General features: G+C 70.0%; 41 protein-coding genes and 7 pseudogenes (1 of these 48 running past the window's edge). 28 read left to right on the forward strand and 20 right to left on the reverse strand.

Going from position 1 to position 54,445, the window contains the following annotated elements:
- Positions 1-690, reverse strand: partial view of an NAD(P)-dependent oxidoreductase gene (locus tag ACTWP8_RS09060; protein WP_443321621.1) — the 5' portion only. Its footprint begins 183 nt before the window's first position; the window shows 690 of its 873 coding nt (coding positions 1-690); the start codon lies at positions 688-690; its stop codon lies off the left edge, out of view.
- Between the two features lie 140 nt (positions 691-830).
- Here ACTWP8_RS09060 and ACTWP8_RS09065 point away from each other — a divergent pair, with 140 nt between their 5' ends.
- From ACTWP8_RS09065 to ACTWP8_RS09080, 4 genes are all read left to right on the forward strand, one after another.
- A complete protein-coding gene (locus tag ACTWP8_RS09065) occupies positions 831-1,460 on the forward strand; it encodes a TetR/AcrR family transcriptional regulator (protein WP_443321622.1) in 630 nt (209 codons plus the stop codon).
- Positions 1,461-1,525: 65 nt separating this feature from the next.
- Positions 1,526-1,879, forward strand: coding sequence for an MmcQ/YjbR family DNA-binding protein (locus ACTWP8_RS09070; RefSeq protein WP_443316879.1), 354 nt, complete (start codon positions 1,526-1,528; stop codon positions 1,877-1,879).
- 286 nt (positions 1,880-2,165) lie between these two features.
- Positions 2,166-2,576: a YybH family protein gene (locus ACTWP8_RS09075; protein WP_443316878.1), complete on the forward strand. Its 411-nt coding sequence runs from the start codon at positions 2,166-2,168 to the stop codon at positions 2,574-2,576.
- Positions 2,577-2,942: 366 nt separating this feature from the next.
- Positions 2,943-3,242 carry a winged helix-turn-helix transcriptional regulator gene (locus tag ACTWP8_RS09080; RefSeq protein WP_443321662.1) on the forward strand — a complete coding sequence of 100 codons (300 nt, stop codon included), beginning with the start codon at positions 2,943-2,945 and terminating at the stop codon, positions 3,240-3,242.
- 262 nt (positions 3,243-3,504) lie between these two features.
- Here the strand turns inward: ACTWP8_RS09080 and ACTWP8_RS09085 are convergent, their stop codons facing one another.
- Positions 3,505-5,115 (reverse strand): aspartate aminotransferase family protein, encoded by a 1,611-nt coding sequence (locus tag ACTWP8_RS09085; protein WP_443321623.1) that lies wholly within the window; start codon positions 5,113-5,115, stop codon positions 3,505-3,507.
- Between the two features lie 218 nt (positions 5,116-5,333).
- On the opposite strand from ACTWP8_RS09085, the gene ACTWP8_RS09090 reads away from it, so the two are divergent.
- Together ACTWP8_RS09090 and ACTWP8_RS09095 are read left to right on the forward strand one after the other, a co-directional pair.
- On the forward strand, positions 5,334-5,879 hold the full coding sequence (locus ACTWP8_RS09090) for a flavin reductase family protein (RefSeq protein ID WP_443321624.1): 546 nt from the start codon (positions 5,334-5,336) through the stop codon (positions 5,877-5,879).
- Positions 5,879-6,613 carry a hypothetical protein gene (locus ACTWP8_RS09095; RefSeq protein ID WP_443321625.1) on the forward strand — a complete coding sequence of 245 codons (735 nt, stop codon included), beginning with the start codon at positions 5,879-5,881 and terminating at the stop codon, positions 6,611-6,613. Before ACTWP8_RS09090 ends, ACTWP8_RS09095 begins: the two co-directional genes overlap by 1 nt.
- A gap of 123 nt (positions 6,614-6,736) precedes the next feature.
- Here the strand turns inward: ACTWP8_RS09095 and ACTWP8_RS09100 are convergent, their stop codons facing one another.
- The 5 genes and pseudogenes from ACTWP8_RS09100 to ACTWP8_RS09120 form a co-directional block, all read right to left on the reverse strand.
- A complete protein-coding gene (locus ACTWP8_RS09100; protein ID WP_443321626.1) occupies positions 6,737-7,507 on the reverse strand; it encodes a thioesterase II family protein in 771 nt (256 codons plus the stop codon).
- Positions 7,508-7,569: 62 nt separating this feature from the next.
- A complete protein-coding gene (locus ACTWP8_RS09105) occupies positions 7,570-21,429 on the reverse strand; it encodes a type I polyketide synthase (protein WP_443321627.1) in 13,860 nt (4,619 codons plus the stop codon).
- Positions 21,430-22,570: 1,141 nt separating this feature from the next.
- On the reverse strand, positions 22,571-23,092 hold the full coding sequence (locus tag ACTWP8_RS09110; RefSeq protein ID WP_443321628.1) for a hypothetical protein: 522 nt from the start codon (positions 23,090-23,092) through the stop codon (positions 22,571-22,573).
- 183 nt (positions 23,093-23,275) lie between these two features.
- Entirely contained in the window at positions 23,276-23,416 is a 141-nt protein-coding gene (locus tag ACTWP8_RS09115; protein ID WP_443321629.1) for a hypothetical protein, read from the reverse strand.
- A gap of 159 nt (positions 23,417-23,575) precedes the next feature.
- Positions 23,576-23,887 (reverse strand): annotated as a pseudogene (locus ACTWP8_RS09120) (DUF4158 domain-containing protein); the annotation flags it as partial.
- Positions 23,888-24,241: 354 nt separating this feature from the next.
- Between ACTWP8_RS09120 and ACTWP8_RS09125 the strand changes: the two are divergent.
- A complete protein-coding gene (locus tag ACTWP8_RS09125) occupies positions 24,242-24,439 on the forward strand; it encodes a DUF6578 domain-containing protein (protein WP_443321630.1) in 198 nt (65 codons plus the stop codon).
- The gene (locus tag ACTWP8_RS09130) at positions 24,351-24,755 is read left to right on the forward strand and encodes a transposase (RefSeq protein WP_443321631.1); all 405 of its coding nucleotides are present in this window, start codon (positions 24,351-24,353) and stop codon (positions 24,753-24,755) included. Before ACTWP8_RS09125 ends, ACTWP8_RS09130 begins: the two co-directional genes overlap by 89 nt.
- Positions 24,756-25,653: 898 nt before the next feature.
- On the opposite strand, the gene ACTWP8_RS09135 is transcribed toward ACTWP8_RS09130, so the two are convergent.
- The 4 genes and pseudogenes from ACTWP8_RS09135 to ACTWP8_RS09150 form a co-directional block, all read right to left on the reverse strand.
- Positions 25,654-26,436, reverse strand: a complete 783-nt coding sequence (locus ACTWP8_RS09135; RefSeq protein WP_443321663.1) for a chitosanase — start codon at positions 26,434-26,436, stop codon at positions 25,654-25,656.
- A 1,281-nt stretch (positions 26,437-27,717) separates the two neighbouring features.
- A pseudogene (locus tag ACTWP8_RS09140) lies at positions 27,718-28,569 on the reverse strand (LytR/AlgR family response regulator transcription factor); the annotation flags it as partial.
- A 124-nt stretch (positions 28,570-28,693) separates the two neighbouring features.
- Positions 28,694-29,942 (reverse strand): annotated as a pseudogene (locus tag ACTWP8_RS09145) (histidine kinase).
- Positions 29,943-30,368: 426 nt separating this feature from the next.
- Positions 30,369-30,791, reverse strand: a pseudogene (locus ACTWP8_RS09150) (SpnB-like Rossmann fold domain-containing protein); the annotation flags it as partial.
- A gap of 35 nt (positions 30,792-30,826) precedes the next feature.
- Here ACTWP8_RS09150 and ACTWP8_RS09155 point away from each other — a divergent pair.
- The 7 genes and pseudogenes from ACTWP8_RS09155 (at position 30,827) to ACTWP8_RS09185 (ending at position 36,773) form a co-directional block, all read left to right on the forward strand.
- Positions 30,827-31,198 carry a hypothetical protein gene (locus ACTWP8_RS09155; RefSeq protein ID WP_443321632.1) on the forward strand — a complete coding sequence of 124 codons (372 nt, stop codon included), beginning with the start codon at positions 30,827-30,829 and terminating at the stop codon, positions 31,196-31,198.
- Between the two features lie 300 nt (positions 31,199-31,498).
- The gene (locus ACTWP8_RS09160) at positions 31,499-31,705 is read left to right on the forward strand and encodes a hypothetical protein (RefSeq protein ID WP_443321633.1); all 207 of its coding nucleotides are present in this window, start codon (positions 31,499-31,501) and stop codon (positions 31,703-31,705) included.
- A 4-nt stretch (positions 31,706-31,709) separates the two neighbouring features.
- On the forward strand, positions 31,710-34,289 hold the full coding sequence (locus tag ACTWP8_RS09165) for a histidine kinase (protein ID WP_443321634.1): 2,580 nt from the start codon (positions 31,710-31,712) through the stop codon (positions 34,287-34,289).
- An 11-nt stretch (positions 34,290-34,300) separates the two neighbouring features.
- The gene (locus ACTWP8_RS09170) at positions 34,301-34,972 is read left to right on the forward strand and encodes a response regulator (RefSeq protein ID WP_443321635.1); all 672 of its coding nucleotides are present in this window, start codon (positions 34,301-34,303) and stop codon (positions 34,970-34,972) included.
- Between the two features lie 121 nt (positions 34,973-35,093).
- The gene (locus ACTWP8_RS09175) at positions 35,094-35,477 is read left to right on the forward strand and encodes a response regulator (RefSeq protein WP_443321636.1); all 384 of its coding nucleotides are present in this window, start codon (positions 35,094-35,096) and stop codon (positions 35,475-35,477) included.
- A 393-nt stretch (positions 35,478-35,870) separates the two neighbouring features.
- Positions 35,871-36,050 (forward strand): annotated as a pseudogene (locus tag ACTWP8_RS09180) (DUF5999 family protein); the annotation flags it as partial.
- 51 nt (positions 36,051-36,101) lie between these two features.
- Positions 36,102-36,773, forward strand: coding sequence for an ATP-binding protein (locus ACTWP8_RS09185; protein WP_443321664.1), 672 nt, complete (start codon positions 36,102-36,104; stop codon positions 36,771-36,773).
- A gap of 64 nt (positions 36,774-36,837) precedes the next feature.
- Here ACTWP8_RS09185 and ACTWP8_RS09190 read toward each other — a convergent pair whose 3' ends face one another.
- The 4 genes and pseudogenes from ACTWP8_RS09190 to ACTWP8_RS09205 form a co-directional block, all read right to left on the reverse strand.
- The gene (locus ACTWP8_RS09190; RefSeq protein ID WP_443321665.1) at positions 36,838-37,089 is read right to left on the reverse strand and encodes a DUF397 domain-containing protein; all 252 of its coding nucleotides are present in this window, start codon (positions 37,087-37,089) and stop codon (positions 36,838-36,840) included.
- Positions 37,086-37,334, reverse strand: a complete 249-nt coding sequence (locus tag ACTWP8_RS09195) for a Scr1 family TA system antitoxin-like transcriptional regulator (protein WP_443321637.1) — start codon at positions 37,332-37,334, stop codon at positions 37,086-37,088. Before ACTWP8_RS09195 ends, ACTWP8_RS09190 begins: the two co-directional genes overlap by 4 nt.
- A gap of 58 nt (positions 37,335-37,392) precedes the next feature.
- Positions 37,393-37,608 (reverse strand): annotated as a pseudogene (locus ACTWP8_RS09200) (Scr1 family TA system antitoxin-like transcriptional regulator); the annotation flags it as partial.
- Positions 37,536-37,919 (reverse strand): helix-turn-helix domain-containing protein, encoded by a 384-nt coding sequence (locus tag ACTWP8_RS09205; protein WP_443321638.1) that lies wholly within the window; start codon positions 37,917-37,919, stop codon positions 37,536-37,538. The pseudogene ACTWP8_RS09200 and the gene ACTWP8_RS09205, both read right to left, overlap by 73 nt.
- A gap of 211 nt (positions 37,920-38,130) precedes the next feature.
- On the opposite strand from ACTWP8_RS09205, the gene ACTWP8_RS09210 reads away from it, so the two are divergent.
- The 3 genes from ACTWP8_RS09210 (at position 38,131) to ACTWP8_RS09220 (ending at position 39,926) form a co-directional block, all read left to right on the forward strand.
- A complete protein-coding gene (locus ACTWP8_RS09210) occupies positions 38,131-38,286 on the forward strand; it encodes a hypothetical protein (protein WP_443321639.1) in 156 nt (51 codons plus the stop codon).
- Positions 38,287-38,634: 348 nt separating this feature from the next.
- The gene (locus ACTWP8_RS09215; RefSeq protein WP_443321640.1) at positions 38,635-39,369 is read left to right on the forward strand and encodes a hypothetical protein; all 735 of its coding nucleotides are present in this window, start codon (positions 38,635-38,637) and stop codon (positions 39,367-39,369) included.
- Positions 39,333-39,926 (forward strand): 2'-5' RNA ligase family protein, encoded by a 594-nt coding sequence (locus ACTWP8_RS09220; protein ID WP_443321641.1) that lies wholly within the window; start codon positions 39,333-39,335, stop codon positions 39,924-39,926. Before ACTWP8_RS09215 ends, ACTWP8_RS09220 begins: the two co-directional genes overlap by 37 nt.
- On the opposite strand, the gene ACTWP8_RS09225 is transcribed toward ACTWP8_RS09220, so the two are convergent.
- The 4 genes from ACTWP8_RS09225 to ACTWP8_RS09240 all read right to left on the reverse strand — a co-directional run bounded on the left by ACTWP8_RS09225 (position 39,889) and on the right by ACTWP8_RS09240 (position 43,635).
- The gene (locus tag ACTWP8_RS09225) at positions 39,889-40,356 is read right to left on the reverse strand and encodes an ATP-binding protein (RefSeq protein WP_443321642.1); all 468 of its coding nucleotides are present in this window, start codon (positions 40,354-40,356) and stop codon (positions 39,889-39,891) included. The two genes, ACTWP8_RS09220 and ACTWP8_RS09225, sit on opposite strands and share 38 nt — an antisense overlap.
- Positions 40,357-40,719: 363 nt before the next feature.
- Positions 40,720-41,595, reverse strand: a complete 876-nt coding sequence (locus tag ACTWP8_RS09230; protein WP_443321643.1) for a citryl-CoA lyase — start codon at positions 41,593-41,595, stop codon at positions 40,720-40,722.
- Entirely contained in the window at positions 41,592-42,800 is a 1,209-nt protein-coding gene (locus ACTWP8_RS09235; RefSeq protein WP_443321644.1) for a CaiB/BaiF CoA transferase family protein, read from the reverse strand. The genes ACTWP8_RS09230 and ACTWP8_RS09235 overlap by 4 nt, the downstream gene beginning before the upstream one ends.
- Before the next feature lie 70 nt (positions 42,801-42,870).
- Entirely contained in the window at positions 42,871-43,635 is a 765-nt protein-coding gene (locus ACTWP8_RS09240; RefSeq protein WP_443321645.1) for an IclR family transcriptional regulator, read from the reverse strand.
- Positions 43,636-43,821: 186 nt separating this feature from the next.
- On the opposite strand from ACTWP8_RS09240, the gene ACTWP8_RS09245 reads away from it, so the two are divergent.
- The 5 genes and pseudogenes from ACTWP8_RS09245 (at position 43,822) to ACTWP8_RS09265 (ending at position 48,299) form a co-directional block, all read left to right on the forward strand.
- Positions 43,822-44,853 carry a Bug family tripartite tricarboxylate transporter substrate binding protein gene (locus tag ACTWP8_RS09245; RefSeq protein ID WP_443321646.1) on the forward strand — a complete coding sequence of 344 codons (1,032 nt, stop codon included), beginning with the start codon at positions 43,822-43,824 and terminating at the stop codon, positions 44,851-44,853.
- A gap of 97 nt (positions 44,854-44,950) precedes the next feature.
- Positions 44,951-45,499: a tripartite tricarboxylate transporter TctB family protein gene (locus tag ACTWP8_RS09250; protein WP_443321647.1), complete on the forward strand. Its 549-nt coding sequence runs from the start codon at positions 44,951-44,953 to the stop codon at positions 45,497-45,499.
- The gene (locus ACTWP8_RS09255) at positions 45,496-47,046 is read left to right on the forward strand and encodes a tripartite tricarboxylate transporter permease (protein ID WP_443321648.1); all 1,551 of its coding nucleotides are present in this window, start codon (positions 45,496-45,498) and stop codon (positions 47,044-47,046) included. The genes ACTWP8_RS09250 and ACTWP8_RS09255 overlap by 4 nt, the downstream gene beginning before the upstream one ends.
- Before the next feature lie 58 nt (positions 47,047-47,104).
- On the forward strand, positions 47,105-47,500 hold the full coding sequence (locus ACTWP8_RS09260; RefSeq protein ID WP_443321649.1) for a universal stress protein: 396 nt from the start codon (positions 47,105-47,107) through the stop codon (positions 47,498-47,500).
- Between the two features lie 244 nt (positions 47,501-47,744).
- Positions 47,745-48,299: pseudogene (locus ACTWP8_RS09265) on the forward strand (integrase core domain-containing protein).
- A gap of 538 nt (positions 48,300-48,837) precedes the next feature.
- On the opposite strand, the gene ACTWP8_RS09270 reads toward ACTWP8_RS09265, so the two are convergent.
- Positions 48,838-49,494, reverse strand: coding sequence for a SnoaL-like polyketide cyclase (locus ACTWP8_RS09270; protein WP_443321650.1), 657 nt, complete (start codon positions 49,492-49,494; stop codon positions 48,838-48,840).
- 400 nt (positions 49,495-49,894) lie between these two features.
- Between ACTWP8_RS09270 and ACTWP8_RS09275 the strand changes: the two genes are divergently transcribed.
- The 5 genes from ACTWP8_RS09275 (at position 49,895) to ACTWP8_RS09295 (ending at position 54,044) form a co-directional block, all read left to right on the forward strand.
- Positions 49,895-51,118 carry an IS481 family transposase gene (locus ACTWP8_RS09275; protein ID WP_443321651.1) on the forward strand — a complete coding sequence of 408 codons (1,224 nt, stop codon included), beginning with the start codon at positions 49,895-49,897 and terminating at the stop codon, positions 51,116-51,118.
- Positions 51,119-51,585: 467 nt separating this feature from the next.
- Positions 51,586-52,377 (forward strand): MHYT domain-containing protein, encoded by a 792-nt coding sequence (locus ACTWP8_RS09280; RefSeq protein ID WP_443321652.1) that lies wholly within the window; start codon positions 51,586-51,588, stop codon positions 52,375-52,377.
- Between the two features lie 225 nt (positions 52,378-52,602).
- Positions 52,603-53,052: a transposase gene (locus tag ACTWP8_RS09285; RefSeq protein ID WP_443321653.1), complete on the forward strand. Its 450-nt coding sequence runs from the start codon at positions 52,603-52,605 to the stop codon at positions 53,050-53,052.
- Complete coding sequence (locus tag ACTWP8_RS09290) at positions 52,983-53,648, forward strand: hypothetical protein (protein ID WP_443321654.1); 666 nt, start codon at positions 52,983-52,985, stop codon at positions 53,646-53,648. The genes ACTWP8_RS09285 and ACTWP8_RS09290 overlap by 70 nt, the downstream gene beginning before the upstream one ends.
- A gap of 120 nt (positions 53,649-53,768) precedes the next feature.
- Complete coding sequence (locus tag ACTWP8_RS09295; RefSeq protein ID WP_443321655.1) at positions 53,769-54,044, forward strand: hypothetical protein; 276 nt, start codon at positions 53,769-53,771, stop codon at positions 54,042-54,044.
- The last annotated feature ends 401 nt before the right edge of the window (positions 54,045-54,445 follow it).

A 54,445-nucleotide genomic window follows, 5' to 3' on the forward strand; every position in this document is an offset into this window, starting at 1 on the left:
GTCACCGGGGTACTCGCCTGCGTCGACGTGCTGGGCGTAGAGCTCCAGGAAGTGCGGCATCATCGACGTCATCATGGACGCGTACGGCAGCAGCTCCTTGGCCGTCACGCCGTTCGCCTGACCGAGGGCCAACGTCTGGTAGTAGCTCAGCATCGTGGTCCAGAAGATGGTCATCTGGGCCTGGTAGTACATCGCGGCCAGCCCCGGGTCCTCACCGCGGAAGTCAGTTCCCGTCAGAACCCTCAGAGTGGCCTCGTGGGCGTCGAAGGCGTCCTTGGGGCCGCTGTAGTAGGTGGAGGACTCCGGCTTGCCGATCATGGGCGGGGGAACCTGCACACCGCCCGTGATGTGCGTGGCGCCGTGCTCCGCCGCCCACTTGGCCGCAGCGCGAGCCCGTTCGGGCGTGTCCGAGCTCAGGTTGGCGATGACCTTCCCCGCCAGCGCGTCCGCCACCGGCTCCAGGATGGCGTACACCGCGTCATAGTCGGTGAGGCTGAGGACCACCAGCTCATTGGCCGCGAGGGCGTCACGCACCGTGGGGGCAAGCTTGGCGCCCTTGGCGACCAGTGCTTCCGCCTTGCTCGCGGTCCTGTTCCACACGGTTACGTCGTGCCCGTTCTCCAGGAAGGCACCCACCATCGCCTGGCCCATGGGGCCCAGACCGATGACCGTCACCGCTTGCTTGCCCATCGCTTCTCCTTGGATTGTCCGGCTGCCCCGCACCACCAGGGGTGGTCAGAGGGAGTGTCGGCTGACACGTCTAGAAAGAACGCTCTAATTAGAGAGTAGCAGAAGCCTGGAACGATCGCTCTATCCAGTACTCTGGGCCCATGCCTCACAAGTTGCAGCTCGCAGACGGCACCGAGACGGATCCCGGTGGAACCCGCGAGCGCATCGTCCGTTCCGCTTCACGGCTCCTGCAGCGCCAGGGGTACGAAGGCACGGGGATCAAGCTGATCGCCCAGCAGGCGGGGGCCACGCTCGGCTCCGTCTACCACTTCTTCCCGGGCGGAAAGCAGCAGCTGGCCGTTGCCGCCATCCAGCACGGGAATCGGGAGTTCGCCGACATGCTCAGCCTCAGCCTGGAGGGAGAGGACAGCGTCGCGCGGGCAATGGAGAACTGCGGCCGCCGTCTCGCCGCGGCCCTGCGGGACTCCGACTGGGCCGACGGCTGCCCGGTCACCGTCACGGCCCTGGAGACAGTCGGCCGGATACCCGCCATCGAGGAGGCGTGCGTCCAGGCCCTGGGCCACTGGCAGGACTTGGTCGCGGCCCGGCTCCGCCGGGCGGGTTTCGGCGACGCCGAGGCCGCGGAACTGGCCTCCACCGTCCTCAGCACATTGGAGGGCGCGGAGACCCTGAGCCAGGTGCAGCGCAGCGAGCAGCCGCTGTTGACCGCGGGACGCCACCTGGCCGCCCTGATCGAGAGCCGGATGCCCGAGACGCCGACCGGCCGCTGAACGGCACCGGCAGAAAGAACGAAACGACAAGGCTCTTCGGGGCCGTCGTGTCGTACGGTCTGGCAATGATCACATCCGAGGACGTCCGGAGGACCGCACTGTCCCTTCCGGAGACGACCGAGAAGACCGCCTGGGACATGCCCACGTTCCGGGTGGCCGGGAAGATGTTCGCCACGCTGCCCGAGGACGAGACCTCGATGGCCGTCAGATGTCCCAAGCTGGAGCGGGACGAACTGGTACTCGCGGAGCCGGACAAGTTCTGGGTCGCCGCGCACGAGGCCGACTTCGCATGGGTCCGCGTGCGCCTGGCGGCGCTGGACGACATGGACGAACTGAGCGACATCCTCACTGACTCGTGGCGGCAGGCCGCACCCCCGAGGCTGGCCGGCACCGAGCCGGGAACACCCCGCTCGGCCTGATTCCGTGCCATGCCCGACCACCGGCGCCCTGGCGCCTCAACTGTGGTGGCTTCCCGGCTTCATGCAGCACCGCGATGGGGGTCCGACCGTTTTGCCGGTGACCAACTGCTCCGGCCCCGCGGAATGGGCCCGCGGTGACCCGGCGGTGGGCGATCAGTGTCATGGCTGCGATTAGCGTGCGGATGGGCAGCCGTAATCACGGAACAGCATGTACCGGCTGCCCCGGCGAATTCCGGATCATGCCACCGCCAAAGACCAGAGAAAGTGGGGCTGTTACTCCATGCCCATGACCGTGGACATCGACTTCGACAACCCGGACCTGACAGACGACACCGACATGCAGAACGAGATATTTCTGCAGGTCTTCAACTCCGGCGACGGGGAGCTGTTCGACCGACTGTACCGCGAGGACGCGATCTCGAACTTCTCGGGCGCTCCCCTCACCGGCGAGAAGCGGCGAGAGTTCTTCAAGGAGTTCCTGGCGACGAAGCCTGTCCTGCAGGCCAGCGTCACTCACTCGTACGTCGCCGGTGATGTGGCGCTGATCGGCGTGGAGTACTCCATCGACGGCACCGGGCCCGACGGCGGGCCCATGCACCTCGAAGGCCGGTGCACCGACGTCCTGCGGCGCGGTGAGGACGGGCGGTGGCTCATGGCCGTCGACCGCCCGGTCGCGGGTTCCCTCGTGGCCGAGTAGACCAAGTCCGGCCGATCGTGAAAGCCCGGTGGCCGCCCGCCGCGCACCCCTTTGCGCAGGCGGACGGCCCGGGTGCCGCACGGCGCCGGGCACAACTCGGCGCCGAACGGGGAGCGTTACTCGGCGACGGACCGACAGTACTCGTACCACCCGGGGTTGGAGCCGGCCTGCCTTCCGTCCTCTGTCACCCTCGGTGACCGGCTGGATCAGGCCGTGTTGCGCGCGGGCCTCGATGCCCCCCACGCCGCATGCCGTACTTTTTGCTGTACTCGCCGGTACTCGCCTGAGAGTGCGAGTAACGGCCCACTCGACAGCGAGGAGAGGGCTTTGGCACAGCGGACATACATCTGCGGTCTGGACGCCGCGATGGACGTGGTCGGAGGCAAGTGGAAGGCCCTGATCCTCTGGGAGCTGCGCGACCGGGCACACCGCTTCGGGCAGTTACGGCAGGCGCTGCCGGGGGTGAGCGAGAAGGTGCTCATCCAGCAGTTGCGGGAGCTGGAAACGGACGGGATCGTCCACCGCGAGGTCCTCCAACAGGTTCCGCCCAAGGTGGAGTACTCGCTCACCGAACTCGGCCGGGCGCTCGGCGAGAACCTGCAGCCGCTCGCCATGTGGGGCGAGGCATACGTGGCACACATCGAGGCCACCCACTTGCCGGCGTAGCGGCGAAGCCGACGACCGCGGGCGTGCGCAGCGAAGCGGCGGCCCCGGACCGTTGAACGGACCAGGACCGCCGTAGAGCACGCCTGTCACAGCGTCGGGCTAGCCGGACGGCGCCGCGCCCTCGTCGGTCCGGCCCGCGCAAGCCGATACGAACGCCGTCACGGCCTGGATCTTTCATGTGACGCAGCAGCAGACCGGCCAAACCGGCGACCTGCGATCGTTGCGGCCGTCACGAGCGGACGATCCGCGATGGCTGCGCCTGTCACGGGCGGACCAGGCCCTGCCCGTCCGGCTCCCTCAGCACCGAGCACACGCCCCTGAGCGCGGACTCCAACTGCGCGATCTCCGCGTCGCTCAGGTGGACCGACGGCTCGAAGCGCAGAGTGTTCACCGCACTTGCGGTGGGGAAAGTGCGGATGCGGTGCTCGCGCAGCAGATACCCGGCGACCGCATAGCCGAGAACCGGGGCGTGCTCGCGGATGGCGGCCGAGGCGGCCCGGGACTGGTCGTGGAACTCCAGTCCGAGCAGAAGACCCTTGCCGCGTACGTCCTTGACCACGTCCGGGAAATCGGCCCGGACCGAGTGGAGCATGTCCTTGAGCCGGCCGCCGCGCTCGGTGGCGAGCCGGTACGCCCTGCCGCCGTCGGCTTCCAGCATCTCCAGCACCCTCAGGGCGATGAGGCACGAGAAGGCGTCCTTGGCGAAGGTCGAGCTGTGCAGAAGTTCGAACTCCTTGCGGTAGCGGGCCCCGCTGACGAGCATGACGGCGGCCTTGGCGAGCCCGCCCCCCAGACTCTTGGCCAGCGTGTAGTAGTCGCCCCGCAGGCCGATGTGGGAGCTGGCCAGGAAGGCCCCGGAACGGCCCATGCCGCTCTGCACCTCGTCCACCACGACCGGGCAGCCGATGGCCGCGCACGCCCGCTGGATGTCCCCCGCGAATTCGGGTGTGATCACATTGACGCCGCCCTCGCCCTGGATCGGCTCGAGGACGAACGCGCAGAAGACCGGGGCATCTCGTTCGACGACGTGAACGGCGCCGTCGTCGGTCACCACGTCGAGCAGGCTTGACCGTTCGCTCTCGATGATCTCCCGGAGCACGTCCGGCCGCCCGGGAGGCACGAACCGCGCTTGCGCGGCCAGCGCCCTGAACGGTGTCCGGTAGCCCTCGTTGTGCGTGAGCTGGACGCTGCCCACCAGCTTGCCGTGGAATCCCCCTTCCAGCGTGAGGAACAGCGGCGGCCTGGCCAGCACGGCCGCGTTCCTGCGCCGTATCTCCGCTGCCAGGTCCTCCCATCCGCCGGAGGCGCTGCTGCCCTCGGCCAAGCCCAGCAGCGTACGGGCGCTGCCGGAGATCTCCACATCACCGCGCAGGACCGCCGAGTGCACATCCTCGATGTGCGCCTCGACCTCGTCGGCGAGCGCTCGTAACCGCATGCTCCGGTCGAGTTCGGCGTGCTTGAGCGCGGCTTCGACCGCTTCGGCACCGCTGTTGGCGAAGACCGCGGCGTAGGACTCGCCAGTTCCCAGCTCGCGCTGGATGATCACGTTCAGGGCCCTGGCCACGTCGTTGGCATAGGGATGCCGCGAGAACTGGGCGTGCACCGGGACCTGAGAGTCCAGGAGCTTCTGCGCGTACGCGACGATCTCCGGGTTGTTGTGTCCGAAAATCAAGGACCCGTAGCCGCCCGCGAAGTCCACGACAGGCACTTCACGACGATTCTCGTCCAGAGCGTAGAGAGTGTTTCCCTCGGCGCGCACATACTCCACGTCGAGCCCGACTGAGGCGAGCCATTCGAGCAGATGAGGTTCGGCCAGACCCGGCTCTGCCGATCCCGCACTCGCGGGTCCCGATTCTGCGGACAAGGAATTCATGTCGTCCCCTTTCGACTGCGGCAACGGATGGCCCCCGCACGTGGTTCGACCACGGCTCGATACGTATCGACGACTTTACCGACCGGCGGAAATACTCGGTCACAGCGCGGTAACCGGCTGCTCCGGGAAAGGTGCCGAGCGGCCGGTTACCCGGCAGTGAGCAATCGGTAGGAATGCGCCGCCTACCTTTCCAGCATGGGAAAAACAAAGGCTACGACATGAATTCCGCGTCCGCCCAGGCCACCGCTGGTTCCTCGCAGTTGACGGCCCCCTCCACCCTGCGCGAGGTCATGTCCCGGTTCGCCACGGGGGTCACAGTGATCACCGTCGGCGGGGAACACGTTCACGGCATGACCGCCAACGCCTTCAGCTCGGTGTCGCTGGATCCGCCGTCGGTGCTGTGCTGTGTCGCCCGCAGCGCGGTGATGCACCAGGCCATCACCTCCAGCGGGCACTTCGCCGTGTCCATCATGGGAGCCGTGCAGGAGGAGCTGGCGCGCTTCTTCGCGGACAAGCAACGGCCCCTGGGCCCCACGCAGTTCCGCGGGATCGACTGGCGGCCAGGCCCCCGCACCGGCGCTCCGCTGCTGGCGGGCTCGCTGGCATGGCTGGAGTGCGAGGTGGCCGAGGCATACGGCTTCGGCGATCACTCGATCTTCGTCGGCAACGTCCTCGGCGCGAGCTGCGGCTCAGCCCGTGAAGGACTGCTGTTCTTCGGTGGCGCGTTCCAGCGGGTCGCCCCTCACACCCCACAAGACTCGTGATGGATACCTCCGTCGTCACCAGAAAGACGCAGGACACACCCCCGGCACAGGCCCCGCCCCTGGCAGCCGCAATCGGCGAAGCCTTCGCCAGGGCCCTCAGCGAGGGCCTCAGCCGTGCGGCCGGCGGGCGCTCGAGGACGATGGCCCGGGCCCGGACCGAGACCCTCAGCCGCGCGGCCCGCGAGCGCCCGAGGACGGCCGCGGCCCCGAACACCGGCCGCGAACCGCAGGCGTCCCCGGCCGCCCGGAGGCTGCTGAGGCTCCATGCCGCCTCGATCGAGCGCCGCTTCGCGTCCTCACTGCCGACGATCCTCGATCCGCCGGACGGCCCCGACACGAGCCTGCGAACGGCTCTGATCGCCCGTACCCGCCGCATCGTCACCGCCGCGACGGCGGCGGACGGGCAGCCTGCGCCTCGGGCACCCGCTGCCGAGGGCATACGCATCGGCCCGTACCGGGCTGCGGCCTCCACGTTGCTGATGGAGTGCGTCATGCTCCAGTTCCTGGAGAGCGGCGGGCACGGCGCCGCAGCGGCACGCTTGCAGGCGGAAGCGGTACGGGCGGTGGGGCATTCCGTACGGCGAGCCGACGCCACCGTCCCAGCGGCGGGGAGCCACGCCGACTGCTGTTGGCAGGAGAGTCACGGCGTCGTCCGTGACCTGCATGACCACCTCGGCCGGACACTCGGCACCGCCGCCCGGCTCCTGGAACCGAGCGCGCAAACCGACTCGTGAGCCAGGACGGATGGCAAGAGTTACTCCCCCCGGACTGAGTCCGGGGGGAGTAACTCTTGCACCCTTGCCACAGCCTCCCTGATGGGGCGGCGACTCGCCGCCGCCGCGCCATGAAGGGGCCCGTCACATCAGGTTCTTGACCTGGCGTGAGATCAGTGCCGCGATCTCTTCCTCGTGCCCGTTCAGGTAGAAGTGGCCTCCGGGGAAGATTCTCAGCTCGAAGTCACCTCCGGTGTGTTCGTCCCAGGCGCGGGCGTCGTCGATCGTGGTGACCGGATCCGCGTCCCCGACCAGGGCGGTGACGGGGCAGCGCAGCGGTCGTGCTGCCGCCGGGAATCTGTAGGCCGCGAGTGCGGCGTAGTCGGCCCGGATCGCGGGCATGATCATGGCGAGGAGCTCCTCGTCGCCGAGCAGCCTGGAATCGGTTCCGCTCAACGACCTCAGCTCGGCGAGCAGTCCGGCGTCGTCCTTCAGATGCACCGTCTCGGGGCGGTGCCGCGACGGCGCCCGCCGCCCCGAAACGAAGAGGGCGCCGGGCGTCACGCCGGCCCGGTCCTCCATCCGCCGTGCGACCTCGAAAGCGACCAATGCGCCCATGCTGTGGCCGAAGAGGGCCACCGGTCGGCCGGTCCACGGCTCCAGTGCTCCGTAGACCTCGTCCGCGAGCTCGGTGATGCTGCCGATCGGTGCCTCGGAGTGCCGGTCCTGGCGGCCGGGATACTGCACGGCCAGCGTCTCGGTGTCCGCCGCCAGGGCCGCGGACAGCGGGAAGTAGGAACTCGCCGAGCCTCCCGCGTGCGGAAGGCAGACCAGCCTCACCCTGTCGCCCGTCCCGGGCGCAGCCGAATGGAAGCGGCGGATCCATGCGCCGTCCGATGCGGAGGTGTACGCCATGGTGCTGGGTGTTCCTTTCTGGACCGTCGACCGGCGGGGAGCCGGTCGATACCGGGCCGGTGTCAGTCGAGTTCGTCGACGAGGGCGAACAGCTCCTCGTCCGTCGCGGAGTCGAGGTCCTGACCGGGGGCGGCGTCCTCGTCAGTGCCGCTGTCGGCAGCGTGTGCGATCTCCAGCAGTTCCCGCAGTCGCAGCGTGATCCGCTCGTGCGTCCCGTGAGCGCTTGCGCCCGAGACGGCGGACCGCAGGGCGGCCTCCAGCCGGTCCAGGTCCGCCAGGACGGCCGAGTCGGCGGGCGAGTGGTCCGCGTCCTGGGCCAGCCGCCCGACGAGGTAACCCGTGAGGGCGGCTGGGGTGGGGTGGTCGAAGGCGAGGGTGGTGGGCAGGCGAAGGCCGGTGGCGGTGCCCAGATGGTTGCGCAGCTCGACGACGGTGAGGGAGTCGAAGCCCATCTCCTGCAACGGCCGGTCGTCCTCGACCCCACCCGGATCCGCGAGCCCGAGCACGCCGGCCACGTGGGTACGTACCAGATCCGCCAGCGCCCGCTCCCGCTCCTCCGGGGACAGGCCGGACAGCCGCTGGGCCGGCGACGCCTCCGCGGACCGCGCACCGGCCGTGCCGTGAGCGGCCGAACGGCGCTGAGACACGGGCACCAGACCGCGCAGCAGCGGGGGCGGCGCAGTCTGCGCCCGGAGCGCGGAGGTGTCCAGCCTGGTGACGGCGAACACGGCCTCGTCCGTCGCGAGGGCCGCATCGAACAGTTCCATCGCGTCGCCGGAGGGCAGCGGCCGCAGCCCCATGCGGGCCAGTCGGCGCAGGTCCGCCTCGGACAGATGACCGGACAGGTCGCTCGCCTGCTCCCACAGGCCCCAGGCCAGGGAGGTGCCGGGCAGCCCGTGTGCGCGGCGGTGGGCGGCCAGGGCGTCCAGGAAGGCGTTGCCCGCCGCGTAGTTGGCCTGCCCGGCGGTACCCAGCAGACCCGCGACGGACGAGTACAGAACGAAGGCGGACAGGTCGCGGTCACGCGTCAGCTCATGCAGATTCCACGCCGCGTCCACTTTGGGCCGCAGCACCCGGTCCAGCTGCTCCGACGTCATCGCTGCGGTCACACCGTCGTCGAGTACGCCGGCGGTGTGCACGACGGCGGTCAGCGGATACTCGGCCGGAACCGCGGCCAGCACCGCGGCCAGCGCCTCCCGGTCCGCCGCGTCACACGCCGCGAACGACACGTGGGCCCCCAGCTCGACCAGTTCGTCGTGTAGCCGTGCCGCCCCTGGGGCGTCCGCACCCCGGCGGCTGAGCAGCAGCAGACGACGCGCTCCCCGTTCGGTCACCAGATGCCGGGCCAGTACGCCGCCCAGCGCGCCCGTCGCGCCGGTCACCAGCACGGTGCCGCCGTCCCACGACGGCTCCTCACGCCCGGCGGCCGGGACCGACCGGACCAGCCCCGGCACCCGCAGCTCACCTTCCCGCACGGCCACTTGGGGCTCCCCGCAGGCGACCGCCTCGGCGAGCAGCTCGCCGGAGGTGTCCAGGTCCACCAGCACGAACCGACCGGGGTGCTCGGTCTGCGCCGACCGCACCAGACCCCACACGCCTGCGTGCGCCAGATCGGCCACGTCCTCGGCGCCGGCGGCGACCGCACGGCGCGTCACCACCACCAGCCGCGAACCAGCGAACCGCTCCTCGGCCAGCCACTCCCGCACCAGCCCCAACGCCTCCGCCACGGCGGTACGCGCGTCCCCGGCCGCGTCGAGCAACGGCACGACCACTGTGCCGGGAACCTCCTCCGGCACCGCGCCCAGATCCGCACAGACCCGTACGGAGGGACCGAGCCCCAGGGTGTCCTCGCCCACCACAGCCCAATCCGCGCCGCTGCCCCCGGACTCGCCCGTCGGCAGGCTCGTCCAGCGGACGGGGAACAGGCCGTCGCGTACGACGGATGCGGTGTCCCGTAGCGCGCCCCGGGACAGCGGCCGCAGCGCCAGCTCGTCCACCGACGCCACCGGGGCGCCCGTTCCGTCGGCAACCGTCAGCGACACCGACTCCGGGCCGGTCGTCGTGAGCCTGACGCGCAGCGTGGTCGCCCCGACGGCGACGACATTCGCCCCCGACCATGCGAACGGCAGCACGGCCGGTGCCGCGTCGTCGGCCACGCCGGGCAGCAGGCTGTGCAGCGCGGCATCCAACAGGGCCGGATGCAGGGCGAAGCGTGCCGCGTCCGCACGCTGCTCCTCTCCCAGCGCCACCTCGGCGTACAACTCCCTTTCGGCCTTCCACACGCGGCGCAGCCCTTGGAAGGCGGGCCCGTAGGCGTAACCGCGCTCGGCCAGCCGCTCGTACACCTCCTCAAGCCCCACCTCGACCGCTCCGGCAGGCGGCCACACCATGAGGCCCAACGCGGAGTCAGGGTCGGTGAAGGTGTCCGGGGCCAGCAGGCCGGTGGCGTGGGTGGTCCACGGCCGCTCGCCGTCGCCCGCGTCATCGGGCCGCCCGTACACCTCCAGCCTGCGGCGGCCGTCCTCGTCCGGTTCGCCCACGACGATCTGCACCCGCGTCCCTGCGCGCTCGGGCACCACCAGCGGCACGGCGAGCGTCAGCTCCTCCACCCGCGCGCAGCCGACCTCCTCGCCGGCCCGGACGGCGAGTTCCAGCAGGCCCGTGGCGGGCAGGAGCACGGTGTCCTGTACCCGGTGGTCGGCCAGCCAGGGGTGGGTGTGACGGGCCAGCCTGCCGGTGAACAGGTAAGCGTCGCGGTCGGCCAGGGCGACGGCGGTGCCGAGCAGCGGGTGGTCGGCGGCGCTCAGGCCGAGCCCTGCGGCGTCGCCGGAGGTGGCCGGGGCCGGGAGCCAGTACCGCTGGTGCTGGAAGGCGTAGGTGGGCAGGTCGACGCGGCGGGCGCCGGGGAACAGCGCGGCCAAGTCCAGCCGTCCGCCGCCCAGGTGGGTACGGGCGAGCGCGGCGGCGAGGGTTGCCGTCTCCGGACGCCCGGCGCGCAGGAGGGGGGCCAGGGTCGCGCCGTCCCCGGTCCCGGTCTCCGTCTCCGTCTCCGTGAGGCATTCCTGGGCCATGGCCGTGAGCACGCCGTCGGGGCCCAGCTCCAGGTATTCGGTGACGCCGGCGGCCTGGAGGGTCCTTACGCCGTCCTGGAAGCGGACGGCTTCGCGGATGTGGCGGGCCCAGTAGTCGGGTGAGCGCAGCTGTTCGGCGGTGGCCGGTTCCCCGGTGACATTGGAGACGACCGGGATGCGCGGCTCGTGGAAGGTGAGGTCGGACAGGGCCGTACGGAAGTCGTCGAGGACGTCGTCCATGTGCGGGGAGTGGAAGGCGTGACTGACCGGAAGGCGCGTGGTCTTCCTGCCGCGGGAGCGCCACAGGTCGGCGATCTCGTCCACGGCGCGGGCGTCACCGGAGACCACGGTGGCCCGCGGGCCGTTGACGCCCGCGACGGCGACCGTGTCGCCGTACGCCGCCAGCGTCTCGCGGACCTCGTCCTCGGACGCCTGGAGCGCGGCCATCGCCCCGCCCTCGCGGGCGGCTTGCATGAGCCGGCCACGGGCGATGACGACCGAGCAGGCGTCGGCCAGATCCCACACACCGGCCAGGTGCGCCGCGGTGACTTCGCCGATGGAGTGGCCCAGCAGGTGGTCCGGGACCACGCCGTAGTGCTCGATCAGCCGGTACAGGGCGGTCTCGACGGCGAACAGCGCGGCCTGGGTGAAGGCGGTCTGGTCCAGCAGCGCCGAGTCCGCGGAGTCGGCCGGGGCGAACAGGACGGTTTTCAGCGGGCGGGGCAGGGCGGGGTCGAGGTGCCCGCACACCGCGTCGAGGGCGGCGGCGAACACCGGGGAGTTCTCGTACAGTTCGCGGCCCATGCCCAGGCGCTGGCTGCCCTGCCCCGTGAGCAGGACCGCCGTCCGGCCGCGGCCCGCGCGGTCTCCTCCGCCGCGCAGTACGTTCGGTGCGCGCTCGCCGCGGGCGAGGGCGGTGAGCCCGGCCAGCAGCTCGTCGCGGCCGGTGCCGAGGACGGCCGCGCGGTGCTCCAGGGCGGCGCGAGTGGTGGCCAGCGAGTAGCCGACGTCCACCGGGGATATCCCGGGCCGCTCGGCGAGGTGGCGGTGCAGCCGTTCGGCCTGGGCGCGCAGCGCCGCTTCGTCGCGGCCGGAGAGGAACCACGGCACGGGGATCGCCGCGCCGACGGTGACCGGGGCCGGTGACGGACCGGAGTCCGGTCCGGGGTCCGGGTCGGGGTCGCCCTGCTCGACGATCACGTGGGCGTTGGTGCCGCTGATGCCGAAGGAGGAGACACCCGCCCGGCGCGGGCGGCCCGCGTCCGGCCAGGGCCGGGCCTCGGTCAGCAGGGCGACCGCCCCGGCGTCCCAGTCGACGTGCGGCGACGGCTCCTCGACGTGCAGCGTGGGCGGCAGGGAGCCGTGCCGCATCGCCTCGATCATCTTGATGACGCCGCCGACGCCGGCCGCCGCCTGCGCGTGGCCGATGTTGGACTTCAGCGAGCCCAGCCACACCGGCCGGTCCTCGGGCCGGTCCTGTCCGTACGTCGCGATCAGCGCCTGGGCCTCGATAGGGTCGCCGAGCGTGGTGCCCGTGCCGTGTGCCTCGACCGCGTCCACGTCGGAGGGCGGCAGTCCCGCGTTGGCGAGCGCCTGCCGGATGACCCGCTCCTGCGACGGGCCGTTGGGCGCGGTCAGGCCGTTGGACGCGCCGTCCTGGTTGACCGCCGACCCGCGGACGACGGCCAGCACCCGGTGGCCGTTGCGCCGCGCGTCCGACAGCCGCTCCACCAGCAGCAGACCCACGCCCTCGGCCCAGCCCGTGCCGTCCGCCGCTGCGGAGAAGGACTTGCAGCGGCCGTCCGCCGACAGGCCGCGCTGGCGGGAGAACTCCACGAAGGTGTTCGGCCCGGACATCACGGTGACGCCGCCGGCCAGCGCCAGGTCGCACTCCCCGCCGCGCAGCGCGCTCGCGGCGAGGTGCAGGGCGACCAGGGATGACGAGCAGGCGGTGTCGACCGTGACGGCCGGGCCCTCCAGACCGTAGGTGTAGGCCAGGCGGCCGGAGACGACGCTGGAGAGGTTGCCCGCCAGCAGGAAGCCCTCGAAACCCTCAGGGGTCTTCGGCAGCCGGGAGGCGTAGTCGTCGTACATGGCGCCCGCGAAGACACCGGTGTTGGAGCCGCGCACGGTGGCCGGATCGATACCGGCGCTCTCGAACGTCTCCCAGGCGGCCTCCATCAGCAGCCGGTGCTGCGGGTCGGTGGCGACGGCTTCGCGCGGGGACATGCCGAAGAAGTCGGGATCGAACAGGTCCGCATCGTGCAGGAATCCGCCATGCCGGGTGTACGAGGTACCGGTGTGCTCCGGGTCGGGGTCGTACAGCCCCTCCAGGTCCCAGCCGCGGTTCGCCGGGAACTCGCTCACCGCGTCGACGCCGTCGGCGACCAGCCGCCACAGGTCCTCGGGAGACGCCACGCCGCCGGGGAAACGGCATGCCATGCCCACGATCGCGACCGGCTCGTCCGCCGCGGCCGTCCGTACGGCGGCCACGGCCGCGGGCGCTGCGCCCGAGACCCGCTCGTGCACGTACTCCGCCAGCGCGGTGGGCGAGGGGTGGTCGAACACGGCGGTGGCGGGCAGCCGCAGCCCCGTGGCGGCGCCCAGCCGGTTGCGCAGCTCCACACCGCCCAGGGAGTCCAGGCCGATGTCCCTGAAGGACCGGTCGGGGTCGACGCCGCCCGCGCCCGCGTGTCCCAGCACGCCTGCGGCCACGGTGCGGACCAGGTCGAGCACCGCGCCCGGCCGTTCGTCCTCGGGCAGCGCGGCGATCCGCCGCGCCCAGTCCCCGTCGTCCCGGGCGGACGCGTCGTCGGCGCCCGCCGCCCGGCGCGTACGAAGGCGGGGAGCGGAGCCGGCCACGTCGCGCAGGACCGCGGGAACCGTGCCGGTCCCGGCGCGGGGCCCGGCCGGTGTCAGCAGCGCCGGTACGAGCAGGCTGTCGGGGGCGCCACCGCCCGCCAGCGCGAGGTCGAACAGAGCCAGGCCCTGCTCCGGCGCGAGCGGCGCGATCCCGGCGCGGGACCAGCGGGCGAGGTCGGACTCGCCCAGCGTGCCGCCCATGCCGTGGGTGCCGTCCCACAGGCCCCAGGCCAGGGAGACGGCGGGCAGCCCGTGGGCGCGGCGGTGGGCGGCGAGGGCATCGAGGCCGGTGTTGGCGGCGGCGTAGTTGGCCTGCCCTGCCGTGCCGGTGAGGCCGGACACCGAGGAGAACAGAACGAACGCCGCCAGTGGCTGATTTTTCGTCAGCTCGTGGAGGTGCCAGGCCGCGTCCGTCTTGGGTCGCAGGACCTCCCGGAGCCGCTCGGGGGTGAGGGATTCGACGGTGCAGTCGTCGAGCACGCCCGCCGTGTGAAGGACCCCGGTCAGCGGGTGCTCGGCAGGCACGCGAGCCAGCAGGGCGGCGACGGAGTCGCGGTCGGCGGCGTCGGCGGCCGCCACGGTCACCTCGGCGCCCAGCGCCGCCAGTTCGCCCGCGAGGTCGGCGGCGCCGGGCGCGTCCGGCCCCCGGCGGCTGCTGAGCAGCAAGTGACGCACGCCGTGAGCGGTGACGAGGTGCCGGGCGAACAAGGCTCCGAGCCCGCCGGTGCCACCGGTGATCAGCACCGTGCCGTCAGGGTCCAGGCCAGGTGGGGTGGTAGCCCCTGGCCCGTCCCCGGCTTCCGGCGCCGCCGGGCTCTCCGGCACAGCCCCGGCCTCGGCCCGCGCCCCGGTACCCGCCTCCGGCCGGGGCGCCCGCACCAGTCGCGGCACGCGCAATTGCCCGTCCCGCACCGCGATCTGGGGTTCCTCGCTGGCCACCGCGGCGGCCAGCAGCGCGTCCGCGTCCTCGGCGTCCCGGTCACCGTGGTCGAGGTCGACCAGTGTCACCCGCCCCGGGTGCTCGGACTGCACCGAGCGAAGCAGGCCCCATACGGGCGCGGCGGCGGGTGCGGTCACGTCCTCGCCGGGCAGGACGGCGACCGCCCGTGCGGTGACGACCACCAGCCGGTGGTCGGTCAGGCGCTCGTCTGCCAGCCATCCCTGCACCAGCCGCAGGATGCGCGCCGCCGGCTGGTGCGCGTCCCCGGCCACGGCATGACCGCCGTCGTCCGCCGGAGGGCCGACGCGTACGACGGCGGTCATGCCGGCGCCGTCGTCGCCGTACGCGGCGGTCAGATCGGCCGGATCCTCGGCGCTGAGCTCGGCCCAGCGGGGCGTGCCGACCTCGGGAGCGGGGACGGCCGGCCACCGCAGGACCCACAGGGAAGCGGCGATCCCCGTGGCCGGTGCGAGCCGTTCCCGGGCTACCGGACGCAGCGTCAGGGACGCGACGGTGGCGACGGGCTCGCCGACGGGGTCGGCAAGAGTCAGCGAGGCGGAGCCGCTGCCGGTGGCGGAGATGCGTACGCGCAGCTGAGTGGCTCCGGCGGCGTGCACGGTCAGGCCGCTCCACGCGAACGGAAGATGGATCTCGCCGGGTGCCACCCCGTCTGCCGCGTGCAGCACCAGCGGGTGGAGTACGGCGTCGAAGAGGGCGGGGTGCAGGGCGAAGCGGGTGGCGGCCTCCCGCTGGTCCTCGGGCAGCCGTACCTCGGCGTACAGGTCGCCGTCGGCGCCGCGCCACAGGGCGCGCAGGCCCTGGAAGGCAGGCCCGTAGTCGTAGCCGAGGGCGGCGAGCCGGTCGTAGACGTCGGTGAGCGGCTCCGGCCGGGCGCCGGCGGGCGGCCACTGGCGCAGGTCCCCGGCAGCGGCGGGGGCCGTGGTGCCGAGCGCGCCGGACGCGTGCCGGGTCCACTCCCCCGGCTCGCCTTCGCCGGCGTCGGGCCGGGCATGCACCGTGAACGGGCGGCTGCCGGATGCGTCCGGCGCGCCGACCACGATCTGCACCCGTACGGCCTGACGCTCTGTCAGGGACAGTGGCGCCTCCAGCGTCAGCTCCTCCACTCGCGGCGCGCCCGCCCGGTCGCCCGCCGCGACGGCCAGTTCCAGGAAGGCGGTGGCCGGTACGAGGACCCCGCCGCCGACCGCGTGGTCGGCCAGCCAGGGGTGGCCGCTCAGCGTCAGCCGACTGGTGAGTACCAGTTCCTCGCGATCCGCGAGTTCGACCGCGGCGCTGAGCAGCGGGTGCCCGGAGGCGTCCAGGCCCAGGCGGCGCGGGTCGCCGCCGGCCTCGGGCACCAGCCAGTAGTGCTCGCGCTGGAAGGCGTAGGTGGGCAGGTCGACGAGGGTGGCGTCGTCGGAGAAGAAGGAGGCCGTGTCGAGTCGGGCGCCCGCCGCGTAGGCCTGGGCAAGCCCGGTGACCAGGGTGCCGGCCTCGGGGCGGTCGCGGCGCAGCAACGGTACGACGGTGGCCGGTTGGCCGTCGGCGGGGGACGCGAGGGACGCGTCGGCCATGGCGGACAGGACCGCGTCGGGCCCGACCTCCAAGAACACCGTGGCGTCCAGCGCCCGCAGGGTGCGTGCGGCGTCGGCGAAGCGCACGGCCTCGCGGATCTGCCGCGTCCAGTACTCCGGGGACCGCAGTTCGCCTTCGATGGCGAGCTCGCCGGTCAGGGTCGACACGAGCGGGATCACCGGCGCGTGGTAGGTCACCGCGGCGGCTGTCTCACGGAAGTCGTCCAGCACATCGTCCATGTGCGGGGAGTGGAAGGCGTGGCTGACGGTGAGTGCGCGGTGCCTGCGGCCGCGGGCCTGCCAGTGCGCCGCGACGGCGGCCACGGCATCCGCGTCACCGGAGATCACCACGGCGTCGGGTCCGTTGACGGCGGCGACGGCGACCTCGCCGCCGCGGCCCGCCAGGGTGGGTGCGATCTCCTCCTCGCTCGCCTGGATCGCTGCCATGGCGCCGCCGGCCCGCGCTGACTGCATCAGACGGCCCCGGGCGGCGACCAGCCGGGCGGCGTCCGCAAGCGACCACACGCCCGCGACGTGGGCCGCGGCCAGCTCTCCGATGGAGTGGCCCGCGACCAGGTCCGGGGTCAGGCCGTGATGCTCCAGCAGCCGGTACAGGGCGACCTCGAGGGCGAACAGCGCGGGTTGGGTGTAGGCCGTGCGGTCCAGCAGGTCCGCGTCCTCGCCGTCCCCGCCCGCCCCATCGGCGAACATCACCGCGCGCAGCGACCGGTCCAGGTACGGGTCCAGCTCCGCGCACACGGCGCCCAGGGCCTCGGCGAAGACCGGGAACGCCTCGTACAGCTCCCGGCCCATACCGGGGCGCTGCGCCCCCTGGCCGGTGAACAGCAGCGCCGTGCGGCCGGCGCGGGCCGCGCTGCCGCGCACCAATCGCGGGTGGTCCTCCCCGCGTGCGAGGGCGTCGAGCCCGGCCAGCAGGTCCGCGGTGCCGGTGCCGGTCACCACCGCCCGCTCCTCGAAGGCCGTACGGGTCGAGGCCAGCGAGAGCCCGATGTCGGCCGGGCCCGGCCCGCGGTGGTGGCGCAGGTGGTCGCGCAGCTGCCCGGCCTGGGCGCGCAGCGCCGCCTCGTCCCGTCCGGAGACCACCCACGGCACCGGGGCGGTCGCCTCGGCGGCGGCTGGTTCCTGGGCGGGGTCGCCCTGCTCGACGATCACGTGTGCGTTGGTGCCGCTGATGCCGAACGAGGACACGGCCGCGCGGCGCGGGCGGCCGGTCACCGGCCACGGCCGGGCCTGGGAGAGCAGTTCGGCGGCGCCGGATGACCAGTCGACGTGCCGGGTGGGTTCGTCGGCGTGCAGGGTACGCGGGAGGGCACCGTGCCGTATCGCCTCCACCATCTTGATCAGCCCGCCCACGCCCGCGGCGGCCTGCGCGTGCCCGATGTTCGACTTGAGCGAGCCCAGGAACACCGGCTCGGCGCCGTCGCGGTCCTGCCCGTACGTGGCCAGGATCGCCTCGGCCTCGATCGGGTCGCCGAGGGCGGTGCCGGTGCCGTGCGCCTCTACCGCGTCGACATCCCGGGCGTCCAGGCGGGCGTCGGCGAGCGCCTGACGGATCACTCGCTCCTGCGACGGGCCGTTCGGTGCGGTCAGGCCGTTGGACGCGCCGTCCTGGTTGACCGCCGACCCGCGGACGACGGCCAGCACCCGGTGCCCGTTGCGCCGCGCATCCGACAGCCGCTCCACCAGCAGCAGTCCCACGCCCTCGGCCCAGGAGGTGCCGTCGGCGGACGCCGCGAAGGACTTGCTGCGGCCGTCGGCGGCGAGCCCGCGCTGCCGGGAGAACTCCACGAACATCCCCGGCCCGGACATCACCGTCACACCGCCCGCCAGGGCCAGCGACGACTCGCCCGAGCGCAGTGACCGTACTGCCATGTGCAGGGCCACCAGCGACGACGAGCACGCGGTGTCCACGGTGACGGCAGGGCCGACCAGGCCCAGCTGGTAGGCGATACGACCGGACATCACGCTGGCGGTGGTGCCGGTCAGCACGTGGCCCTCTACGCCGTGGCCCGTCTCGTGCATGCGCGGCCCATAGTCCAGCGCGGTGCCGCCGACGAACACGCCCGTACGGCTGCCGTGCAGCGACCGCGGATCGAGACCGGCGCGCTCGACGGCCTCCCAGGCGGTCTCCAGCAGCAGCCGCTGCTGCGGATCCATGGCGAGCGCCTCGCGCGGCGAGACGCCGAAGAATGCTGCGTCGAACTCCCCCGCGCCGTGCAGGAATCCGCCCTGGTCGACATAGCTTCCGCCGGAGCGGTCGGGATCCGGGTCGTACAGGCCCTCGTCCCAGCCGCGGTCGGCCGGGAACGCGGAGATCGCATCCACGCCGCCGTCCACCAGCCGCCACAGGTCCTCCGGCGACGCCACCCCGCCGGGGTACCGGCAGGCCATGCCGACGATCGCGATGGGGTCGCCGTCCCCGGCGCCCCGTGCCGAGGCGGCGTCCGCCGCACCGCGGTCGTCCGTGCCCAGCAGCCGCGCCAGCAGGTGGTCGACGAGGGCGGCCGGGGTGGGCCGGTCGAAGAGCAGGCCGCTGGGCAGCCGCAGCCCGGTGGCTGCCGACAGACCGTTGCGCAGCTCGACGGCCATCAACGAGTCGACGCCCAGGTCCTTGAAGGTGACATCGGACCCGACCTCCTGCTCCGCCCGGTCCGCGTCGTGGCCGAGGACGGCGGCGGTGTGCGCAAGGACGGTGTCGGCCACAGCGCGGCGGCGCTCGGCCTCGGGCAGGGCGGCCAGCCGCTCACCCAGACCGCCGAGCGGTGCGGTGGTCTCCTCCTCCGCAGGCTCGGGTGCGGCGCCCGGCAGCGGTACGGGACCGCGGGCGCCACCGTCGATCCAGTACCTCCTGCGCTGGAACGCGTACGTGGGCAGATCGGTACGGCGCGCACCGGTGCCCTCGTACGCCGCCGTGAAGTCCACCCGGCTGCCGCGTACGAAGACCGTGGCGAGCGCGGCCACCAGGGTCTGCGGTTCGGGTCGGCCCGCCCGCAGGGCGGGCACCGAGGCGGCGGAGCCGGGGTCGCGCACGGAGGCGTCCACCATCGCCGAGCACACGCCCTCCGGGCCGAGTTCGAGGTACGTGGTGACGCCCTCGTCCTCCAGGGTCCGGGCCGCGTCCAGGAACCGCACCGGCCTGCGCACCTGCTCCACCCAGTAGTCGGGAGAGCGCAGTTCGCCGGCGGTCGCGGGCCGGCCGGTGACGGAGGAGACGACGGGGATGCGCGGCTCGTGGAAGTCCAGTTCCCGCGCCACCGCGTGGAATTCGGCCAGCATCGGCTCCATCAGCGGGGAGTGGAAGGCGTGTGAGACCTGCAGACGCTTGGTCCTGCGCCCCCGGGAGGCCAATTCGCCGGTGATGTCCGCGAGCGCGTCCACCGCTCCGGAGATCACTACGGCCGCGGGGCCGTTGACCGCGGCGAGGCCCGCCTCCTCCTCGCGTCCGGCCAGCAGCGCGGCCACTTCCTCCTTGGTGGCCTCCACGGCGACCATGCCGCCGCCGGCGGGCAGGGCCTGCATGAGACGCCCCCGGGCGGCGACCAGCCGCGCGGCATCGGCCGGGGAGAGCACGCCCGCCACGTGGGCCGCGGCGATCTCGCCGACGGAGTGCCCGGCGAGCCCGTCGGGCACCACTCCCCACGACTCGGCCAGCCGGTACAGGGCAACCTCGACGGCGAACAGCGCGGGCTGGGTGAAGCCGGTGTCGTCCAGCCCCTCACCGGAGGCGATCACCTCCCGCAGCGGCCGCGGCAGCAGCGGGTCCAGATGGGCGCACATCTCGTCGAACGCCTCGGCATACCGCGGGAACTCCTCGTACAACTCCAGACCCATGCCGGCCCGCTGACTGCCCTGTCCGGTGAAGACGACGCCGAGGCCGCCGGGCCGCGCGCTGCCGGAGACCACGCCCGACGCGGGCCGCCCTGCGGCCAGCGCGCGCAGGCCCTTCAGCAGCCCGTCACGCCCCTCGGTCCGGTCGGCGAACACGACCGCCCGGTCGCTGAACACCGAGCGAGTGGCCGCCAGGGACCAACCGATGTCGGCCGGGTCGGGCGCGGCCGAAAAGGGCCCGGCGGCCGCGGAGGCTCCGGCGGCCCCGGCTGCCGCGAAGCCGTGCAACCGCTCGGCCTGCGCGCGCAGGGCGTCCCCGCCGCGCCCGGAGAGCACCCACGGCAGGACGGTGGGGGGTGGGGGTGTCCTGCGGGGGGTCTCCGGCGCGACGGGGACGGTCTTGGGGGACTGGGCGACGACGACATGGCAGTTGGTGCCGCCCATGCCGAAGGAGCTCACGCCCGCGAGCAGCGAGCGGTCCGGGTGGGGCCAGGGGGTCAGTTCGCGCTGTACCGACAGACCCACGTCGGCGAGCGGGACCCGCGGGTTCGGGGTGGCGAAGTTGCGGCTGGGCGGCAGCATGCGCCGGGACAGGGCGAGCAGCACCTTCAGCAGCCCGACGATGCCCGACGCCCCCTCCAGGTGCCCGATGTTGGTCTTGGCCGAGCCGATCAGCAGCGGATCGCCGCCGTCGCGCCCGGCGCCAAGGACGGCGCCGAGCGCCGCCGCCTCGATCGGGTCGCCGACCGGGGTGCCGGTGCCGTGGGCCTCCACATACTGCACCGTGCGCGGGTCCACTCCGGCGCGCTCGTACGCCTGGCGGATCACCTGCTCCTGTGCCGTGCCGCTGGGCACGGTCAGGCCTGGCGTGGAGCCGTCGTTGTTGACCGCGCTGCCGCGGATCACGCCGTGGACGCGGTCACCGTCGGCCAGGGCCCGCTCCAGGGGTTTGAGGATCACCACGCCGCCGCCCTCGCCGGGTACGAACCCGTTCGCGCGGGCGTCGAAGGCGTAGCTCTCGCCGTCCGGTGACAGCGCCCCGAACTGCTCCTCGGTAACCGTGTTCTCCGCGAGGATGTTCAGGTTCACCCCGGCGGCGATCGCCGCGTCGGCCTCCCCGGTCCGCAGGCTCTCACACGCCAGGTGGACGGCGACCAGCGACGACGACTGCGCGGCGTCGACGGTCAGGCTCGGGCCGTGCAGATCCAGGTGGTACGACACCCGGTTGGCGATGATCCCCCGGTTCAGGCCCGTCATCGTGTGCTGGGTGATCGCCTCGGTGCCGTGCTGGTAGAGCAGGCTCGTGTAGTCGTCCCGGAGCGTGCCCACGAACACCGCCGTACGGCTGCCCCGCAGAGTCTCCGGCACGATGCCTGCGTTCTCCAGCGCCTCCCAGGCCAGCTCGAGGACGAGCCGCTGCTGCGGGTCCATGGTGGCCGCCTCACGCGGCGAGACACCGAAAAAGGCTGCGTCGAAGTCCCCGACCCCGTCGAGGAAACCACCGCGCCTGCCGTGCGGTCCCTCGGTGAGTGCGCTCGCACCGGTGCTGAGCAGATCCCAGAATTCCTCCGGGCCGGACGCCATCGGCAGTCGGCAGGACATCCCGACGACAGCGATTTCCTTCATTACCGACCCCCAAAGACCAAGAACCAACGACCGAAGACCTGTAAAGCGCGTAACCCCTAAGGAAAGCGAGTGATCAACAGTCTGCTTGAAGCGACCCCAATGCCCGGTCACACACCGGTAATCCTCTTTTCGGGACCCGGGGGTGAGCCCGGCGTTGCCCGGCGATGAGAGCGCGGTGGAGCCACACGGCCCAGTGCGGCCGGGCCCCACATCCCGGCCCGCCCCCCCGCCGCGGCTCGGGAGAAAATCACAAGTGGCAGCGGCGCACAGCGCTTACCGCGGCATGACCGGACATTGGGCACCCGGACCACACAACACCTGTGGCATCGCCCCGACGGATCGAGAACACCGCCGTTCTCGACCAGGCGGCATGGTCACGGAAACCGCAGATGGGACCGGCATGAATTTCCCGTCACCGGATCACCGGAGCCCGGATCGCTGATGCGGAAATGGCTTTACCCGGTTCTGCGCCCGGACTTCGGGGACCAGAACGAATCGCGTTCTCCGGTCCCGCACCGTCCCGCCGGCCCAGCTGCCTCCTGGATCGCGCTCTGGGCGCCGATTGACCGATACCCGCATGTCCCGCCCGGCGGCCGCGCATTCGCATACCTGAGGCCGAGCTCGTGGTGTCACGGGGTTGTGACGGCTCTTGATCCCTGTGCCATGCCGATGACATGCGGTATGCGCAGAGTGGCGGACCAGCCTCCGCGTTTCAGTTCGATGCTGCTGAGCTGGGTTGATTGCACTGACGGTGGTTGTCGGTCATGCGGCGGCAGGTGGGCATGGCGAGGGCCCGGCGCGCCGACCGGGTGCTCCGTGGTTCCTCGGATCCAAGACCTCACGCCGGGCTGGCGCTCGGTCACCCGGCGACACTCCACACCGCCGCCCCTGACTGGCGATCAGGGCAATGGCACCCCCCAACCCAACCAGTGGGCGCTGCCGCGCACGCACCCCCGGCGACGACCGCGCCCTACGACCACGACCGGCCCGGCGCATCGACCGGATCGGGTGGCGGACGAATCGGGCGCGATTGACGCCTTGGGAGCGTGGGAGCACGAGCGCTCCCAGAGGGCTCCCATCTCGGAGCAAACACACGTACGCCAAAGGCCGCTCCCGGCGATCGGAAACGGCCTGTGACCTGCTAAAACACCGTCGGGACGACAGGATTTGAACCTGCGACCCCTTGACCCCCAGCGGTCGACACGGCCTGATGTCCTGTTATCGCCAGTCCTGCCACGTCCAGGTAGCCCAGGTCAAGTCCTGTTCCCCTACCACCAGCGTGACACCGTCTGCCGCCTCGTGACACCCGATCCGTGAGAGGCCTGTGAGAGGCCGGTGAGAAGCTGCAAGGAACGGCGCAGCAGTCCAAGGGCGGAAACGAGGCCACGACGGGGGTGCTGGCCTCGATCGCGCCGAAGTCGATGACGTCGACCAGGAGGCGGATGGAACCACGCACGGTGCCGTAGTGGGGCGACCAGTCGGCCCGCCATTCCGCGTCGTCGTCCCCGTCGGTGTCCGGGACCACCGCGGCGATCATGGCGAGCGCCTCGGCCAGTTGCTCGCGCGGCACGACCTGCTCGATCGCCGACCACGCGTCGACCACGGAGACGAATTCGCCGGTGTCGGTCGCGGGCGGCGTCGTCATCACCACGTCGACCACCACGGCGACCTTCTTCGCGGCCTTCCGCAGCTGCGGCAGGGCCTTGAGCTTGGCGTCGTTGCGCGTCGTCCACCGTCGCGGTCTCCAGATGCCGCACGGTCGTCAGCAGCGTCGCGGTCTGCCGGGTGACCTCCAGCCGCTTGAGCATCGGCGCCTTCGAGGTCAGCCCGTAGCGAGCCAGCCCGGTCATCCGCGCGGCCGGAACCCGCCCGACGTCGACCGCGCCGGCCCCAGGCCCTGCACCTCGCGGGCGCGGTCCAGGGCGAGTTCCATGGCCCTGCCGGACACCCGCATTGGGCCCAGCCGCAGCCGCTCCAGCTCCGACACCCAGCTTCTTCTCCGCCACTTCGAGCAGCCGGACCATCTTGGCGCGCAGGTCGTACGGCACCGCCTCGTACAGCGTGGCGTGCAGCCGGTCGTTCTCCTCCTGGCGGACCGTGTCCATCTGGGCCAGCGTCGTGATCCCGGGCAGCAGCACCCGGTTGTTCACCAGCCACACCACCGCCCGGTCGAACAGGGGCCCGCGGCCCTCAGCGACGACCACACCCGCGCCGCCAGGAACTCCCGCAGCACCGCCTCGCCCACGGTGAAGTCCCGGTAACCGTACGCGTCCCGGATCTCCCACGCGTGCTCGTACGCCGTCTGCGAGCGCGCCCCGTATTCGGCGAAGTACTCGTCGTCGATCCCGAGCTGCTCGGCGACGAACCGCACCACGGAGGCCGGGACCGCCGTGGGGTCCTCGGTCAGGAACGTGCCGAGCATCCGCACCGTGCCCCACTGCACCGCCCACCCCAACCGGGTTGCCGGATGGCTTCCGGAAGTTCGCCAACCTCAAGATCGGCATTGTCCGGCTGGCGTTTGGCGAGCGGATGTGGCTCCTCGTTCCATCCCCAGTCCATAAAGGCATCGTGCCAGAGCTGACTGGCACGAGCAGTACGAACCGGCCATGGGTGGTATCGACGCGGAGCCCGAGTATGCGCATCGCGGGGGTCGCGCCACGGGATCGGGGCCTCGTTTCCGCCCTTCAACGGCAGGGCGTCGTCAGCGGCGACCTGGGACCGCCCGGTCATGCCACTCCTCCGTGCCGTACCACGGCCGTTGTACGGCGAAAACGCCTCGCGGTGCCGGCTGGGTCCGGAGAGGATTGGGCGTATGGCGCTGTGGACCGTGAAGTACGACGGGTGGCAGATGGAGTGCTGCGGCATGCCTTTCTCCGTGGGTGACGGGGTGGCGTGGCCGCTGGTGTTGCTCGATGCCAAGAATGGCCTCGACATGGAGAGTTGGGAGAACTGGTTCAGCGAGATCGAGGGGACCGTCGAAGGAGTACCGGCTGGTTACCGATCTGCTTGATGCGCAGGCGTATCCCGCATCCGAGCTGGCCGCGCTGTATCACCAGCGGTGGGAGATCGAGTCCGTGCTCGGGGAGATCAAGACGTACCATCGCGGGCCGAAGGTGGTGCTGGCCAGCAAGACTCCGGACGGCGTGCGTCAGCAGATCTGGGCACATCTGCTGGTCCACCATGCGCTGCGGGTGTTGATGTGCAAAACCGCGGCCGCTTCGCGGTCCCGATCGGCTCTCGTTCATCGACACCCTGCGTGCCGCCCGGCGCAGCGTCACCACTTCACCGGGGATCTTTTCCCCCTGACCAGCTGGTCACCGCGCTGATCCGGCTCCGCGATGACCTGCTGGCACGGCTCCTGCCACCCCGACGACTCCGCAGCCAGCCCCGCGTAGTCAAACGCAAGATGTCCAACTACCGGCTCAAGAGAGCCGAGCACCGGCACTGGCCCCAGCCAACCAGAACACCCACCGAAGCGATCGCCATCTACACCCCGGCAGCCCCAGACCCATAACGCAACGGCATTGCCTCTACTGCGTCTCTCCGAAGATCTCGGCGAGAGCGCGGGAGCGCTACCGGATGGCGCCGAAGAAGGACGACGCGTTCGTGCTTGCCGACAGCCTCCGTGTCGACGACATGTAATTCCCCGCCAACCGCGCTTCCGTGCCGGCGTAATTCCCCACCTTCGCGATCGGGTAATTCCCCATGGGGACGGCGGTCGTGGGTGGGCTGGCTGTCCAGGTAGTGGTCCAGTCATCGTCTGTTGGTATATGTTCCTGTTTCGGGTGGTTTAATCAGCAACAGTCTTCCATCCCGAATTCTCCTGGTTCCCCATGGGCATGCCGGAGTCCGATTGAGGGTCCTTTGCCATGCCGAGCCGCACATGCCCTCGATCCACGGGCCGAGAGGTCGCGGACAACCGGATGGCAAGGAGAACGTTCACGCAGCACCGCGACTACATCAGCCGGCGGAGCGCTGGGCCGGCTTCGCGCTCGTCTGGATCGCGCTCACCGTCCTGACGTGGGATTCCCTGCGCACCGCCGACCGATCCCGCGCGGCCTTGCGCAGAACTGCCGCGGCGGCCGCCACGCCGACCGCAGCTCCCGCACCGCCGGAGCGGCCCGGCCCTCGGCACGGACCTGAGGCTCCCCGTGGACACAGCAGCGCCCGGGCCCGGACGAGTTGTCCGGCCCGGACACGGACGCGGTCCCGGGCAAGCGGGGACTACCGCTTGATCGCGAAACTGTCGCCGTAGACCTTCCATTCCAGCGGCGGGTTGAGGTCGAAGTTGCGCTCCCTGAGGAACTTGCGCTGCGCGGTGTCGACGCGGCTGGTGTCGGAGTGGGCCTCCTCGTGCTTCATCGCCACCTTGCGGGCGTCGAGGAAGGCGTTGAGGTAGGTCGTCTCGTTGCCGCCCTGGGACGGGGGCTTGGCCTTCTTCAGGGCGTTCCTGCGGATCGAGCCGAAGCCGTCCCGGTCGCCGCCATCGCCGTGCATGACGATCGCGTCGTAGTAGGCGAACTGGCCCAGCGCCCGCAGCCCGTCGGCCTTCGCCCGCTTGACCGCCGGGTTGAAGTAGAGGCGGTCGCGCTCGTCGTTCTGCGCCTTCTGGAACGCGGGGTCGGCGGCTGCGGGCTTCCATGCCCTGACGAAGCCCGAGCCCAGGCCCGCGTGCGAGTCGGTGCCGTTGACCCTGCGCAGGGCGGGAAGGTACTTGGCAAGAGGGTTACCGGGCTTGCGGTCGGTGTACAGCTCCACCAGGTCCAGCATGTCGCCGGTGCCCGAGCAGAATCCGATGATGCCGGCGGTGTAGCCGCGGCCGTCGCCGATGTCCTCGATGTACTTGTACTGCGCCTTCCAGTCCAGCGAGGAGTTCTCCGCGCTGGACACCAGCCGCATGGCGATGTCCTTCTTGCGCGGGTCGTCGAGCCCCACGCCCGCCGCGCTCGCCTTCGGACTGGCGGACGGTGCCGCAGCATTCCCGTTGACGGCCTTGAACGCCTTCAGGTTCTTGATGAGCAGGTAGGTGTCGCGCAGGTTCGCGCTGTCGCCCACCGACCGGTAGATGCCCCACTTGGGCCGGGCCCGCTCGGGTCCCAGCCAGGTGTCGAGGCCGCCGCTCGCCGCGTCCACGGCCGTGGTGGAGCCGTTCTTGACCACCCAGTGGATCCGTCCGGCGGTGCCGTCCTTGAAGGTGACGTCCAGCTGCGTAGTGATCCACTTGTTCTGCAGGGGAGCGAGGTCGGCGCGCCCGATGACCTTGCCTGTGGAGAACGACTTGAGCTCGATGGTAGGCCTATTGCCGTCCCGCCTCAGCGACATCGTGATGATCGGAGCCGTGCCCATGCCCGGCTCTTTGAACTGCATGATGTGTGTGAAGGACTTGGTCGCCCGCAGCGAGTCGGGGATGAACATGGAGTAGCTGAATCGCCATGTCTCCCCCTTCCGAATCCGCAGATCCTGGGCACCCGCATGCATGCCCTTGACCTCGTTGCGCTGGCGGTCGGTGCTGGAGTCACGGTCCCGCAGGTGCATGTCGAATCGGTAGGCACCGTCCTTCACGTAGATGTGCTTCACGCCGGGATGCGAGTGGGCGCGATCATCCTCCACGCCCTCGAACGCGCGGAGCCCGTCCGTGGCCGGATCGGGGTGCCACATCAGCTTCCAGGTGGCCGCCGCGGACTCAGCAGGCTTGGCGGCGCCGGGTGCGGGGGCCGCCGTGCCCTTGTTGTCGCCGTCGGACGAGGTGCCGACGACTGCCATGGCTTGCGTGCCGACGACGGCCAGCGCCGCGACGGCGGCTACGGAGCCGGCCAGAACGGCGGCCTTCCGCGGTCCGGCTCTATTGAGGCGGTGGGACTTCGCCACTGCTGTCTCCTACAGGGCAGGCCAGGGCTGCCGCTTGGGGAAGGCGAAGGGACAGCCCTGGCGGATGGTTGAGAGTGGGGAGCGGTCGGGGCGATGGAGTCCTCGATGGCCAGCTCCACCGCTCCTCGCACGCCATCGCAGCAGAGCCGATCACGGTGCGCCATCCTCGGGGAATGGCCTTGAGCCTGGGCTAAGGCTCGTTTAAGCAACGTCTGACCACCCCCCGCTGCGTCAGGCCTACGCGCTGGGCGACCGCCGCGATCGACGTGCCCGTCCAGGGTCTCGGTGGGTTCGGTGGCCCAGGTCAGCCGGCGCGCCTGCTCGGCCCGTGCCGGGCCGGGGTCCTCGGCGGAGTGCGGGCGGCGAGGGCGGTACGGCGGTCATGTCACACCGCCGGAGCCGGCTGCGCGCCCGGCTTCCCGGCCCCCCGGACCAGACCTCCCGGACCTCACGGGTGTGCCGCCGACTCACCGGCAGTAGCTGTTCCCCGAGGCGTACGTACGTCCGTCCTGCCTCCAGCCGCAGCTCCTGTACGTGGTGGGCGGCGACGAGGTGGCTGCGGTGGATGCGGACGAAGCCGGCGTCGCGCCAGCGCTCCTCGAGTGTCGCGAGCGGGATCCGCAGCAGGTGACTGCCCGAGGGGGCGTGCAGCCGGGCGTAGTCGCCGTGCGCCTCGACGTAGCGCACCTTGTTGCGCTGGACGAACCGGGTCACGCCGACCAGCTCGACGCTGATGCCCTCGTCGCCGTGCCGCTCGGCGCGGTGCGCAAGGGTGCGCGGCGGCTCGGTGCGGTGCGCATCGGTGCGGGGCGGCTCGGTGCGGTGCGCATCGGTGCGGTGCGCATCGGTGCGGGGCGGCTCGGTGCCGGGCTGCCGTGCCGCCTCGCCCTGCTCGCCCACGCCCTCGGCGACCCGCCGCACCGCCTCCGCGAGGCGCTCCGGGGCCACCGGCTTCAGCACGTAGTCCGCGGCCCGCAGGACGAACGCCTCCACCGCGTGGTCGTCGTGCGCGGTCACGAACACCACGCGCGGCGGGTGCACGAACCGGGACATCACCCGCGCCAGGGCGAGCCCGTCCAGGCCCGGCATCCCGATGTCCAGGAAGACGGCGTCCACCGACTCCCCCGCGGCCAGCGCCCGGTCGAGACCGAGCAGCGCCTGCTGTCCGTCGTTCGCCGTGCGCACCGCCGCCACCCGCGGGTCGCGGCGGAGCAGGTACGCCAGCTCCTCCAGGGCCGGCACATCGTCGTCCACCGCGAGAACGTGCAGCATGGCGCGCAGATTATCCCTGCTCGTCCCGGATGGGAACTCTTGCCGCCGACCCGCTCGTCCCGGCGTCAGGGTGACGGCCCGTGGGGGAGTCACCGTCGCTTTCACCGGGACCAACCAGGATCCCTCACGCCCGCCGGGGCCCGGACTGGATCGCCTGCGGGTGGAACTTCGGCACTCTGACATGCACCTTGGTGCCGGCGCCCGGGGCGGTCTCGATGACGAGACCGTAGGCATCGCCGTACACCTGGCGCAGCCGTACGTCCACGTTGCGCAGCCCGATCCCCGGCGAACGGGAACCGTCCGCCACAGCCTCCCCCCGCACGGTTGTCGAGGGTGCGGGCGAGCTGCTCGGGATCCATCCCGGCGCCGTCGTCCTCGACGGTGATCAGCGCCTCGCTGCCGCCGTCCTTCGCCGTGATGACCAGGTGGCCGGGGCCCGTCTTACACTCCAGGCCGTGCCGTACCGCGTTCTCGACCAGCGGCTGCAGGCACAGGAACGGAACCACCACCGAGAGCACCTCGGGCGCCACGCGCAAGGAGACCTCGACGCGCTCGCCGAAGCGTGCGCGCTCCAGCAGCACGTAGCGGTCGGTGCACCGCAGCTCCTCGGCGAGCGAGGTGAAGTCGCCGTGCCGGCGGAAGGAGTAGCGCGTGAGCTCGGCGAACTCCACGATCAGCTCCCGGGCGCGCTCGGGATCGGTACGCACGAAGGAGGCGACCGTGGAGAGGGAGTTGTAGATGAAGTGCGGCGAGATCTGTGCCCGCAGCGCCCGCAGCTCCGCCTCCGCAGCCGCCTCGCGCGACCGGTCCAGCTCGGCGAGCTCGAGCTGCGCCGACACCCAGCGCGCGACCTCGGCGGCGGCCCGGACCAGGCCGGGGGAGACCTGGGCCCCGTACACCGCGAGCGTGCCCTCCACCCGCCCGGCCACGACCAGCGGCACCACCACGCCCTGCCGCAGCGGGCAGTCGGGAGCGGCACGGGCCGTCTCGCGGGCGCCGATGACCTGGGTACGTCCGCTGCGCAGCGTCTGCCGGGCATGGCCGGGCACGGCGGCGGTGTGCTCACACCCGGGCTCCGGTGCGAGCCCGTCCCAGGCCAGCACCTCACCCGACGCGTCCGTCAGCGCGAGCGCGGGCACCCCGAGCAGCGTGCGCAGATGCCGCCCCGACCGCCGGGCACTCTCCTCGTTGAGCCCTGACCGCAGCGGCGGCGCGGCCAGCGAGGCGGTGTGCAGGGTCGCGTAGGCCGCCCGCTCCTGAGGAGTCCCGTACTGCCGGTTGCGCCCCACGCGCACAGCCGCGAACGCGGCCGCGCACACCGCCAGCACCGCCGCGAGGAGCAGGGCCGCTGTCCCGGCGGAGAACCCCGACATGCACGGACAGGACAGTACCTCGGCCGGGCCCGATCGCCGCCTGCGTGGACTGTCGCCACGGCCCGCAGGCCACGCCGACCCGCAAGGCGAGCGTCGGATGCCTCCGCACCGTGGCCCACCGCAGGTCGACGACGCGGCGCTCGACCGGTCAGTGACCCCCTGCCGATCCACCCGGCGCCGGCGCCGTCGGCCGCAGCGGAGAACGACTTGCAGCGACTGCGACGTCGACGTCGACACCGGCGTCCATACCGGCATCGGCTCGCACGTCCGGGCCCTCGGCAGTCCCGCGACCACGGTGAGGTGGAGCGCGCCGCGAGCGATGAGGTGGCGTATGAGTACGAAGTCGGTCGCGCCGGTCACGAGTACCGTCCCGTCCGGATCAGGCACCGGTCCTGCGGCGGCCGCCGGCGCCTCAAGCCGGGGCGCCAGCACCTTGCCGTCGCGGGCGGCCTGTGGCTCCTCGCAGGCGAGAACGGCAGCGACCGCGTCGGTGAACACGGCGGTGTCCTCCACGTCCACCAATACGATCCGGTCGGGATTCTCGGCCTGGGCCGAGTGGACCAGACCCCACACCGCCGCGCACCCGAGGTCGGCGAAACGCTCACTCGCTACTCGGTCGGTGTCGGTGGGCACGTCCGCGGAGGCGAGTACGGCATGCTGTCCCGCAAGCTCGGCCTGGTGGTGGATCACCTGTACGCGGTCGAGGTGGTGTGCGTCGGGGCCGACGGCGTGGCACGCAGCGTGATAGCGACCCGGGACCCGTCCGATCCCAACCACGACCTGTGGTGGGCCCACACCGGCGGAGGCGGCGGCAACTTCGGCCTCATCCCCGCTACTGGTTCCGCACACCCGGCCGAACCGGAAGCGATCCGTCGCGGCTGCTGGTGGCCCCGCCGGTCAGGGTCCTGCTCGGCCAGTGCGCCCTCCCCTGGGACCGGGTCGGGGAGCAGGGCTTCCTGCGACTGCTGCGGAATTACGGGGAGTGGAACGAGCAGAACAGCGCACCGGCGTCGTCGGGCGCCGAGCTGTCCAGCGTCATGGTGCTGAATCACCAGTTCAGCGGCCCGATCGGGCTGCTGAGCCAGATCGGCGCGGATTTTCCAGACGCCCGAAAGATCATGCGTGAATTCCTCATCGCCGTGGTGGACGGCACTTCCCTACAGGGCGACCCGGCTGTCGTCGAACCGGACATCCACGGCCCCGGCGCCATCGCGATGCCACGGACCTTCAATACGGTCGCGCTGCTGCTCGGGTGACCGAGGCCAGTGTGCTCCATGAGGCGTAGTTTGGCCGAGCAGAGCAGAGGGAAAAGGGGTGCACTACGGATGGCGCGCCAAAGGTGCGGACGGTAGGCCGCGCTGGAACAACTGCGCTTGTCACAGGCCCGCAATGCCTTCCGACGATTTGTTGACGAGCGGGTTTTGTGGCTGGGAACGTGTAACCGAGGGGTATACCGAAAGCGCAGCCATTCTGGTTATGGCGGTGCCAATTCGCGCCCCGGCACTGGCGCATCTGGGCGGTCGCAAGGCGTGACATTGAGGACGAGGAGACAGCCCGTGGCGGAGTCGCGAGACGACGAGCAGCTCACCGGGCGCCTGGCGGCCATAGCGGCGTTGGGGTTCTTGCTGATCGTTCCGCCGTTGTTGGCGCAGTTCGACCACATGGACCAGGTCTTTGGCATCCCGGTTCTCGGAGTTTACCTTTTTGTCGTCTGGGCGATTGTGATTGGTCTGGTCGCCGTCATAGGCGGCAGATCGGGGTAGTGCCGTGCTCCAGACCTGGGTCATCGTCGCTGTTTCGGTCGTGTACCTCGGCCTGCTCTTCGCTGTGGCCTTCTACGGTGACCGGCGGGCAGACGCTGGTCGGAGCGTGATCAACAACGGCACGATCTACGCGCTGTCCCTTGCGGTGTACGCCACCTCGTGGACGTACTACGGCAGCGTGGGCCGGGCCGCCACGGCTGGAGTCGGCTTCCTGCCGATCTACCTGGGGCCAACGCTCATGTTTGCGCTGGGCTGGCTGGTGCTGCGCAGAATTATCCGGATAAGCCGCCGGCACCGGATCACCTCGCTGGCCGACTTCATCTCCGCCCGCTACGGCAAGAGCGCAGCGTTGGGTGGTCTGGTGACGATCATCGCTGTGGTCGGGATCGTTCCCTACATCTCGCTGCAGCTCAAGGCGGTCTCCAACTCCTTTGAGATCATTCGGCGGCACCCCGAGATCACCTCCACCTCGGAGCTGGGCCATATCCCGCTGCTTCAGGACACCGCGTTGTATGCAGCGCTGCTACTCGCCGCTTTCACCATCCTCTTCGGCACCCGTCACCTGGACACCACCGAACGCCACGAGGGCATGGTCGCCGCCATCGCGTTCGAGTCCGTGGTCAAGCTCGTGGCCTTCCTCGCGGCGGGGCTTTTTGTGGTCTTCTGGGTGTTCGGCGGGTTCAACGACCTGTTCTCCCAGGCGGCGGACGCCGGCCTCACCACGCTGTTCACGCTGCGAGAGCAGACCGGCTACGGCACGTGGGTCTGGCTCACGGTGCTGTCCATGCTGGCGATCGTGTTGCTGCCCCGGCAGTGGCAGATCACCATTGTCGAGAACGTCGACGAGGGGCACCTCAAACGGGCGATGTGGCTGTTCCCGCTGTACCTGCTCGCGATCAACGTCTTCGTGCTTCCGATCGCAGCTGGTGGGCTTCTGCGGTTCGGAGAGGCCGCCGATGCCGATACCTTTGTGCTGACCCTGCCGATGGCCGAGGGCAAGCAGGCACTCGCGCTGCTCGTCTTCATCGGCGGCCTCAGCGCGGCCACCGGCATGATCATCGTCGAGACGATCGCGCTCAGTACCATGGTGTCGAACTCACTCGTGATGCCGCTGCTGCTGCGCGGCAAGTCCCGGCTGGCGCACCGAGACGACCTTGCCGGGCTGGTGCTGGGCATTCGCCGGGCAACTATCGTGCTGGTCCTGCTGCTCGGGTACGCGTACTTCCGGCTCGCAGGCGAGGGGCCGGCGTTGGTGTCGATCGGCCTGGTGTCGTTCGCGGCTGTAGCACAGTTCGCGCCCGCGATCCTGGGCGGCCTGTTCTGGAAGGGCGGTACCCGCCGGGGCGTGCTGGTCGGCCTGGTGGCGGGGTTCGCCGTGTGGGCGTACACCCTGCTGCTGCCGAGCTTCGCCGATGCCGGGTTGCTGCCCGCCTCGTTCTTGCGTGAGGGCCCGCTCGGCATTGAGCTGCTCCGGCCGCAGCAGCTGTTTGGCCTGGCGGGAATGGACCCGATCAGCCATGCGATGTTCTGGAGTGCGCTCCTGAACATCGGCGGGTATGTCACAGTCTCCCTCGCCGGCCGACCGGACGCCGCCGAGCGGGCGCAGGCGGTGCAGTTTGTCGAAATCCTCGCAGAGCCTGTCAGAGAGCGGCGCTGGCAGGTCCGCCCCAAGGTCGGCGAGCTGCAGACGTTGCTGGAGCGTTTCCTCGGGCGCGAGGGTGCCCACCGGGCATTGCGCTCCTACCCTGAAAAGAGACCCGACTCACTGACAACCGAAGCGGCCCCAGAGCTGGTCCATCACGCGGAAGCCCAGCTCGCTGGTTCGATTGGCGCGGCGTCCGCGCGGCTTGCGGTCGCCTCGGTGGCCGGGGAGGAGCAGCTTGGCACCGATGAGGTGATGGAGATGATCGGCGAGGCGTCGCAGATCGCGGCACTCGAAGAGCGTCACCGGCTGGCCCGGGAGCTGCACGACTCGGTCTCCCAGGCGCTGTTTTCGATGACCCTGCACGCCCGCGCGATCGAGCTGGCGATGCGCCAGGAGGGCAGCGACCCGCATGGCCCGGCGTACCGCAGTCTTGCCCAACTGCGGATCCTGACCCAGGGCGCACTCGCCGAGATGCGAGCGTTGATCTTCCAACTCCGGCCGGACGTGCATCAGAAAGGGCTGGTGGCCGCCGTACGGAACCATGCGGCCGCGGTCGCGTCCCGGGAGGGCGTGCAGGTAGGCCTGCATGCCTCGGAGGAACACCTGCCACTCGACGAACGCGCCGAGGAGGAGCTGTTCCGCGTAATCCAGGAGGCGCTGTACAACAGCATCAAGCACGCCCAACCTAGTCGCATCGATATCCGGCTCAATGAGGACCCTGATCTGACGGGCACATTGGTCGCCGAGGTCACCGACGACGGGGTGGGTTTCGATCCGGACGTCCCACGTCCCGGCCACCTCGGACTGAAGAGCATGCGGGAGCGGACAGAGAGCCTCGGCGGTCGGCTCACCATCAACAGTTCTCCCGGATCGACCACGGTACGGGCCGTGCTGCCCGATATCTTGCGCCGAGCGAGGTCCGACCGGAATGACGGCTAGGAACAGCGACAATGGTCCAGCAGGATGACGTGTCACCGATCCGGGTCTTCCTGGTCGACGACCATGCGGTGGTCCGGCGCGGCATGCGGGCGTTTTTCGACATGCTCGACGACATCGACGTCCTGGGCGAAGCCTCCGATGGGCAGGCCGCGCTCGATGAGCTCGGCGTACTGGCGGCCCAGGACGACCTGCCGGACGTTGTACTCATGGATCTGCTGATGCCCCGCGTCGACGGCATAGCCGCCACCAAGGCGATCAAACAGCTCTACCCGGACGTCGAGGTGGTGGCCCTCACCAGCTTCAGTGAGGCCGAGCGGGTCCACCTGGCGTTGGAGGCCGGTGCGGCCGGATACCTGCTCAAGGACGCCGACGCCGATGAGGTAAGTGCTGCCGTCCTAGCGGCACACCGCGGGGAGGTGCACCTTGACCCCGTGGTCGCCCGGCAGCTGACCCGTAGCCTGATCACACCCCAACGCACAGCGACGACGCTCACCCCGCGGGAGCGGGAGATCCTCGTCCTGGTGGCTCAGGGGCGGTCCAATCGAGACATCGCAGAATCACTCGTGATCAGCGAGCGCACCGCGCGCACCCACGTCAGCCACGTGCTGACCAAGCTCGGTCTGACCTCCCGGACCCAGGCCGCACTGTGGGCCGTACGGGAAGGGCTGGTCGCCCGCCCCTAACGGTCGTACGACAAGTGTCGCGGACGAACCAAGCCAATACGCCATCGACAGTGGCCGCCCCCGAACGTTCACTCGAGATCCAGGAGGATACGAGGTTCAGGTTCCCAGCGGAGGCCCCCCGATGGTCCGTGGTCCGCACGGTCGGCCCGTACGGGTCCTGATCGCCGACGACGACCCCCGCGTGCGCTCCGCCTTGCGGACGTTCCTCTCCGCGCATGCCGACTTCGACGTCGTCGGTGAGGCCGACAGTTCCGCCGCGGCCATGGCCGTGGCGCGGGAGCACGCTCCCACCGTGGCGCTCGTGGACGTCCTGCTGCCGGACGCGGGCGACGGGCTCAGGTTGCTGCACACCCTGACCGGCGAGCTCGGCATCCCGGCCGTTGCGATCAGCATCGACGACAGGCTTCGTCGCCCTGCGCGCGACGCCGGTGCGTACCAGTTCCTCGACAAGGGCTGCTCCCCCGAGCTGCTCCTGGCGGCCCTGCGCGCCGCCACCCCGAGGTAAGGGCCCCCAGTACCAGGGTCCGGCTCGACCGGTGGCGGGCGTGCGCGGCCGCGGCTCGTACGACGTACGACAGACGTCGCATACAGAACGGCGATGGCGGTCGCGGTGCCTGTTGCCGAAGTTCGGTTTCCGATTCGGTCAGCTGTCCGACGAGTTCGCCTGTGGTCAGGAGCACAGTTGTGTGTATCCCCAATCGGAGCGTTGGCACCGAAGGGCAATTCGATGAACGACCAGCCATACCGCCAGGCCAGGTACTCCCAGCCTCGTATGCAACTGTCCCGTGGGTCACGGCGCCGTCGGACCTACCCCGACACCACGGTGGCCGACACCTGGCCGCCACGCCTCAACACCAAGCTTTAGCTCCCTCGCGGAGCCTTTCCACTGGAGGCAGACATGTGCGGCCATGTACCGATCTGCCCACCCGCCGCATCCCCCGATCGCAGCGCAGCTCGCGTGGTCGCCGCCCACCACGAGCAAGGCTGGAGCCTGCTGTGCAACGGCGTCATGTTGTTCTCCGACTACGAAGAGCTGCTCCCCGACGGTCGGGGCGTCGTGCCCCCCACCCCTCACGGTGACAGCGCCGGCTCCCAGTCGTTCACCCCACAGAAAAATGCGGGCAGCGACATGACCTGCCACGGCGAGGCGCTGATACGCACTCTTTACGAGGATTACGGCGAGATGCTGCTCGCATACGCCGCTCGCCTCACCAACGACCGGACCGCGGCAGAGGACATCGTCCGGGATACCCTGATCCGAGCCCGGAGGCACCCTTATGCACTGGTGAGCCGAGACGGCTCGGTGCGAAGCTGGCTGCTCTCCGTTGCGCACGATATCGCGTTCGGTCGGGTAGTAGACGATCACGGCGGGGAAGCCTCACCGGAGCGGCTGGGCTTCATCGTCCTCGAGCCCGTGCCTGAGTCGGCGGCACGTGCGCGGCGATGGTTCCGGAAGCTCATGACGGGTCATGACCTCGCCTGCTCCATCGACGACTGCCTCTTGTTGATCTCTGAGCTGGTCACCAACGCGATCACGTACGGCCGGGCGGACGGTGACTGGAGCGTGCGGGTGGAGTGGTGGAGGGATGGGGACGCGCTCCGCGTGGAGGTCCACAACCCGGCCGCCGGATCACCTCTGGATGTCGAACTGCGACGCTGCTCAGCGGACGACGAGCACGGTCGCGGGTTGGAACTGGTCGCTGCCCTCGCCGACTGCTGGGCAGTTGAGTCAAGCCAGTTCACCGGAACCAGGGTGACGTTCACCCTGAACAACGCATGGAAGTTCAACGGTGACCACTGACGCGCGGTGCCTCCAGACAATTTGCGCCAGCTGAGTCACCGCAAGACGCAGTGGGATGCTGCCGCTACCGGGGGCGCCGGCATCGCAGCGCTGTACAGCAATCCGAAGACGCCGCGACCGCGGCGAGGAACTCAGCCATCACGCTCCGATCAAAAACCAGCGGCGGCATGTGCTTGTTCTTGGAGTCGCGGACCACTACGTACGGTCCGAGGTCGGCCATCTCGACGCAGTCATTGGCTCCGCCGCTGTAGGAGCTCTTTCGCCAGCACGCATGGGAGAGATCCATGTCCTGTGAGAGGGCGTCGGGCGTGCTCACCGGTGAAGCTCCTTGATGATCTGTGCGATGCGAGTGCGCGTCTCCGCCGGGGAGAGCGCACAGGCCCTCAGGTGATCGAAGACCTCCCGGTAGTTCTCGACGTCGTCGGGTGCTTCCAGGTACACGGAGTTCTTGGGGTTCTCCAACCACACCAGGTCCGGGGTGGGGTCGGGGAAGGCGAGGATGACAAACGGGCCGTACAGCCCCGGATGGGCTCCGAGGGAGAAGGGCAGGAGCTGGACCATGGAGCTGGACCATGACGTTCGGTTGCTCGCTCGCACTCAAGAGCTTCTGCATCTGGTCGCGCATGACCGACGCTGACCCGATCGTGCGGTGGATGACCGCTTCGTCGAGGATGGCACAGAGCTTGGCCGGCTGGTCGCCGGCAAGGCGGCTGTTCTGTCGTTCGATGCGGACCTTGACCAGCGCTTCGACTTGCCCGGGCGTCAGGTCCATCCGCATCCGGGAGATGACAGCGCGAGCGTAGTCCTCGGTCTGCGAAAGACCTGGCACGAGCATCGGCTGGTAGCTGGACAAGGCGACCGCGCCAGCCTCCAGAGCGAGATAGTCGTCGTACCGGGTAGCCGTGAGGACAGTCGAGTACTTCCGCCACCAGGACTTCTGCTGCTCCTTGTCGGCCCGGACGAGATCGACGACGCCGTCGCGACCGCGGCATCGTCGACGCCATAGCAGTCCAGCAGTGCCCTGGCGAGGACGGGCGTCGTGCCGCGCTCGCCGTTCTCGATACGGCTCAACGATCCTTGGTTGACCTCGAGCTGCTCCGCGACCTCGCTGAGGGTGAGTCCCGTGACCTCGCGCAATTCCTTCAATCATGCCGCGAGTTGGCGTCGGTAGACGGAACCTTGTTCCGGCAGATACTTCAGCAGCGTCATCTGACGACGTACGAGGCCTCGCGGTCCAGTACGAGCGTGCGGCCGTCGAGCTCACGGAGCACGTCGGGGATCCGCGGCTCGCCCAGTCTCGCAACTATTCGCCACCACGGACAAGCCACCGACACCGGCACCGACACGACCCGTCGACATGGACCAGAATGCCCCCACGCCGTGGCCGGTGCAGCAGGACTCGGAGAGCCCCCAGGACATCGTCGCCCGTGCCCCACACCTGGCCGCAGGCAATGTGGATGCGGCGACGCTCGCCTTCATCGGCTCATCCCTAGAAGGCATTGTCGGACACTGAGCGCGACGGGCCAAGGGGGCTGAGGGCTCAGGCTCACTTACTCTGACAGTTGACGCACACGCTTCTGGGCGGCCAGCAGCCACCAGGCGCGCGGCCGGAGCTGTTCCGCCTCGCTGCCCGAGCCGCAGGACTGCTGGGCTACAGGGCGGTCAACACCGGCACGTTCGCGTTCGCCGAGGCGTACTGCGCCGAGGCGCGCGACCTCAGCCGGGAGATCGGCGACACCGAGACCGAACTCTGGGCGAGCGGCACGCTGTCCTTCGGCTTGTACTACGCGGGACGTTACGCCGAGCCCGATGCGTGCGCTGCCACAGCGGCCGATCAGGCCCCCGGCGCAGTGCCCAGTCCGTGCGGCTGCTGGCCAACGGCCGGACCCGCGCGCTCGCCAAGATCGGCGACCGCCAAGGGGCCGAACGTGCCATCGGACAAGATCTTGAGTTGTCCGACCTCCACGACGTGCCGGCCGGGATCACATCCTGTATCTCCTTCGGACCGTATGGATACGCCAGGACGCTCGCGAACGCGATCACGGCCAACGTCTCGCTCCGCAACGTCGATCAGATTCTGAAGGACGCCCAGCAGATCGACGACCTCGTCGAGCACTCGGACTCCTCGTGGAGCCGCTCGCTGATCCGCCTCGACGTCTCCACCGCCCTCCTGCAGCAGCGTTCGCCGGACCTTGAACGCGCGATGGCTCTAGGCAGGGAGGGGCTCGTCCTGTCGGGAAACTCACCGATCAAGTCGGTGTGGCAGCGATCCCACGATCTCCGTGAGCAGGCCCGGCGATGGCGGAACCAGCCGGTCGTGCGCGAGTATGACGACGAGCTCCGGGCGCCTGGAGCTCACAGCCAGCAGCCCTGGCCATGTCGCACTCCAGGGCGCAGTGATGCCGAAGGAGAGCACTTGGTTCCCGTGCTCAGCGCCGACCCCGCTGCGTTTCCCACCGAGCCTCCTGCCGACCTACATGACCCGGCGGCCATCGCGGCGCATGACTGGGCAGCCTTCAGCGCACTGGAAGAGATAACCGACCACTGGTCCCGGCCAGGGTGGTCCGACGCACCAGGGCGTACCACTGGCTGCTGACCGTCCCGGAAGCTTCGACCCTTATCGATATTGCGCAGCGCTGCCAGAAGGCACTGGCCCCTCTCGGCCTTGATGCCGTGCCGTTGGACGGGTTGCACATCACGCTCGCGCGCGTCGGGTCGCCGGATGCTCTGACGCCTGCACAGTTGGACGCACTTGCCCAGAGCGCGGCGAAAGCCTTGCCGCGCGCCTTCTCCCTGCGGGCCATGCCGCTCGCCGGGTCTCGCGGAGCCGTACGCCTCTCCGTTGGCCCGTGGGAGCCGCTCGTACGACTCCATGCTGCGCTGCTGGAGGCGGGACGACGTGTGGGCATCGCTCCGAGGAAGCCGACGTCGGCCTTCCGGCCGCATCTCAGCCTGGCCTACAACAACCGGCGACACCCGGCAGCCCCCGTGGCGGAGGCGATCGCCTCACTACGTTCCCTGCCCGCGGTCGAGCTCCATGTCGCCGAGGTACAGCTGGTGGAGCTGCAGCGCTGTGGCAGCGAATACCGGTGGGACGTGTTGACGAGCGTTCCGCTCAGGACCTCGGATCTTGTTGGAGAGTCGGCGGGGTAGTGTCCGCGGCATCCAGCTCGATGACCGCGACAACCGCCTTGCCCTCCGCGGTCGGCCGGACGAACCACTTCGTGGCCAGGACGTCGACGAGGTAGAGACCTCGTCCGCTCTCCGGGATCTCGGCGCACGGACCAGCTGCCGAGATCCGCTGCCGGACTGTGTCGGCGTCCCTGCCACGATCGTGGATCCACATCACGGCGATGTCCTGGTAGACGTCCAGGTTCATGCATGAGGGGCCGCTGTCGGTGTGCTGCCGCGCGTTGGTCACCAGCTCGCTGGCAACGAGCACTGCATCGTCGATGCGTGAATCGGAGGCTCGGCCCCTGAGGGCCTGACGCACTTCCTCACGCGCGAGCACCTGCGGCTCCTCGTACCTGCTCAGGTTCACCCACCGGTGCTGGACGAGTCCGTTCCCGCGCTCGTGTGTCATGACGTCGTCGGTCGCTGATGGGGACACTTCCTTGCCTCGCTCCCGGTAGGTGGCCGTTGCGCTTCACCAGCCTTGGGATGCGCGAAGTGCGCCGGTACGCCGTACGGACGCCGATCTTCCGCCTTTCTCCCCGCCTCGGGATGGCGGAGGAACGGCGGATGAACGGTGTACCGCCGCCATGTGCCCTCGGCCACCGTCGTTCCGGATTCCCGTCGGGCACCTACCAGGCGATCTGGAACAACGAGTCCGCGATGTACTGCGACCTGTTGAGGACGTATTCCTCGAGGCCTACACGAGCGGCAGCTTCCAATACATGCTGATCGCCGCCGACCGGGTACAGGCCGATGATGGGGTGGGCCGGGCTCACGCATGGTCGGCCGTGCGTTCGGTGGAATCTCGCCAGCGCCTGACTGGTGAAAGGTCGCGCGGCGGGTGTCCCGCGTACGTGGGCAGCAGGGGCGGTGGGATCGGTCCCTTGATCCGCCGTCCGTCCTGGCTCTCCTCCCAGGCGTGCGCCAGGATTCCCACGGAACGGGAGAGGACGAAGAGTCCGCGCCCGAGCTCCGCGGGGAATCCGAGCTCGCAGTAGACGGTGGCGGTGGCGCCGTCGATGTTCACCGGGACCGGGCGGGGCCGGTCCCGGCCCAGTTGCCGCTCCAGCTCGCAAATGATCTGCAGGTAGCGACCGCTGACCGTGCCGTCCTCGGCAGCGTCCGCAAGCAGGTCGAGCAGGGGGTCCCGCCGCGGGTCGCGGGGGTGGAAGCGGTGGCCGAAGCCGGGGAGGTAGGAGTGCTTCGCCCGGTGCTCGGCCAGAGACTCCGTGACCACGGCGTCCAGTTGCTCGCCCTTGTCGAGGCGTCTGCACAGCTCGGCGAGCAGTCGCATGCACTGCTGGCCAGCTCCGCCGTGGATGTCTCCGAGCAGGTTGACGCCGGTGGCTACCGCGTTGTTCAGACCCACGCCGCAGGTAGCGGCCATCCTGGCGGCGGCGATCGAGGGTGCTTGCGGGCCGTGGTCGACGGCTGCCACCAGCGCCGCCTCCAGAAGACGTGCCTGACCGCGGGTGGGGAGGTCCCCCCGCAGCAGCAGCCACACCATCTCCGGGAGCGAGATCTCTGCGATGAGCTGCTCGATGGGGTAGCCGCGCAGCCGGATCACACCCGGCTCAATATCGGAGATCGACGTCTGCCACCAGTCGGTGACGGCGGCGAGGGGATCCGTCCCCTGGGCGGCGTTCATATTGCGCCCTCCTGCCGGAGCAGCCCGATCTCGGTGTCGGTGTAGCCGATGTGCCTCAGCTCGGCGTCCGTGTGTTCACCGAGCAGCGGCGGTCTCGCGGCGGGACCGACGGGTTTGCCGTCGACGTGGAAGCTGCTGCCCAGCAGGCGTACGTGGCAGTCCGCTGTACCGGCGGTGCCGGGCAGCGGCATGGAGTGCACCAGGCCGCGCTCGGCGATGTGGTCGAGATTCAGGGTTTCGGGGACGGTCAGCACGGGGGCGACGGGGATGCCGGTGTCCCGGAGCAGCTCGTCCCATTCCCTGGCGCCGCGCTCGGCGAGGGTCTTCTCCAGTTCCTCGCGCAGCTCGTGGCGGTGTGCCTTGCGCCGCTCGCGGGTGGTGAAGCGGGGGTCGGTGAGCAGTTCGGGGCGGCCGAGGACGCGGCACAGTGTCTCGTACTGCTCCTGCTTGTTCGCGGCGATGTTGAGCTGTCCTTCGGCGGTGCGGAAGGTGCCGGACGGGGCCGAGGTGACGTTCTCGTTTCCCATGGGGCTGGGTACTCGGCCCGCGATGAGATAGTCCGAGACCACCCACCCCATCGCCGAGAGCGCGGCTTCGAGCATGGACAGGTCGAGATGGCTGCCCTGGCCGGTGCGCTCGCGGCGGACCAGGGCCGCGGCGGTCGCGAACGCGGCGGCGAAGCCGCCGAGGGTGTCGCACACGGGGAATCCGGTGCGCAGCGGGGCCGTATCCGCGGTCCCTGTCACGCTCATCATTCCGGACAGGCCCTGGATGATCTGGTCGTAGGCGGGACGTTCGCGCATCGGCCCGGTGTGGCCGAAGCCGGAGATGGCGCAGTAGACGAGGCCGGGGTTCACCGTCCGGAGCCGCTCCCAGTCGAAGCCGAGGCGGGCGAGGACGCCCGGGCGGAAGTTCTCCAGCAGCACATCGGCCGAGGCCACGAGCCGCTCGAAGACCTCCTGGCCCCGCGGGTGTTTGAGGTTCACGGTCACCGAGCGCTTGGCCGCGTTCTGTGCCAGGAAGGACACCCCCAGGCCCTGGTCGCTCAGTTCGGGGTCGGCGCCGAGTCTGCGGGCGAGGTCCCCCTGCCCCGGGATCTCGATCTTGACCACGTCCGCGCCCAGGAGGGCGAACTGGTACCCGGCGAATGGTCCGGCCAGGACATTGGTGAGGTCGAGCACGCGGATACCGCTCAGCAGCGTCATGCGCTTTCCCTTCCGATGCGGGTTCCGGCGGGCGAGGTCCCGACGATCCCGGTGACCGCCCGTGCGTTGGTCATCCGAGTGCCTCCAGGCCCGGGAGCCCGATGTCGGAGAGGCGGCGGGCGGCCTCGGTGACCGCGGTGATGAATCCCGTGACGCGTTCGGCGGTGAACCGTGACGTCGGTCCGCCGAGCGCCAGCGCGGCGACGATCCGGCCCGAGCCATTGGTGATGGGTGCGGCGACGCCAGAGGCGCCGAACTCCCGCTCCCCGTGCGTGACGGCGTAGCCCAGCTCGGCAGCCGCCTCGGCGGCCGCCCGCAGCGAGTCGGCCGCCTCGGGACCGTAGGGCGAGGCGGCGGCGGCCTCCTTGACGAGATCGGGAGACCCGGCGAGCAGGACCTTGCCCGCCGCGCCGGCCCACAGCGGCATCCGCGTGCCGACCGGTACGACGTTGCGCACCGTCGCCGTGCTCTCATGCTGGGCGACGACAAACCGTGACATACCTTGGCGTACGTAGAGGTTGACGGTCTCGCCGGTGTCCTCCGCCAGAGCGCGCATCACCTCCCGCGCCTGCTCCGGCAGTTCCCACACGGAGCCGGCCACGCGGGCCCAGCGCAGGAAGCCCGCGCCGAGGGTCAGCGAACCGTCCGGCCGCTGGGCCAGCACATCCCGCTGGACGAGAGTCGCGACCAAGCGTACGACCGTCGTCTTCGGCAGGCCGGTGGCCTCGGCCAGCTCGCGCACCGTGCGCGCCGGGTGCTCAACGTCGAACAGCTCCAGCAGGTCGATCGTGCGGGTGACGCTCCGCACCCCCGCATCGCCGCGGTCATTGGACATGCAGCTCCTCCCATCGCCATGAACACCACCAAACCACTGTGCGGCATCAAGTTACCACGATACGGACCGCATTTAGGCCCTAAGGTGCTTCGAAATCCACTGTTCGGTTCATCTAGACCGTTCAATGGTTCGTTGCTACGGTGCGGCGCACAGCGTGGGCGAGTGCCCTAGTCCAAGGAGGACTCCATGGAAGGCAGCAGCAGACGCAGACGCCGCAGGTTTGGCTCAGCGACGGCAGCGGTGGCACTCGCCACCGTGCTGGCCGCTTGCAGCCAGCAGGGCGGTGACGCGGCCGGCTCCAAGGCGGCCGACGGCTACCCGGAGCGCAATATCGAGATCATGGTGCCCGCGGCCCCCGGCGGCGGCTGGGATCTCACGGCCCGTTCGATGCAGAAGGTGCTCCGCGACGACAAGGTGGTCGACCGGGCGGTCGAGGTCTTCAACGTCCCCGGCGCGGGCGGCACGATCGGCCTCTCCCAGTTCACCGGCAAGAGCAAGGGCGATCCGCACCAGCTGATGGCCACCGGCCTGGTCATGATCGGCGCCATCGAGCAGAGCGGCTCCCCGGTGAACCTGGGCGCGGTCACTCCCATCGCGACGCTGACGGCCGAGGCGGAGGCGATCGTCGTCCCGGCGTCATCGAAGTACCGGACGCTTAAGGACCTGATGACCGACTTCAGGAAGGATCCGAAGTCCGTCACCTGGGGCGGCGGCTCGGTCGGCGGCACCGACCACATCATCGCGGGTCTGCTGGCCAAGACGGCCGGTGTCGATCCGTCCAAGGTCAAGTACGCGGGCTACGCGGGAGGCGGTGAGGCCACCGCGGCGATCCTCTCCGGGGAGATCGACGCCGGGATCTCCGGCGTGAGCGAGTTCGAGGAACAGGTCAGCGCCGGCAAGATGCGGATCCTGGCCACCTCGGGAGCCGAGCCGGTCGAGGTCGCGGGCCGCCCGGCCCCCACCATCACCGGCGAAGGGTTCGACGTCGAGCTCATGAACTGGCGGGCGATCGTCGCCCCTCCCGGTATCAGCGACGCCGAACGCACCGCGGTGACCGAGGTCATCGACACGATGCACAAGACCCCCGGCTGGCAGCGAGTCCTCGAGCAGCAGGGCTGGGACGACTACTACCACACCGGCGACGAGGCCGAAACGATCTTCAAGGACGAGACGACGCGGGTGAAGGGCATCATCAAGGACCTCGGCGTCACCACCTGACTGGTGCCGGGGGAGGAAATCCCCCCATGCCCCTCCCCCGGCACCGCCTCGCGCGCACCGAACCTGATCCGAGATCGAGCCGCTGTACAGGAGCACCATGACCGCCAACCAACAGCACATGGACCCGGTGGAAGCAGAGGAGGCGGAGGAGGTGGAAGAAACCCGCGAACCGGGCCCGCGCGCGAGGACCATCGTCGCCGTGGTCTTCCTCGCGGCCGGGGTCACCGTCCTCGTCCAGACCTCTTCCATACCCGGACCACAGGGCCTCGACCTGCGGGGGCCGAGGGCGATGCCCCTTGCCGTCGCGGTCATCTGGCTGTTCCTCGGCGGCATCTATCTCGTCCAGCAGCTGCTCCGCCTTCCAGGGCAGCACGGCCCCGCGGCAACCGCCACGTCCACCGCCGCGCTGCCTCGCGCGCGCCGCCTCGCGCTGCTGGTCGCCGTGCTGGCCGGGTACGCGTTCGCGCTCGCACCCCTGGGCTACGTCCTGGCCACCGCCGCCTTCTGGATGGCGGCGGCCAGGATCCTCGGCAGCCGCCAGTGGCGCCGCGACATGGTCGTGGCGATCGCGCTGTCGCTCACCGCGTACCTGTTCTTCACTCAGGTGCTGTCCATCCGGCTCCCGGAAGGGGTGCTCCCGCTGTGAACGTCATAGGCGACCTCCTCAACGGATTCGGCACGGTACTCGCGCCGCAGAACCTCCTGCTCGCGGCACTCGGCGTCACCCTCGGCACGTTCATCGGCGTCCTGCCCGGCATCGGCCCGGCCCTCACGATCGCCCTGCTGCTGCCCGTCACCTTCAACTTCTCCGATCCCACCGGCGCCTTCATCATGTTCGCCGGCATCTACTACGGGGCCATGTACGGCGGATCGACGACCTCGATCCTCATCAACACCCCCGGAGAGTCCGCGTCCGTGGCCACGGCCATCGAGGGCCACCAGATGGCCAGACGCGGCCGTGCCCGCGCCGCGCTCGCCACCGCCGCGATCGGCTCCTTCGTAGCCGGAACGATCTCCACCGTCCTGCTCACCTTCGTCGCCCGCCCCATCGGCGAACTCGCGGTCACCTTCCAGGCCCCCGACTACTTCGCACTCACCGTCCTGGCCATGGTCTCGGTCACCGCACTCGTCGGCCGCTCCCTGCTGCGCGGCCTGATGTCACTGGTCACCGGCCTGTTCATCGGGCTCATCGGCCTGGACTCCCTGACCGGGCAACCCCGGTTCACCTTCGGCGTACCCCTCCTCAACGACGGCGTCAACATCGTCATCGTCATCGTCGGCCTGTTCGCCATCGGCGAGACGCTGCACGTGCTGGCGCAGGGGCGCACCCACAAGGAGGAGGTCGCACCCCTCGAAGACGGCAGTGCGAGGACCGGCTGGCTCAGCAGGAAGGACTGGTCGAGGTCCTGGCCCGCCTGGCTGCGGGGCGCGGCCCTCGGCTTCCCCTTCGGGACACTCCCGGCCGGGGGCGCCGAGGTACCCACCTTCCTCAGCTACACCTACGAGAAGCACCGCTCCAAACACCGCGAGGAGTTCGGCCGCGGCGCGATCGAAGGCGTCGCCGGTCCCGAGGCGGCCAACAACGCCTCCTTCTCCGGCGTGCTGGTACCCCTGCTCACCCTCGGCATCCCCACATCCGCTACAGCGGCCGTCATGCTCGCGGCCTTCCAGATCTTCAACCTCCAGCCGGGCCCCCAACTGTTCGACACCTCCTCCGAGCTGGTCTGGGCCCTGATCGCCTCGCTCTACGTCGGCAACGTCATGCTGCTGGCTCTCAACCTGCCCCTCATCCGCCTGTGGGTGAAGGTCCTCCAAGTCCCGCGGCCCCTGCTGTACTCAGGCATCCTCGTCTTCGCGACACTGGGCGTCTATGCGGCATCCGCGAACCTCACCGAGGTGCTGCTGGCCTACGGCATCGGCATCGTCGGCTTCTTCATGCGGCAATTCGACTTCCCCATCGCACCCGCCATCCTCGGCGTCATCCTCGGCCCGATGATGGAGGAACAACTCCGGCGGACGCTGCTGATCTCCAACGGCGACCTCTCGGTCATCGTGACGCGCCCGCTCTCCCTCAGCCTCCTCCTCGCGGCCGCCGTAGCCCTCGTACTGCCCTACCTGCCAAAGGCACTCGCCCGGCTGCGCGGCAAAAACGCCGACGACCGGCACAAGCTCGCCTTCGCCGACGAAGACTGACCACTGACAGGCCCTACAGGCCCAACGAGCGCCAGAAGTCCGAAACAGGAGAGACACCATGACCGTTGTCGTCGGCTACATAGCCACCCCCGAAGGACGAGCCGCGGTGGACGAGGCCGCCCGGGAGGCCTCCAGACGCGGCGCGCGGCTCGTCGTGGTCAACGCCGCAGCCGAAGACGCCTACGTCGACAGGGCCCTCGCACGGCAGGACAATCTGGACCGGCTGCGCCGCTGGCTAGAGGATAACGGCGTGGAGCATGAGATCCGCCAACCGGACGCGGGACGGTCACCCGCTGACGAGATCGTGACGACTGGGGAAGAGCTGACCGCCGAGTTGATCGTGATCGGGCTGCGCAGGCGGAGCCGCGTCGGCAAATTCCTCCTCGGCAGCACCGCCCAGCTGATCCTGCTCAACGCGGAGTGCCCCGTCCTGGCCGTCAAAGCGGAGGGCTGACTGGCTCCTGCGCCCCCATGCGCCACGCGGCGAGCGAAATGACGGGGCCGATTCGAACCGCGGTGGAGGGGCTGCGGTTGTGCAGGGTCGTGGTCATGAAGTACGAGAAGTGCTCGGCCCTGCGCTTGCCAAGAACCTCATCCACCCAGGTGGGAGGCAGTCCGCGGGGTACGGGATCTCGACGGCGGTCCCTCCGGGCAGCGCTCTCGCGTGGCTGTCGATCAGCGCGGCATGATGATCGGCCGTGCTGCTCCGACTGGCCTGCCTGGGCGTGACGAACGCCTTCGCCATGCTGCGCCTGCTGCCGATGAGCGACCAGGATAAGGACATCGAGATCCTCTCGTTGCGTCATCAGATCACGGTGCTGGAGCGAGAAATGGGTAAGAAGAGGTCGCGGTTCGACCTGAGCGATCAAGTGTCACCCTGACCGGAGCGCGGCTGCACGTATTCACGGTCATCGAGCACGCCAACCGGCGGATCCGGATCCTGGGGCCACCGCACACCCAACCGCCTCCTGGGTAACACAAGCGGCGAAGAACATCATGGAGCGATGGGTGCAGACATGCCGACGCGAACTCCTAGACCGACGTTGGTCTGGAACGAGCGACACCTCCTTTACGCCCTGCGGGAGTTCGAGCAGTTCTACAACTCCCACCGGCCCCATCAGGGCATCGCAAACGCCCGCCCGCTGGATCCCTTGCCAGCGCCGATTGCCAATCCCGAGGCCATAGCCCGCCTCGACATACGACGGCGCGATCGCCTCAGCGGCATCCTCCACGAGTACTGGCATGCCGCCTGACCTGGCCGGATGGCATTTTCGGCAAGCGCAGGGCTCAGTCGAGACCTGAGCCCGCCTCTCGCCCTTTCAGCCGAGGCCGTCCGCGCCGACCTGCACGGGCCGCCGTCCACCGTTCCCGGCCCGCCCAGCGCATCGGGTCCGGCCGAGTCCCGGAGCTGGATCAGTACTCTCCTGCTTGAGGCGAGGCGGGACCGCATACCCGCGGGTCCCGCCCCTGTACAGATACGTGGTGATCACCCGCCGGCTCGAGGGGTCGGCGCACGCCTCGTGTCCCGTCGGCGGCACTCGGTATCGTGCCGCAGCGCGTATTGCGGGATCCTCGACGCAGAAGGGGACAGCATGCGAAAGCCACATGTCACAGCGATGGCGCCCACCACAATAATCGGGAATTTGCGCTTCGGGAGACGGACGGTTGACGAAATGCAGCGGATGAAGTGTCAGTCATGAGGCCAGCCGTCGGCGCCTGCCTCACCCGCGACTGCAGGAGTGGCCACCGGCGGGCCCTCCTGGCCGGGATCCGGGTGAGCCCGCCAGTGTGTCAGGTGGTGTGTGCGACCGGGCAGCCGCCTGTCAGGCTGCCCAGGAAGGCATTGGGGTCGTAGAAGTGCTCGACCTCGAGCAGCTTGAGGTCGTCACTGACCTTGGCGACGCTCACGCCGAACATCTCGATCTTCTCACCGGTCGGCTGGAAGCCCTTGTAGGCGCCTTCGAAGCTGCCCCAGTGCCGCCACTTGAACGTGACCACGGGGGGCGGGGAGAGGACGTCGAGCACCTCCCAGAAGAAGCCCCGAGGGAAGGCGCGATGGAAAACCGCGTGCTGGGACTCGAAGCTCTCCTCCTCACGGCGGTAGAAGGCGCTGTCACCGATGAGGATGTTGTAACTGCCCTGCTCGGCGATGTCGTTGGCACTGGCCCAGGGTCCGCCGTTGACCCGGGTACGGAATCGGTCCGTGACCATGGAGACCCATGTCCGCGGATCTTCCTTGTGCGAGACCTCCATCTCGAAGACCTGCACGATGCTCTCGACGACCGCCTCGAGGGAACCGGCCTCTAAACGGCTGGTCCGCTCGTGAGGCATCACCGTGTGCGACAGATGGTAGTCCGGCGGTCCATCACGCCAGTCGGAAGGAGCCGCGGCAGCGATGACCGCTTCGCGGCCCTGCTGCCATAGGGGGGTGACCTGGGATTCCGTCACGTATGCGTCCTTTCTCACCATGGAAGTGAGGTGCTGTTGCCGAGTGCCCCCCGTGGTTGCCGGTGATCCTGCCGTACGCGACTACTGACGGCGTGACTTTAGCCAACACTTTAGGTGTGTCTGAGAGTTGGCGTGCGTGCGCGGGGCCGATGGGCTGTCAGGTCTCTGCCGGTTCACTGAGGCGCGGCCGCCCACGCGCGCTGGTCACGTCCGTCATCCGGTTGCGCGTCCACCGGGGCTATCCGTCGGCGGGCACTTCAGCGTACGGGCCGCGCATCGCCGACCAGGTGGACGCCCCAAGTGGCTGTCGAGGTGTGGCAGGGGCGGCAGTGTGCTCGCTCAGAACATAGGAATGGGGTGTCTCAAGACATCGGAATGACCGCGCGGGCAGGGTCTGGCGATGTCGAAGAGGCGTCTGGTGATCAATGCTGTGGTCGTGGAGGGCCGTACCCAGGGCGAGGTCGCGCGGGCGTACGGGGTGTCGCAGGGCTGGGTCAGCCGTCTGGTGGCCCGCTATCGAGCCGAAGGCGAGGCGGCGTTCACGCCACGCTCCCGGCGGCCGAAGAACTCACCGACCGCGATCGATCCGAGCACGGTCGACCTGATCGTCCGCCTCCGCAAGGAGCTCACCGAACAGGGCCTGGACGCCGGGCCCGACACCATCGCCTGGCAACTGCAGCACCATCACCAACTGCGGGTATCGCGGGCCACGATCAGCCGCCATCTCACCGCCCACGGCCTGGTGCTCCCCGCGCCCAGGAAACGGCCGCGCTCGTCCTACATCCGCTTCCAGGCCGCCCTGCCCAACGAGACCTGGCAGGCCGACTTCACCCACTACCGCCTCGCCGACCCAGTCGGCACCGACATCGAGATCCTGACCTGGCTGGACGACTGCTCCCGCTACGCCCTGCACGTGACCTGCTGGCCGCGCGTGACCGGCCCGATCGTCCTCGACACCTTCCGCCGCGCCATCACCGCCCACGGCATCCCGGCCTCCACCCTCACCGACAACGGCATGGTCTTCACCACCCGCCTCTCCGGCGGCCGTGGCGGCCGCAACGCCCTGGAACACGAACTGCGCCGCCTGCACATCACCCAGAAGAACTCCGCCCCCAACCGCCCCACCACCTGCGGCAAGGTCGAACGCTTCCAACAGACGATGAAGAACTGGCTCCGCGCGCAGCCCGACCAGCCCACAACCCTCCCCCAGCTGCAGACCCTGATCGGCCGGTTCGTCCACGCCTACAACCACCAGCGACCCCACCGCTCCCTGCCCCACCGCGCCACCCCGGCAGCGAGCTACTCCACCCTCCCCAAGGCCCTACCGGCCCACCGCCGCGACGCGGACACCCACACCCGCGTCCGCCACGACCGCATCGACCAATCCGGCCTGGTCACCCTGCGCCTGGGCGGCCGACTCCACCACATCGGCATCGGACGAACCTACGCCCGAACCAGCGTCCTCCTCCTCGTCGACGACCTGCACGTCCGCATCGTCAACGCCGTCACCGGAGAACTCCTGCGCGAGCTGATCACCGACCCCACCCGCGACTACCAGCCCCAGAACCCCAAGAACACAAAGAAACCCCCGAACCCGCAGGTTCGAGGGTTTCCGATGTCCTGAGACATCACAATGGCAGGGGCGGCAGGATTCGAACCTGCGGCGTGCGGGTTTGGAAGTCCGCTGCTCTGGCCGGACAGTCGGCGACATCTCGGAGCGACGGATACACCGACAACAGCTGCACCGCCGATCTCGTCATCACGCCGACGGGTTGGTCGTGCTGGGGGACCCAAAGGTCCTCCACCGTGCAGAACGGCTCACGTCGGCTGACCGGACGCTCTGAGCGTCCGGGATTTTCGTACCCTTGACAGGAGAATCGTGGACGATTCCGGTCGAATTATTGAGTGAATTCTCATGGATAACGCTGTCAGATTTCGAGGAGCTAACGGTGTTGCCCAACGGGTGGAGCGCGGCGAGTGCCGTGCGTAACGTGCTCGGCACCGAGCACTTCTGAAGTCGCCATCAGCAAGGGCCAACTGCCGTTGTCCTGCCGTGTCGAGACGCGTGGTTCGCATCCAAGGGGACTTGTCGTGACAGTCCAGCACCATCTGTTCTCCAACGCGGCCTATCCCGTGATGGCCTATGTGACGGCCTGCACGGGCTCCGCCCTCGGGCTCGCCTGTGCCCGCCGCTTTCACGCGCGAGGTGTGCGCAGGGGATGGAACTGGCTGGCCGCGGGAGCCCTGACCCTCGGATCGGGCATCTGGGGCATGCACTTCATCGCCATGCTCGGATTCTCGGTCCACGGGGTCGAATTGCGGTACGACGTAACGCTCACGACGCTGAGTCTGATCGTCGCGGTGGTCATCGTAGGACTCGGCATGCTCGCCGCCGGTGTGCGCAGATCGTGGTACGCCCTACTCGGCAGCGGACTGGTGTCGGGGCTCGGAGTGGCCGCCATGCACTACATCGGCATGGCATCCCTGCAATTCCCGGGGGTCATCCGATATTCGGGGCAGGTTGTCCTGCTGTCCGTCCTCATTGCCGTCATCGCAACCACCGCGGCCTTGTGGGCAACGCTCCGGGTGGCCGGAAAGACGGCGACCGTGGCCGCGGCGACGGTCATGGGGATCGCCATCAGCGGTATGCACTACACGGGCATGCTCGCCGTCGACGCGACGACCACGGGTACAGACGTCAGTGGTGGCGGCGTCGTCGGCACCAAATTGATCGCGCCGTTGATCATCGGTCTGGTGACTCAGATCCTCCTGGTGTGGTTCGCCGTCCTGATGACCTCGGTGCATGAAGGCGGTGACAACGCGGTCCGGCCCACGCGCACTCGGCGTCGGAGGTCCGCCCGGAGGGGGCCGTTTGGGAACTGAGGTCGGACGCACCGAGCAGTTTGAAGGCTGGCCGGATGGACATCTCTCGCGGAAGTGGTTGGTAATCACCGGCCCCGGTAAGCAACTGCGATCACGTCGGCCAACTCGGTGAGCTGCCAGGCTGTTGCCGACTCTGCTGCGCAATTCTCGGGGCTGTGTCCTGCCGCTGCGGGATGATCGTCTCTGTGGCCGTCTTCTGCCACGCGTCCGCGGGGAGGGTGAGCGATGTCGTTACAGCCGGGGGGGACTGCCGCCGGTCCCGGAGCAGACCATTGCGGTGGCGTGTGCGGCGTTCCCGAAGGGAAGCCTGGCGATGCGGGTGCGGAACCGGCTCGGCGAGGTCTTCGTGGACGAGCCATTTGCCGGTGCGTTCGGGGTGCGGGGTGCTCGGGGCTCTCGCCGGGGGCGTTGTCGCTGGTCACTGTATTGCAGTTCGCGGAGAACCTGACCGACCGGCAGGCCGCGGCGATGGCAGTGCGGGCGATCGACTGGAAGTACGCGATCGGCGCGGAGCTGACGGATACTGGGTTCGACGACGGCGTGCTATCCCGTTTCCGGGCCCGGCTGGCCGAACACGGCATGGAGCGCTGGTCTTCGACCGGCTCTTGGAGCACTGCAAGGACGCCGGACTGGTGGCGGCCGGGGGCAAGCAGCGCACCGATTCGACCCATGTGATCAGCGCGATGCGGGATTTGACCCGGCTGGAGTTGGCCGGCCAGAGCGTGCGGGCCGCGCTGGAGGCCCTGGCGGCCGCCGCGCCCGGGTGGCTGGCCGTAGCGGTGAGCGTGCCTGACCTCGCCCACCGCTACGGGGAGCGGATCAACGGCTGGACGATGCCGTCGTCGAAGACGAAACGGGACGGGCTGGGTGAGGTCTTCGGCCAGCACGCGCTGGCCCTGTGCCGGACGGTGTGGGACCCCTCGGCTCCGGTGTGGCTGCGGGAGATCGAACATGTCGCCGTCATGCGCCAGGTCCTCGTCCAGACGTTCACCGTCCGGACCGACGCACGCGGACGGGAGGTGATCAAGAAGCGTGAGGCCGACACGGACGGCGTCCCGCCCGGCCATCTGCGCCTGGCCTCCCCCTACGACCCCGATGCCCGCTGGTCTGCCAGGGGGACGAGTTGTTCTGGATGGGACTACAAGGTCCATCTCACCGAGGCCTGCGCCCCTCCCGTCGAAGCCGAAGCCGGTGGTGCGAGCCGAGACGGGAGACGGCCGAATCTGATCACGGACGTGTGCACCACGACCGCCGCCGTCCCGGACGTGTAGGCGACCGAACCGGTCCAGCGCGCGCTGACTGAACCTGGCCTGCAACCGGGCGAGCACTACCTCGATGCCGGCTACCCCTCCGCCGAGCTGATCCACAGCACCCGTACCCAGGCCATCACCATGGTCACCCCGGTCCTGCTCGACCAGTCGTCCCAGGCCAGGGCCGCCACCGGCTACGACAAGAGCGCCTTCCACGTCGACTGGAAGGCCCGTCAGGTCCGTTGCCCCGCCGACCGGACCAGCAGCAACTGGAACCCCGTCCGCCAGCACGGCCAAGACGCGATCGTCGTCACCTTCGCCAAGAGCACCTGCGGCCCCTGCCCCCACCGCGCCGCGTGCACCACCGCCCGCCAGCAGCACGAGCCGTCCCAGCGGTCCTGGGGTCCTCGCCTCTGAGCCCGCGCCCGGCATCACCCCGCCGCGCTCCGCAGGGGCCCGGCTCCTCACCCCCGAATGCCAGCGCAGCGCCGCTATTTGCCGCCCGTACGCCGCGGCCGCACCATCACCCACAGCGATCACCAGGCCAAGCGAAGTGTCGTACAGGGAGGGAAGTCGATGTCTTACCACCCGCTCACAACGGGGCTGACCAGCGACGACAGACCGGAGCCACAGACAGTGACGGAACCTTCGTCGGAACCTCTCACGGAATCCGTAGCAAAAGCGCTGTCGGCGGGTCTGTCAATCGAACGGTGTAACCAGGGTGGTTGGGGTTACTGACGGGCTGCTGAGAGTCGGCCGTCGAAGGTGATGTCGAAGGCGTTCAGGGCGGTCTTCCAGCGGCTGGTCCAGCGGGCCTG

The sequence above is a fragment of the Streptomyces sp. 7N604 genome, from assembly GCF_052245475.1.
In the GTDB taxonomy this organism is placed as follows: domain Bacteria; phylum Actinomycetota; class Actinomycetes; order Streptomycetales; family Streptomycetaceae; genus Streptomyces.

Excerpts from the sequence above, each read along its gene's own strand:
- ACTWP8_RS09185 (WP_443321664.1), top strand. The coding sequence starts at position 36,102 with ATGACCTGCCACGGCGAGGCGCTGATACGCACTCTTTACGAGGATTAC.
- ACTWP8_RS09130 (WP_443321631.1), top strand. The coding sequence starts at position 24,351 with ATGGCCTCGACATGGAGAGTTGGGAGAACTGGTTCAGCGAGATCGAGG.
- ACTWP8_RS09175 (WP_443321636.1), top strand. The coding sequence starts at position 35,094 with ATGGTCCGTGGTCCGCACGGTCGGCCCGTACGGGTCCTGATCGCCGAC.
- ACTWP8_RS09245 (WP_443321646.1), top strand. The coding sequence starts at position 43,822 with ATGGAAGGCAGCAGCAGACGCAGACGCCGCAGGTTTGGCTCAGCGACG.
- ACTWP8_RS09250 (WP_443321647.1), top strand. The coding sequence starts at position 44,951 with ATGACCGCCAACCAACAGCACATGGACCCGGTGGAAGCAGAGGAGGCG.
- ACTWP8_RS09230 (WP_443321643.1), bottom strand. The coding sequence starts at position 41,595 with ATGAACGCCGCCCAGGGGACGGATCCCCTCGCCGCCGTCACCGACTGG.
- ACTWP8_RS09275 (WP_443321651.1), top strand. The coding sequence starts at position 49,895 with ATGTCGAAGAGGCGTCTGGTGATCAATGCTGTGGTCGTGGAGGGCCGT.
- ACTWP8_RS09095 (WP_443321625.1), top strand. The coding sequence starts at position 5,879 with ATGGATACCTCCGTCGTCACCAGAAAGACGCAGGACACACCCCCGGCA.
- ACTWP8_RS09085 (WP_443321623.1), bottom strand. The coding sequence starts at position 5,115 with ATGAATTCCTTGTCCGCAGAATCGGGACCCGCGAGTGCGGGATCGGCA.
- ACTWP8_RS09070 (WP_443316879.1), top strand. The coding sequence starts at position 1,526 with ATGATCACATCCGAGGACGTCCGGAGGACCGCACTGTCCCTTCCGGAG.
- ACTWP8_RS09075 (WP_443316878.1), top strand. The coding sequence starts at position 2,166 with ATGACCGTGGACATCGACTTCGACAACCCGGACCTGACAGACGACACC.
- ACTWP8_RS09195 (WP_443321637.1), bottom strand. The coding sequence starts at position 37,334 with ATGGTCCAGCTCCTGCCCTTCTCCCTCGGAGCCCATCCGGGGCTGTAC.
- ACTWP8_RS09260 (WP_443321649.1), top strand. The coding sequence starts at position 47,105 with ATGACCGTTGTCGTCGGCTACATAGCCACCCCCGAAGGACGAGCCGCG.
- ACTWP8_RS09210 (WP_443321639.1), top strand. The coding sequence starts at position 38,131 with ATGGACCAGAATGCCCCCACGCCGTGGCCGGTGCAGCAGGACTCGGAG.
- ACTWP8_RS09125 (WP_443321630.1), top strand. The coding sequence starts at position 24,242 with ATGGCGCTGTGGACCGTGAAGTACGACGGGTGGCAGATGGAGTGCTGC.
- ACTWP8_RS09235 (WP_443321644.1), bottom strand. The coding sequence starts at position 42,800 with ATGACGCTGCTGAGCGGTATCCGCGTGCTCGACCTCACCAATGTCCTG.
- ACTWP8_RS09285 (WP_443321653.1), top strand. The coding sequence starts at position 52,603 with ATGTCGTTACAGCCGGGGGGGACTGCCGCCGGTCCCGGAGCAGACCAT.
- ACTWP8_RS09065 (WP_443321622.1), top strand. The coding sequence starts at position 831 with ATGCCTCACAAGTTGCAGCTCGCAGACGGCACCGAGACGGATCCCGGT.
- ACTWP8_RS09225 (WP_443321642.1), bottom strand. The coding sequence starts at position 40,356 with ATGACACACGAGCGCGGGAACGGACTCGTCCAGCACCGGTGGGTGAAC.
- ACTWP8_RS09105 (WP_443321627.1), bottom strand. The coding sequence starts at position 21,429 with ATGAAGGAAATCGCTGTCGTCGGGATGTCCTGCCGACTGCCGATGGCG.
- ACTWP8_RS09240 (WP_443321645.1), bottom strand. The coding sequence starts at position 43,635 with ATGTCCAATGACCGCGGCGATGCGGGGGTGCGGAGCGTCACCCGCACG.
- ACTWP8_RS09170 (WP_443321635.1), top strand. The coding sequence starts at position 34,301 with ATGGTCCAGCAGGATGACGTGTCACCGATCCGGGTCTTCCTGGTCGAC.
- ACTWP8_RS09100 (WP_443321626.1), bottom strand. The coding sequence starts at position 7,507 with ATGGCGTACACCTCCGCATCGGACGGCGCATGGATCCGCCGCTTCCAT.
- ACTWP8_RS09080 (WP_443321662.1), top strand. The coding sequence starts at position 2,943 with ATGGACGTGGTCGGAGGCAAGTGGAAGGCCCTGATCCTCTGGGAGCTG.
- ACTWP8_RS09295 (WP_443321655.1), top strand. The coding sequence starts at position 53,769 with ATGGTCACCCCGGTCCTGCTCGACCAGTCGTCCCAGGCCAGGGCCGCC.
- ACTWP8_RS09090 (WP_443321624.1), top strand. The coding sequence starts at position 5,334 with ATGAATTCCGCGTCCGCCCAGGCCACCGCTGGTTCCTCGCAGTTGACG.